Below are 56,899 nucleotides of genomic sequence, written 5' to 3' on the forward strand. Positions count from 1 at the left end.
GACGATGATGTCCTCACCGCTGAGGAGCTGCTGCCGGTGCTGTACAGCTCACGCGCATCGCAGAAGCGGCAGTGGTACATCGAGGAGTTCGGCGAGATGGTCGGCTGCATGGCCGTGGACATGCTGCAGGACGCCGACGCCGACACCGCGATCGGCGTCATTGCGCTTCTGCACGCGCACAGCGGGCGCGGCATCGGTACCGCGGCCCTGCGCCACCTGGAATCCGAGACGCGCGCGGCAGGCGCACGAGCACTCCTCTGCTGGGTTGAGCATCGCGCAGGCGCCGACGACGTTCTTGCCGCTCCCACCGGCTTCGGCACCATTCCCCGTGACGGGGCAGCACGATTCCTGGAACGCCACGGCTTCGTCCTCGAGCAGATCGAGCGCGCGAGCACGCTGACGTGGGACGGCGATTCGACATCTGTTCTCGAGAACGCGCTCGAAACCGCGCAGTCTCACGCTCGGGAGTATCGCGTCGTCCAGTGGATGCTCCCGACGCCCGTCGAATACGTCGACGGCTACGCATGGATGAAATCGCGCATGTCGACGGATGTTCCTGATGCGGATCTGGGCATTCCGGAGGAGATCTGGGATGCCGACCGCGTGCGAGAACTCGAACGACGACAGGCTGCGAAGGGATTCGCGTTGCAGGTGACTGCCGCGCAGCACATCACCACCGGCGAGCTCTGTGCCTTCAACGAACTCGCGATCCGCCGGTCGGACCCGAGCGACGTCACGCATCAGTACGACACGCTCGTGCTCGCCGATCATCGCGGCCATCGGCTCGGAATGCTCGTGAAGGCAGCAGGGCTGCTCGGCTGGCATGAGCAGCATCCGCCATCACCAGGCGTGATCACCTACAACGCGGAAGAGAACCGCCCCATGCTCGACATCAACGAGGCGATCGGATTCATCCCGATCGCCTACGAGGGCGTCTGGAAGAAGGAACTGACATGAGCGAGATCACGATCACCGACCTCGTCGTGCCCGAGCGACTCGATTCTCCCGACGCCGCCGGATTCCACGCGATGGTGGCGATCGGCAACCGACAGGCCGAGGAGGATGCCGGCATCGACGATCTCGCCGAGACGGCCGAGGAGATGCTGCCATCATGGCGCGATCAGACGGATCGAAGCCAGCGCGGATTCATCGCACACCGAGACGGTGACATCGTCGGCGCCGCCTATCTGTCCACTGCCAACGACGCGGAGGCGACCTCGGCGGAGATGGGAATCATGGTGGAGTCCGCATGCTGGGGCGTGGGAGTGGAACAGGCTCTCCTGGAACGCGTCGAACGGGTTGCACGCGACCTCGGCCGCACGAGCGTGCAGTCGTGGACCCTGCATCCGGCCACGTCGAACGAACGGATGCTGACCCCCGCCACGGGGTGGGGGTCAGTCGCCGCCACAGCCTTGAGCGACCTCCTCACCGCGAACGACTACGTGCTCGAGCAAGTGGAGCGCAACAGCATCCTCCCGCTGGATGGACCGCTGACGCTGGCCGAGGAGAAGCTGCGCGCGGCCACGGCATTCGCAGGCGACGACTACCGCGTCGTGTCGTGGACCCTGCCGACGCCGGAGCATCTGCGCGCCGGATACGCCGACGTGATCTCGAGGATGGCCACCGACGTGCCCAGCGGGGATCTCGACATCGACGCGGAGGTGTGGGACGCCGATCGCGTCGTACGCCACGACAAGAACATCGCCGACGGCGGCCAGCTGCTCTCCGTCGCAGCCGTCGAGCATGTCTCGACCGGAAGGCTGGTGGCGTTCAACGAACTGGTGATCGGATCGGACCGCACCGGCGTCACCCATCAGTTCGGCACCCTCGTGGTGAAGGAGCACCGTGGTAAGCGGCTCGGCACGATCGTGAAGTGCGCGAATCTGCTGCGCTGGCGCGAGATCGCTCCTGATTCGCCGAGGATCTCGACCTTCAATGCGGAGGAGAACCGCCCGATGCTCGACATCAACGAGGCCATCGGCTTCGTTCCGGCCTCGTTTGCCGGCGGCTGGCAGAAGAAGCTCGCCTGAGCAGCCGGGTCGGCTGAGGATCATCCCCCAGATGTATCTTCCGCCGACCCAGTTCCTCCCACAGGCCGACGACAGCCGCGACGACGTCGGCGAGGCTTGAGACATGAACACTCCCGTCCTCCATGCTCAGTCGCTGACCAAGACGTTCGGTACCACCACGGCCCTTGCCGGGGTCGATCTGATCGTCGGGCGCGGTGAATCCGTCGCCATCATGGGTGCGTCCGGTTCGGGCAAGACGACGCTCCTGCACGTACTCGCCGGCATCACCGCGCCTGACGCCGGGAGCGTGCACTACGCCCCAGCGCATGGCGCGCCCGTCGACATCACCACGAGGAACGAACGCGAGCGATCCAAGCTTCGCCGAGAGACGTTCGGCTTCGTCTTCCAGCAGGGATTGCTCATCCCGGAGCTCACCGCGATCGAGAACATCGCGCTCGCGCTCATGATCAACGGCACGTCCCGTCGCGTCGCGCTCGAACACGCAGCGGGCTGGATGGCGTCGCTCGGCCTCGCAGGGATGGAGGAGCGCCGCATCGGGGAGCTTTCCGGCGGGCAGGCGCAACGTGTCGCCATCGCCCGCGCTCAGGTCACCGGCGCAGAACTCGTGTTCGCAGACGAGCCCACCGGAGCGCTCGACTCTCAGACCTCGAATGACGTGATGGATGCGCTGCTGTGGTCGACGACCGGTCAGGGCCGGACGTTGCTCGTCGTCACCCACGACAGCGAGGTCGCCGCACGGTGCTCACGCACGGTGCACGTGCGTGATGGCCATGTCATCGGCACAGAGACCGTCAACACGGGGGTGACCGCATGAACGCCCGCGTGCTCGCACTCCTGCTGCGGCCTGCGCCCGGGCAGGGCAGCACGCTGGCGCTGCCCGCCACCGCGTTCGCGATGGTGACGGCGCTCGTACTCACCGTGGTCGGCGGCGCGCAGAAGTTCTGGAGCTGGACAGACCCGGATGCCGGGCTCTATCAGGCGCTCGCCGCGATCGCACTCGTGCTGCTGGTCGTGCCGCTGGCCACTCTCGGCGGCGCAGCCGCGCGACTCTCGGCGAGAAGACGTGACGAACGATTGTCGACGTTGCGGCTGCTCGGGGTCTCTCCCGCCGGTGTCACCGGCGCGACTGTGCTCGAATCGACGATCGTCGCCGCCGTCGGATCCCTCGTCGGCGTGCTCGGCTACCTCGCACTGGTTCCGCTGGTCGGCCTCATCCCGTTCCGAGGTGAGATCCTCGGGGCAGCGGCGATCCTGCTCCCGCCGATCAGCATTCTGGCGGTCGGCGCCGGTGTCGTCCTGCTCGCCGGCATCAGCGCCGTCGTCGGCCTCCGGCAGGTCGTCATCTCACCCTTGGGCGTACGCATGCGCACATCCGTGCCACGAGTGCATTGGGTGCGCGCTGTACTGGCCGGGCTCGTCATCGCCGGCGCGTTCGTATTCGTACAGGTCTTCCCCGGTACGGCGGGTCTCGTCATGACGATCGCTGTGCTCGCCGGGATGTTCGCCGTGGCTCTCGCAGTGCTGAACCTCGTCGGCCCGTGGGCGTTGAAGGTCCACGCTCAGCGCGGCCTGCGCCGTGCCGAGCATCCGTCACGACTGCTCTCCGCGCGTCTGGTGCTCGAGTCCCCCAAGGCCGCATGGCGCCAGGTGAGCGGCATCGCGATGGCGAGTTTCATGGCTGTGTTCGCCGGAACGGGCGTCGCCCTCATGAACACGATGAGCGCGACGGAATCGACGGAGAATCTGACGTTGGCCGTCGACATCCGCACCGGCCTCATCATCACGCTGGTGGCCTCGTTCCTGATGGTCGCCGTCTCGATCGGAGTGAACCAGGCGTCCAGCATCCTGGATCAGCGCGAACTGCATCGCAGCCTGCATTTCCTCGGAGTGCCGGTGGAGACCGTCGATGCCGCGCGCACCCGCGCCATCATGTCCCCGCTGCTGCTCACTGCTGTCGGCTCTGCGCTGTGCGCGGCCGCGCTGGTGTTCCCGCTCGTCGGCATCGCAGTGGTCGTCGCGCCGCTGTCGCTCGTGACGATCGCCGCGGTGGTAGCGCTGGGGATCGCCCTCGTCTGGCTGGGAGTGCGCGTGACGCGGCCCCTGCTGAGCACGGCGTTTCAGCCCGCCTGAGGATGCCAGGGTTCAGTCCGCGAGGAACCTCTCGATCGCGTCGATGGTCGCTGTGTTGTCGCAGTGCAGCACGGCGCGGATGCCGAGGGCTTCGGCCGCGTCGATATTCGGAGCGTTGTCGTCGATGAACAACACCCGGTCGGCGGTGGTCTTCATCCGCTCGAGCGCCCGCTCGAATGCACGAGCGTCGGGCTTGAGCACGCCCTGCTCGTGGCTGTAGCAGATCGGGTCGAAGACGGCGGAGAGCCCGAAGCGGCGCTCTTCCTCCTCGCGCGCTCCGTCTCCGGAGTTCGAGAGGATCGCCAGGCCGCAGCGGCCGCGCAGAGACCGGGCATGGTCGAGCAGCTCGGAGTTCTCCTCACCGCAGTAGGCGTCCCACAGTTCCACCCGCATCGACTCGATCGCCGCATCGTCGAGGCTCAGCGCTTCGGCGACGCCGCGCCAATACTCTTCCAGGACGTCCTCGTTGAGGGTGGTGTCCGGCAGATCAGCGGCGGACAGCTTCGCGTCATACTCCTCGGGGGTCAACCCGGATCGCGCGCTCCACATGGCTCGCAGCTCGGCCGGCCAGGAGTGATCGTCGACGATCTCGATGACGCCGCCGATGTCGTAGAGGATCCACTTCATCCGTACACGCTACGCGAGCGACGCTGGCACCGCGGGCAGTAGTGGCTCGAACGATTCATGAATGCCTCGCGCACGATCTCGCCGCCGCAGCGCGGGCAGGGCTGCCCGCCCCGGCCGTAGGCGTTGAGCGAGTGGGCGAAGTAACCGGCCTGACCGTTGACGTTGACGTATTGCGCGTCGAAGCTCGTGCCGCCCTCGGCCAGCGCCTTCTCCAGCACCAGACGGACCTCGGAGAGAAGTCGGCGCACGGCCTGGACCGACAGCGCGCGGCCGTGGGATTCCGGATGGATGCGGGCGGCCCACAGCGCCTCATCGGCATAGATGTTGCCGACCCCGCTGATGAGCGTCTGATCGAGGAGGATGCGCTTGATCGCGCTCGCGCGCCGACGCACGGCGGCGATGAACACCACGTCATCGAACTCGGGATCCATCGGGTCTCTGGCGATGTGCTGCACCTGCGAAGGGATCAGATCCGTCCCGTCGGCGACGAGTGCATCGACGGCGAGCGATCCGAAGGTGCGCTGGTCGGCGAACACGACGGCGAGTTCGCCGTGGCGCGGATGCCGGATGCCGATGCGGACGCGCTCGTGGCGCTCGGCCGGTGCATCCGGAGTGCGCAGCAGAAGCTGCCCGCTCATCCCGAGGTGCGCCGTCAGCGCCGCCGAGCCGCCGAGCGGCAGCCAGAGGAACTTGCCCCGACGCGAGGCACCTGAGACGATCGCGCCCTCGAGCCTCGCGACGAAGTCTGCGGCGCCGGCAGGATGCCGCGTCAGCGCACGTTCGTCGAACACCGACGCGCTGACGATCGTGGCGCCGATGACGGCGGGTGCGAGGCCGGCGCGCACGACCTCGACTTCAGGAAGCTCAGGCACTCTCGCTGAGGAATCGCCAGGCGCTGAGCGCAGCAGCCATCTCGGCGGTCTTCTTGCTGGTGCCGTCGCCGTTCATGCTCACGTCGCCCACCTGCACAGTGGCGATGAACCGTCGGTCGTGATCGGGCCCGCTGGAGGTCACCGAATAGCTCGGCGGCGTCGCGCCGAGGCGTGCGGCGAGCTCCTGCAGGCTCGTCTTGGGATCCATCGCCGCGCCGTACCGCTCAGGATCGTCGAGTAGCGGCTCCGTGAGCCTCAGCACCAGTTCAGTCGCAGCCTCGGGTCCTGCCGAGAGGTAGGTGGCGCCGAAGACGGCCTCCATGGTGTCGGCGAGGATCGAATCCTTGTCGCGGCCGCCGGTCTGCTCCTCGCCCCGGCCGAGAAGAAGATGCTCCCCAAGGCCGATGCCACGGGCGACCTCTGCGAGGGCGACCGTGGAGACCACGCTCGCCCGCCGCTTGGCGAGCTGACCTTCGTCGAGAGTCGGGTGCGTCGTGAACAGCATGACCGTCACGGCCTGTCCCAGCACCGAATCACCGAGGAATTCGAGCCGCTCGTTATGCGGGATCGCCCCATGCTCGTACGCATACGAGCGATGGGTCAACGCCAACGCAAGCAGCTCAGGGTCGATATCGACCCTGAGCTTCTCGGCGAGAGGTGCCGTCCCCCCTGGGACCCCTGTCACGATCGCGAGAACGTGATTCAGACGTCAGCGACCTTGCGGCCCTTGTACTCCATGAACAGCTCGGTACCCTGCGAGTCGGTGACGACCTTCGCCTGGTGCGGGCGGCTGTAGACGGTCTTGCCGTTCTCGATGGTCTTGACGAGCGCGATGGGCGCTGCCTTCCACTGCGCGCGACGCGAGCGGGTGTTGGAACGGGATACCTTGCGCTTCGGGGGGTTACCAGCCATGGCTAACTCTCTTCTGTATTCTCGGGCCCACGGCTCTCTGCCGCGTTCCCCTGGTCTGTGATCTGTTGGAGCGCACTCCACCGAGGATCGATGGGAGCGTCTGTCTCCGCCCCGGTGCTTTCGGTCAGTCGCTCACCCGTGTTCGGGTCGAGCCCCGGGCAATCCGGCTGACACACCGGCTGAAATGGAAGTGACAATACTGCCGCTTCCCTGACAAGAGTTTCAAGATCCACGTGGTCGTCTTGAACCTCGAAGTCAGTTTCTTCATCACCAGGATACGCGAAAAGCTCCTGGAACTCGACTTCGACAGGCTCAGCGATGTCTTTCAGGCATCTTCCGCAGACGCCCTTGTACTCGGCATCCACTGTTCCGGACGCGAGAATGCCCTCGTGGACCGACTCGAGACGCACGTCGATGTCGATCTCGGAGCCGGCTTCGTAGGAGACGATGCCTTCACCCCACTGCTCCTTCAGGGTGACCGAGAACTGGTGCTCCCGCATCTCGCCGGGGTGTCGGACGATGTCGCGTACGGGCACCACGAATGGGCCGTTGAGTCGGGTCTTCACGCTTTCATGCTACCCGCGGATGCTGAGAACGGGGCCGCGCGTCAGAGTCCGCGTGCGCCGGTGTCGAGAAGTGCGGCGACGGCGCGGGGGACGAACGGCGTGATGTCGCCGCCCAGACCTGCGACCTGGCGCACGAGCGAACTCGAGACCATCGCGTGCGACGGATCTGGCAGCAGGAACACCGTCTCGATGTCGGCGAGGTGGCGGTTCACGATCGCCATCGGAGATTCGTAGGCCACGTCGATCTGCGAGCGGATGCCCTTCACGAGCACCCCGGCACCGACGTCGCGGGCGTAGTCGACCAGAAGCCCCATGCTCCACGATCCGATGACGATATTGCCACCCATGCCGTCTTCCGCGATGGACTGCTCGAGCAGTGAGAGCCGCTGGGAGATCGGCAGCATCGCCTCTTTGCCGGGGTTGTGCACGATCAGAACGTGCAGCTCGTCGTACAGCTTCGCCGCCCGGCGGATCACATCGAGGTGACCGAGGGTGGGCGGGTCGAATGAACCTGGGACGACGGCGATCCGGCTGCTCATTTCGACTCCTTCGATCGCTCAATGCATCGCATGCCACCAGCCTATGGCACGCCGCGATTTCAGTTCTTCGCGAGAGCGGCCCTGTCGTCCTCTGTCACGCGTCTGGCGATCACCTCGCGAAGACCTGCGTGCGCCGCGAGCTGCGGGTCGGCGTCGAGGATGCCCTCCGCCAGCTCCCGCGCGCGTGCGATCAGCTTCGAGTCCTTGACCACCCGCAGCAGCTTGAGCGATGACCTCACCCCCGACTGCGTCGAGCCGAGCACGTCGCCCTCCCCGCGCAGCTCGAGATCGACCTCCGCGAGGGCGAAGCCGTCGAGAGTCGCTGCCACCGCATCGACGCGCTCGCGGGCCAGCGACCCTACTTCCGCCTCGGTGACGAGCAGGCACAGCCCTGGAACCTCTCCTCGCCCGACTCGCCCACGCAGCTGGTGCAGTTGAGAGACGCCGAACCGGTCGGCATCGAGCACGATCATCGTTGAGGCGTTCGGAACATCGACGCCGACCTCGATCACGGTGGTCGCGATCAGCAGGTCGATCTCGCCGCGCGCGAAGGCCTGCATCACGGCATCCTTCGTCTCCGACGGCATCTTCCCGTGCAGCACAGCACGTCGGAGCGTGCCGACGGTCGGATGCGTCTCGAGAGCGGCGTCCAGCTGCACGACGCCCCAACGCGGGCCTGTGGCGCCCTCCTCCGTGGGGACGAGCGCGGCCTGATCCTCCTCGCCGGCCGCCTTCTTCGTCGTGTCGATCGCCGCGCACACGGCGAACACCTGCCGTTTCTGCGCGATCTCCTCCGCCGCCCTGTCCCACACGCGACGGAACCAGTCCGGGTGCTCCGCCAGCGGCGCGACGAAAGACTCGATACCGGCGCGGCCTGCGGGCATGGTGCGGATGACTGACGTGTCGAGGTCGCCGAACACGGTCATCGCCACGGTGCGGGGAATCGGCGTCGCCGTGAGCACGAGTGCGTGCGGGCTGGAGCCCTTCGCGCGCAGTGCCTCACGCTGCTCGACACCGAAGCGGTGCTGCTCATCCACGACGACGAGGCCGAGATCGGCGAAGGTCGTCTTCTCTCCCAGCAGCGCGTGCGTGCCAACGACGATGAGCGCCCGACCGGCCGCGACGCGCAGCGCGGCCTTGCGGCGCGCCGGTGCCGACATCTGCCCCGTGAGCAGCGTGGGCATGAGCAGGGGTGCGAGATCGGGCCCGAGCATCTTCGTGATCGATCGCAGATGCTGGGATGCGAGCACCTCGGTCGGCGCGATCAGCGCGGCCTGTCCCCCGGACTCGGCTACCTGCAGCATGGCGCGAAGAGCGACGAGCGTCTTTCCTGAACCGACCTCGCCCTGCACCAGCCGGTTCATCGGCCATGCCCCGGTGAGGTCGGTCGCGATCTGATCGCCGACCGTCTGCTGGTCGGCGGTGAGGGTGTACGGCAGCGTGGCGTCGAAGCGCTCGAGCAGCCCTCCCGGCTTCGCCTGGCGCGGTGTGGCATGCAGCGCACGCACGGCGGCACGCTGCTGCAGAAGAGCGGTCTGCAGCACGAGCGCCTCGTGCATGCGAAGAGTACGAACCGCTGGGTCGACGTCGTTACGAGCCTGCGGCCGGTGTAGCTGCACCAGAGCCGTACGCGCGTCGAGCAGCCCCTCGCGCACCCGGATCTCATCGGGCAGCGGATCAGGCACGTCGCCGACATCGGGCAGCACCTTCTCGACCAGTTCGCGGAACTGCTGACTGGAGACCGCCGATGTCGCCGGATAGATCGGGATCGGCCGGTGCGCACGATCATCGGCGCGGGCCTGAGCGCTCTCCTCGTCGTCGAAGAGCTCGACCTGCGGATGAGCGAACTGGGTGGTGTCGTTGTACATGCCGACTTTGCCGGAGAACACACCGCGCCGGCCTGGACGCATCTCGTTCGCACGCCACCGCGCCTGCTGGAGGTTCTTCGCGAAGAACGTCAGCGAGACACGACCGTGCTCATCACCGATGATCACGTCGGTCATGGCACCGTTGCGATTGCGCATCTCACGCGCAGACGACGAGAGCACCTCGGCGACGATCGTCACCGTCTCCCCCACTGGCAGGTCGCGGATGGGCGTGAGTTCGGCTGGGTCCGCGTAACGGCGCGGATAATGCCCGAGCATCTCCCCGACCGTCGTCATGCCGAACGCCCGCTCGACCTTCTTCGCCGAAGCCGGGCCGATCGCCTCGGCGAGACTCGTGTCGAGGGAGAAGGCCATGTCTGAAGTCTAGAGAACACCGCAGACAGCCATAGGCTGTTCAGGTGACGAGGATCATCGCCGGACAGGCACGCGGACTGCGCCTGGACGTGCCGGGCAGCGGCACCCGCCCTACCAGCGATCGCGTCCGCGAATCCCTCTTCGGCGCCCTGGAGTCCTCGGACGTCATCGTCGGCTCCAGAGTGCTCGACCTGTATGCCGGCTCCGGCGCACTGGGTCTCGAAGCGCTGAGTCGAGGCGCCGCGAGCGTGGATCTCGTCGAGCGCTCCCGACCGGCAGCCGCCATCGTGCGCCGCAACATCGGCACGGTCTCCCGGTCGTTGACCGATGCCACGGCGCGCGTGCATGAAGGCACGGTCATCGCCTTCCTCCGCCGCGCGACCGGTCCGTACGACCTGGTCTTCACCGATCCGCCCTACGACTTGGACGATCAGGCGATGACCGCCGATCTGATCGCTCTGGCCCCACTGCTTTCCGACGACGCGGTGGTGGTCATCGAGCGCGCCCGCCGTTCGACGCCACCCGACGTCGGCGCAGCCGGACTCGAGGTGTTCCGCGAGAAGGCGTACGGAGACACGGCGCTCTGGTGGGCTCAGCCGGCAGCCGAATCCCAGTCGCGGTAAGGATCCCAGCCCTCGATCGAGACCGGCGCGCCGTCGACCAGCACACCGTCCGTGCCACGCGCACGCACAGTGCCGATGACGCGGAAGCCGGACGGCAGGACGTCGGGCGGGAAGGTGGCGAGCAGGGCGTGATCCTCACCACCGGCAAGCGCCCGTTCCGGATTCTCGCCGAGTGATGCTCGGGAGAGGTCCAGAGTGACGTCGGATGCGGTGGCGAGACGCCCGGCGTCCAGGGCGAGGCCGTCCGAGATGTCCATCATCGAGGTCGCACCGGAGACGGATGCCATCACCCCGAGCCCGATCGGCGGTGCGGGGCGCAGCTGCGCGGCCAGTGCCGCGCGTTCGCCGGTCTCGAGTCGAGCGGGGTCGACGGCCACCGGGGTGTCGCCGTCACGGAATCGACCGAAGAGCACGGCGAGCCCGTGCGCGGCGTGCCCGAGCTCACCGGCCACTGCGACGACATCGCCAGGGCGCGCACCGGCCCTGGTGACGGCTTCCCGGCCCTCGAGGTCGCCGAGCGCGGTGACGGCGATCGTGAGCACATCGGACACCGTCAGATCTCCCCCGACGACAGCGCATCCGGGCGCGAGCGCTTCGCACGCTTCTCGAAATCCGTCGGCGAGCCGTTCCACGAACGAAAGGCGCAGATCGCGTGGGACAGCCAGTGCCACGAGCAGAGCGGTCGGGCGTGCTCCCATGGCGGCGATGTCGGCCAGGTTCACGGCCGCAGACTTCCACCCGAGGTCGTAGCCGCTCGACCAGGCGAGTCGGAAATCCGGTCCGTGCACCAGCGTGTCGGTCGTCGCGACGACCGAGCCCGAAGGCGTGCTGATCACCGCAGCATCGTCACCCGGTCCGAGGATCGTGTGCGAGGAGGAAGAGGTGCGAGCGAGGATGGCGCGCAGGATAGTGCCTTCCGACACGTCCCCGAGGCGCGGATCGTCGTCTGCTGAACGGGAGGGCATGGTGTCAAAGGTAGCCTGGAATCATGTCTCGTCGTCTTGCCGCAGCCGCCGTCGTCCTGCTCGGAGCGGCCCTCCTCGGCGGGTGCTCGACCACGGTGCACCTCGAGCCTGCAGACGACGCGAACAACCCGCTGTGCGCCGAGGTCTCCGTGGGGCTGCAGAACGTCGGGAGCCTCGCCGACAAGGATCGTCGTTGGACGGATGCGCAGGCGACAGGCGCGTGGGGCGACGAAGGCGCGGCATCCGCGATCATCCTGAGATGCGGCGTCGCCGTCCCCGCTCCGACGAGCGAACTGCAGTGCGTGACGCTCGAGGGCGTCGACTGGCTCGTCGACGCGTCGGAGACGCCGTTCCTGCGACTGACCACCTACGGCCGCGACCCGGCCGTTCAGCTGTACATCGATACCGGAGCGGTCAGCTCGAACGATGTGATCAGCACTCGTACGCTCGTCGGGGCGATCACCGCGATCCCCGCCGACGGGAAATGCACCGCACCGGATGAACTCGACGAAGACGCACAGGAGCTCCTGGAACTCGGCTGATCCTCAACGCCGCTGAGTCAACGTCACTGAGCCAACGCCGCCGAGTCTCAGCGCTGCATGCCGACTTCGACGAGTTCGGTGATGAGGTCGCTGTAGCTCAGTCCCGATGCGACCCAGCACTTCGGAAACATCGAGATCGGCGTGAAGCCCGGCATCGTGTTGAGCTCGTTGACGACGAGTTCGCCGTCGGGCGTGACGAAGAAGTCCACCCGCGCCAGGCCCTTGCCGTCGACCGCCTCGAATGCGCGCAGAGAGACTTCGCGCAGTCGCTCGATGAGCTCATCGTCGACATCTGCAGGGCACACGATGTCCACGCCGTCGCCGCCGAGGTACTTTCCCTCGAAGTCGTAGAAGCTGCGCGATGTGAGGACCACTTCGCCAGGAAGCGATGCCCGTGCCCCCTCGCCAGCACGACCGGCGAGCACGCCGACCTCGATCTCGCGACCGTCGACCTTCGACTCCACGAGCACCTTCTCGTCCTCGGCGAAGGCGATGCGCATCGCCTCGTCCAGCCCGTCGCCGTCGACGACTCGCGAAACCCCGACGCTCGATCCTGCGCTGGCGGGCTTGACGAACACGACCGGGCCGAGAGCTGCGATGTCGTCACGAAGCAGTGGGGCGTCAGCCTCCCACTGCGCACGGCGGATCGTGATGCCTGGCGACACGGCAATGCCGGCGGCGGACAGCGCGAGCTTCGTGAAGTGCTTGTCGAGGCAGATCGCCGAGTCGAGGATTCCGCAGCCCGCGTACGGCACCTCGAGCACATCGAAGAACCCCTGTATCGCGCCGTCTTCGCCGTGCAGCCCGTGAAGGAGCGGCAGCACCACGTCGATCTCACCCAGGCCCGTGACCGAGCCGTCGGCCCGAGTGACCCGCAGAGTCCGGTCTCCACCTGGCTCTGGCCACAGCACGCGCGTGCCGTTGTCATCTACCTCCGGGAGGTGCGCGGCATCCAGCGCGAACTTGTCCGGGCGGTCCTCCTCCAGGACGAACGCGCCCTCACGTGTGATCCCCACGGGGATCACGTCGTAGCGCTCGCGATCAATCGCGCGCAGCACTCCGCCCGCCGTCGCGGAACTGATGGAATGCTCGCTGGAACGCCCTCCGAAGAGCACCACCACCGTCTGCTTGTCCATGATTGGTTCTCTCCTCCTGGGGAGTGTCGTCGTCAGTCGTCAGGTGAGGCGCGATGTCACGCGGATTCATCGTCCCGTCGAGCACCATCTTCACCTGCTCGACGATGGGCATGTGCACACCGGAATCACGGGCCAGTTGCAGGATCGGAGCGACGGATGCCAGACCCTCTGCGGTCTGGTTCATCTGCTTGACGACGTCCTGGTAGCTGTACCCCTGGCCGAGCAGCCTGCCCGCGGTGTTGTTGCGGCTCAGCGGCGACTGGCATGTTGCGATCAGGTCACCGAGACCGGCAAGACCCTGCAGCGTCTCGGGCTGTGCGCCGTTCGCCACGGCGAAGTCGGTCATCTCGACCAGACCGCGGGTGATGATCGAGGCCTTCGTGTTCTCTCCGTAGCCGACGCCGTCGACGATGCCGATCGCCACGGCGATCAGGTTCTTCAGCACGCCGCCGAACTCGGTGCCGATCACGTCGGTGTTCACGAACGTGCGGAAGTAGGAATTGCGGGCCGCACGGGCGACCGTCTCTGCCGTCTCCTGGCTGAGCGAGGCGATCACGGCGGCGGTGGGCTGTTCGCGCGCGATCTCGAGCGCGAGGTTCGGTCCCGAAGCGACGGCGATCTGCGCGGGGTCGCAGCGCAGCTCCTGCTCGATCACCTGGCTCATGCGCAGGCCGCTCGAGCGCTCGACACCCTTCATCAGGCTGATGATGGGCAGCTCCCGACCGTCGAGCAGCGGACGCAGCGCCTTGAGGTTCTCTCGCAGCGACTGGCTCGGCACGGACAGGTAGACCTGATCCGCGCCGGCAAGCGCCGTCGACAGATCGTGCGTGGCCGTCATGGTGCGCGGGAGATTGATGCCGGGGAGGTACTTCGAGTTGCGCTTGCCCTCGGCGATCTCGAGAGCCTGCTCAGGCCGGCGGGCCCACATGGTGACCTGGGCGCCGCCGTCGGCGAGGATCTTGCCGAAGGTGGTCCCCCAGCTGCCGGATCCGATCACGGTGACGCGCGGACCTGCGGACGAAGAGCTCTTACGAGTCAAGGCGACCGGTCTCCTTCTGCCCGTGATCGGACGGGTTCCAGCGGGTCGCGGAGGCCTTCTCGTCGCGCAGCTCCTCGAGCAGTGCCGTGATCGCGTTCATCAGCCGATTGGTGGCCTCGTTGAGCGCCGACTGCTCGCCGGCTCGACCGGTCAGGTCTGAGATGTCGACAGGATCACCGATCAGCACCTGCACGCGCTTGCGCGGCGGCCAGAGGCTCAGCCCCTTCTGATAGCGACCCATGATGTGCTGCGTACCCCACTGCGCCACCGGAATGAGCGGGATGTCACCCGCGAGCGCGAGGCGCACGGCGCCGGACTTCCCCCGCATCGGCCAGAGCTCGGGGTCGCGGGTGAGGGTGCCTTCTGGATAGACGATCACGCCGCGCTGGTTCTCCACGAGAGCCCGCGATTGCATGATCGTCTGCTTCGCCGCGGCCGCGGACGTCGCGCGAGCGACCGGTACCATCCCGGTCTTGCGCATGAGCCAGCCGAGAACCGGAACTCGGAACAGGCTCTCCTTCGCCATGAAGCGGGGCGCGCGCCCCAGCCGCCACACCGCCGCTGCGACGATGAGCGGATCGAACTCCGAGTAGTGGTTCGGCGCGAGCACGAAGGCGCCCTCGGCTGGCAGCTTCTCCTTGTTGCGGATCTCGATCTTGGCGAGGTATCCGACAGCGGGCACCACGATCGCCGCGAGCGGCCAGAACGGGCTCGGGCGGGACTTCTCGGATGACCGGGAGCCCATCGGCGTCACCGGACGACGTCGAAGTCGGCGCCGAGGGCGTCGAGCTTGGCCAGGAACTTCTCGTATCCGCGGCTGAGAATGTCGACACCGGATACCTGCGACTGGCCCTCCGCCGTGAGCGCGGCGATCACGTGGCTGTATCCACCGCGAAGATCGGGGACGACGATGTCGGCGGAGTGCAGTGGCGTCGGCCCGGTGATGACCGCTGCCTGCTCGAGCTCCCGACGCGGCACGCGACGCGGCCCGTTCTGCAGCCCGTGCGGGTGAACGACGATGTCGGCGCCCATCTTGACCAGTGCATCCGTGAAGCCGAAGCGGTTCTCGTAGACCGTCTCGTGGACGATCGAGCGGCCCTCCGCCTGCGTGAGCGCGACGATGAGGGGCTGCTGCCAGTCCGTCATGAAGCCGGGGTGCACGTCGGTCTCGATGACGACCGGCTGAAGCTCGCCACCGCGACGGAAGAGGATGCCGTCCTCCTTCACGTCGAACCAGCCACCCGCCTTGCGGAACACGTTGAGGAAGGTGAGCATCTCCTGCTGCTTGGCGCCGCCGACGAAGATCTCGCCGTCGGTTGCGAGTGCGGCAGACGCCCAGGACGCGGCCTCGTTGCGGTCGAAGATCGAGCGGTGGTCGTAGCCGCGCAGCGTCTCCACGCCCTCGATGAGGATCACACGGTTCGGCTCGTAGGAGATGATCGCGCCCATCTTCTGCAGCACGGCGATCAGGTCCATGATCTCGGGCTCGATGGCCGCGTTGCGCAGCTCTGTCGTGCCCTCGGCGCGCACGGCGGTCAACAGCACCTGCTCGGTGGCACCCACACTCGGGTACGGCAGATGGATGTTCGCGCCGTGCAGGCGGCCACCCTGCGTGGACAGGCGGATGCCGCTGGGCAGCTTCTCGACGACCGCACCGAACTTGCGGAGCGCGTCGAGGTGGAAGTCGATCGGGCGGTCGCCGATGCGGCAGCCGCCGAGATCGGGGATGAACGCCTGGCCGAGGCGATGCAGCAGAGGTCCGCAGAACAGGATCGGAATGCGCGAGGCACCGGCGTGAGCGTCGATCTCCTCCATGTGCGCGGATTCCACGTCACTGGGGTCGAAGACCAGCGAGCCGACCTCGTCGCCTTCACTGACGCGGACGCCGTGCACTTCGAGCAGCGAGCGCACGACGGCGACATCGCTGATGCCGGGCACGTCGCGCAGGATGCTGGTGTCCTCGCCGAGGAGGGATGCGACCATCGCCTTCGTGGCGAGGTTCTTCGCCCCCTTCACATCGACACGGCCGCGCAGCGGCCTTCCACCTCGGATTGCCAGCACGTCTCCGGTCAAAGCAGGAACTCCCTCTGGAAGGTCAGCGCGCACGGTTGTCGTCATTCGAGGAGCCTCACTTCATGGTCATGGACGCGGCGCCAGCCGCCGGAGCGGATGCTCCAGGCTCACGGTGTGCTCGGTGCCAGCGGACTGTATGTCAGCGAACAGGGAGCGTACGTGGCCGCCACGACTCGCGGCGGGCCTCGAACTGCGCGATCTTGTCTTCGTTGCGCAGCGTGAGCCCGATGTCATCGAGCCCTTCGAGGAGCCGCCATCTAGTGTAATCGTCGATCTCGATGGCGGCTCGGAGGTCGCCGACAGCGGCGGTGCGCGCCTCGAGATCCACCGTGATCTCGACGCCCGGATTCGCGTCGATCTCGGCCCAGATCCGCTCGAGATCCGGTTCCGAGATGGTCGCTGCGAGCAGTCCCTGCTTGCCGGAGTTGCCGCGGAAGATGTCACCGAAACGTGTGCTCAGTATGACCTTGAAACCGAAATCTCTCAGCGCCCACACCGCGTGCTCCCGGCTGGATCCAGTGCCGAAATCCGGGCCGGCCACCAACACGGAGGCGCCCTGGAAAGCAGGCTGGTTCAGCACGAACTCCGGGTCCTGACGCCAGGCGTGGAAGAGCGCGTCCTCGAAGCCGGTCTTCGTCACCCGCTTCAGGAACACGGCGGGGATGATCTGGTCGGTGTCGACGTTCGAGCGTTTCAGCGGGGCCGCGATGCCGGTCTGGGTGGTGAACTTCTCCATGATCAGGCTCCTACCAGCTCTCGCGCGGGTTCCAGGTCGCTCGGGCTCGACAGTGTGCCGCGCACGGCCGTCGCTGCGGCGACCAGTGGCGAGACGAGGTGGGTGCGGCCACCCTTGCCCTGACGCCCCTCGAAGTTGCGGTTCGACGTCGATGCGCAGCGCTCCCCCGGCGACAGCTGATCCGGGTTCATGCCGAGGCACATCGAGCACCCCGCGAAACGCCACTCAGCACCGAAGTCCTTGACGATCTGATCGATGCCCTCGGCCTCGGCCTCCAGGCGCACGCGAGCAGAGCCGGGGACGACCATGACGCGCACGCCGTCGGCCTTCTTGCGTCCCTTGATGACGGAAGCGAACGCCCGCAGATCCTCGATGCGGCTGTTCGTGCACGACCCCATGAAGACGGCATCCACCGGCACCTCCTTGAGAGGCGTTCCTGGTGTGAGATCCATGTACTGCAGCGCGCGCTCGGCGGCGACGCGCTCGTTGGGATCCGCGATGTCGGCAGGGTTCGGCACCGACGAGGAGAGGGAGCTGCCCTGGCCGGGGTTCGTGCCCCAGGTCACGAACGGCTCGAGCTCGTTCGCATCGATCAGCACCTCCGCGTCGAACGTCGCGCCGTCGTCGGTGGGGAGCGTGCGCCAGTAGGCCACAGCGTCTTCCCAGTCCTCTCCCTGCGGAGCGTGCGGCTTGTCCTTGACGTAGGCGAAGGTCGTCTCATCGGGTGCGACCATGCCGGCACGGGCTCCGGCCTCGATCGACATGTTGCAGATCGTCATCCGCCCCTCCATCGAGAGGGCGCGGATCGCGCTACCACGGAACTCGAGCACGTAGCCCTGCCCGCCGCCGGTGCCGATCTTCGCGATCACGGCGAGGATGATGTCCTTCGCGCTCACACCGGACTTCAGGTCGCCCTCGACCGTGATCGCCATCGTCTTGAACGGCTTCAGGGGCAGGGTCTGCGTCGCCATGACATGCTCGACCTCGCTGGTGCCGATGCCGAACGCCATGGCGCCGAACGCGCCGTGCGTCGAGGTGTGCGAGTCGCCGCACACGACAGTGATGCCCGGCATCGTGAGGCCGAGCTGTGGTCCGACCACGTGCACGATGCCCTGCTCCGCGTCGCCAAGGGAGTGGATGCGGACACCGAACTCCTCGGCGTTGCGCCGAAGCGTCTCGATCTGGGTGCGGCTGGTGAGATCGGCGATCGGCTTGTCGATCTCGAGCGTCGGCGTGTTGTGGTCCTCGGTCGCGATCGTCAGGTCGACCCTGCGCAGCGGCCTGTCTTCGGCGCGCAGGCCGTCGAAAGCCTGAGGGCTGGTCACCTCGTGCACCAGGTGCAGGTCGATGTAGATCAGGTCGGGCTCGCCGTTCTCGCCCTTCACGACGAGATGGTCATCCCAGACCTTCTCGGCGAGCGTACGGGGGCGAGCGGATGCGGTGTCGACTGCAGGGGTGTTCATGTCATGTCTCCTGAGGATGGCGATGAGGCCCGCAAAGGACTCCGCGACGAGGAGGGGCTCAGAACGAGAACTCGTCGCGGCCGCTAAGAAGGAGCACGCACCGCATGTCGTCAGATTACCACCGCTTCACAGGTCGACGGTCCCCCGTGACAGGCTACGAGGCACCCGGTTGATCGAGAGGTAGCGCATGTCCGCTGAGCCCGCCCATTTCACCACCCGCGCCCTGCATGCGGCCAGAGTGCGCGAGACGGCGTCTGCGCGAGCCACGCCGATCTACCTCACGGCGGGGTTCGAGTTCGACGACTTCGACCACGCGGCGGAGCACTTCGGGACCGGTGCCGGCTTCGGATACACACGTACCGGAAATCCCACCGTGCGCGCTGTGGAGCGTCAACTCGCCGAACTCGAGTCCGGCGCTGATGCCGTCATGGTCGCGAGCGGGCAGGCCGCGGTATCCACCGCGCTCCTCACGGTCTCCGGCGCTGGCGACCACATCGTCTCATCCGCGCACATCTATGAGGGCACCAGAGGACTGCTGCTCGACAACCTCGCGCGGCTCGGCATCGAGGCGACCTTCGTCGACGACATCGCCGATCCGGATGCCTGGCGCGCAGCCGTTCGCCCGAACACGCGCGCATTCTTCGCCGAGTCGATCGCGAACGCGCGAAACGACGTGCTCGACATCGCTGCGGTGAGCCGGGTCGCCGATGACGCGGCCGTACCGCTGATCGTGGACAACACCCTGGCGACTCCGTATCTCGTTCGCCCGCTGGAGCACGGTGCATCGATCGTCGTGCACTCCGCATCGAAGTTCCTCGCCGGTCACGGCTCCGTGCTGGGCGGGGTCCTCGTCGACAGCGGGCGCTTCGATGCGGCGCGCACCGGGCACAACGCCCCTCATCTCGTATTACCAGGCCGTGGCGGTCTGCCCAGTATCGCCGCTCGCCACGGCGGCAATGCGCGCATCGCATACGCGCGCGAATCGGTGGCTCCGCGCTTCGGCGCTTCACCCTCGCCGCTCAACGCGTTCCTCATCGGCCAGGGTGCGGAGACGCTCGGTCTGCGCGTGCAGCGTCAGTCGCAGAACGCACTGGAGGTCGCCCGCTGGCTCGCAGCGCAGGATGCTGTGGAGTCAGTGGACTACGCGGGGCTTCCCAGCCATCCGGACCACGCGACCGCCGCACGATATCTGCAGAACGGCTTCGGTTCTGTCTTCACCTTCACACTGCGCGGCGGACTCGACGCAGCCAGAGGCTTCGTCGAGGGCGTTCGTCTTTTCACCCATATGACCCATATCGGAGACGTCCGGTCTCTCGTGCTGCATCCGGCGACCACAAGCCATGCGCTGCGCACCGTCGAGGAACGGAGCCGGCTCGGCGTCCATCCAGGCACTCTGCGCCTGTCCATCGGCATCGAGGAGGTCGCAGACCTCATCGGTGATCTCGCGCAGGTGCTCCTCACGCTCGATGAGACGGCACCCACCGAGGCGGTCGCATGACCAGGCCGCAGCACTTCGGCTGGTTCCTCGCACGCGGGTTCGGCCCCCAGGGGTGGGGCTATGCGTCCCTCGACTGGGACTACGACTGGACGCGGCCGGAGATCTATCAGGAAGCAGCCCGCACACTCGAACAGGCCGGCTTCGACCTCGTGATCATCGAGGACGCTCCCTCCCTCGGATCCCCCGAGACGATCGACCTGCGGGTGCGACACGCGTTCGGCGGCCCCAAGCACGATCCTCTGCTCCTGGCCCCCTATCTGTTCCAGGCGACGCGGCATCTGGGCATCGTGCCCACCGTGAATCCGGCCGGGCTCCTCCCCTACACCGCCGCGCGCCAGTTCTCGACGCTGCAGCATCTCAGCGGACATCGCCTGGGGTTGAACGTCGTGACAGACACCGGAAGCGCACGCCATTTCTCCGATGCGCCGACGCTCGACCACGATGGCGCATATGACAGGGCAGAGGAATGGCTGGACGGCATCCGCTCGCTCTGGCGCAGCTGGGAAGACGGCGCACTGGTCGCCGACACAGGAACAGACGTCTACGCCGATGGATCACGGCTGCATGCCATAAGGCATCGTGGCGAGCATTTCGCATTCGACGGACCACTCAATGCTCTGCCGTTCACGGATGGCGAGCCGGCCATCGTCTCGCCAGGCGGGTCAGGCCGCGGCCTCGGCTTCGCCGGAGCCAATTCAGATGTCCAACTCGCTCTCGCTCCGCTGGACGAAGCGTCCGTTCGGGCATACCGCGCGAAGATCCATCAGGCGGCCGTCGACGCCGGGCGACGTCCTGCAGACATCAAGATCCTGTTCGCGATCCAGCCTGTGATCACCAGTTCGGCGGACGAGGCGGAGCGGATCGTCGCAGCATCCGCACACCCGGACGACGCAGCCCTCCAGCAGATCGCCCGAAAGCAGTCCAGCGACCTGGAGACAGACCTCACGTCGCTCGATCTCGACTGCCCTCTGGATCCCGCAGTGTTCGGTGCGCACGTCTCACAGGGCAGCATCCGACGCCTGCTCGGAGATCGCGGACCCGAGGCTCCATTGCGTGCACATCTCACAGCCCTGGCCCGCGCCGGCCGGATCTCCGACCGCACCGGATTCGTCGGCACCGCCGAAGAGTTCGCCGACCTCATCGAGGAGCTGGGCGAGTGGGGCAACGACGGCGTGCTGCTGTGGGGCGATTTCCACCCGGTGACGCTGCACCGCACGCTCGACGAGCTCGTACCAGTGCTACGGCGGCGCGGAATCCTCCGGCGGGAATATGCCGCCGGAGGACTGCAGGAGAATCTGCGCGCGTTCTGACGCGCGGCGCGTCACTCGGTGATCGCGATCCGCTTCTTCTCACGCGACGACGAGATCAGGCTCGCCACGGTGGCGACGGCCATCGACGCGAAGATCACTCCGAGCGACACCCAGTTGTTGATGTCGGGCGCCCACTCGATCGGGTGGCCGCCGTTGATGAACGGCAACTCGTTCTCGTGCATCGCGTGCAGGATGAGCTTGACGCCGATGAAGCCGAGGATGAACGCGACGCCGTAGTGCAGGTACTTGAGCTTCTCGAGCAGATCGCCGAGCAGGAAGTAGAGCTGGCGCAGACCCATCAGCGCGAACAGGTTCGCGGTGAAGACGATGAACGGATCCTGGGTGACGCCGAAGATCGCGGGGATCGAGTCGACGGCGAACATCAGGTCGGTCACGCCGAGCGAGACGAAGACGATCAGCATCGGCGTCCAGATCTTCTTGCCGTTCACGACGGTGCGGATCTTCGACCCGTCGTAGTCGTCGCTGATGTCGATTCCACGGCGCAGCATCCGGATGATGAAGTTCTCGGTCTGCTGGTCATCCTCATGCTTGTCCGGCATGGCTTGGCGGATGGCGGTGAAGACGAGGAAGGCACCGAACAGGTAGAAGATCGGGCTGAGATGCTCGACCGCTGCGCCCACGATGAGGATGAACACCGCCCGCAGGATCAGCGCGATGATGATTCCCACCATCAGCGCCTCCTGCTGATAACGACGAGGCACCGAGAACTGCGTCATGATCAGCACGAACACGAACAGGTTGTCGATGGAGAGGCTGTACTCCATCGCCCAACCGGTGAGGAAGTCCAGCGAGGTCTTCGCGTCCCCGACGAAGAACAGCACAGCAGCGAAGATCAGCGCGAGCGTCACGTAGAAGGCGACCCATAGGCTCGATTCCCTCGTGGAGGGGATATGCGGACGCTTCAGGATGAGAAGCAGGTCGGCGATGAGGATGACGGTCAGGACCACAAGGGATGTGATCTCGAACCACACAGGGATGTTCAAGGGTGCTCAGCACCTTTCGAGAGGGTCGGGAAAAGGCCGAAAGTCTCTCCCCCGCAGGATATGCGGCCCGTGTCCGGAGCGACGCTGTCGTCGCTCGTGCTGACGAACACGGAGATTCGGGATACTCCCTCTCGCGGATTCGATGCTAGCGGACGTTCTCCGAAACCGCGGACTTCCTGGTCTTGAACAGACTCGCCGCCGTCGCCACGGCGATGGTCAGGGCGATGAAGAGCAGCGAGAACCAGATCGGGATCTCGGGTGCCCACAGCATCGGCTCGCCGCCGTTGATGAAGGGCAGTTCGTTCACGTGCATCGCGTGCAGGACGAGCTTCACGCCGATGAACGCCAGGATGACTGCGAGGCCCTGGGCGAGGTAGACCAGCCGCTCCAGGAGCCCTCCGACGAGGAAGAACAGCTGACGCAGCCCCATGAGCGCGAACGCGTTGGCAGTGAAGACGATGTACGCCTCCTCGGTCAGACCGTATATCGCCGGAATCGAGTCCACCGCGAACACGAGGTCGATGAAGCCGATGGCGATGATCGTCAGCAGCATCGGCGTGACGAATCGACGGCCGTCGATGCGAACGGTGAGCCGATCGCCGTGGTACTCGTCCGTGATGGGGAGGTGCCGCCGCACGAAGCGCATGAAGCGGCCCTGAGAGGGGTCGTGGTCAGCGGACACGAACGCCTGACGATAGGCGAGGACGAGAAGGAGGGCACCGAACAGGTAGAACACCCAGGAGAAATTCTCGATCAGAGCGGCTCCGACCGCGATGAAGCCACCGCGCAGGATGAGCGCGATGACGATGCCGATCATCAGCACCTTCTGCTGGAACTTCTTCGGCACCGCGAACGCGGTCATCACGATGAGGAACACGAAGAGGTTGTCGATCGAGAGGGCTTTCTCAGTGAGATAGCCGGCGAAGTACTCGCCTCCGTATGTCCACCCGGAGGTGAAGCCGACGCCTACGCCGAACAGCACGGCCAGTCCGATGTAGAACGCCGACCAGCGTGCCGATTCCCCGAGTGTCGGCTCGTGGGGTTTGCGCACGTGCGCGAAGAACTCGTAGACGAAGAAGGCGATCGTGACGGCGATCGTGATCGCCCAGACAAGCGGCGTTATATTCAAAAGGGTGCTCCAGACGTGGCGTGATCAACGCCAAGGTCTTATCCATCCCGTGAAAGGGACCGAAGGCCCGGAATGCGACATGCATCCGTACTGACGAGCCGACCGTGCCGGATTACTCCCCTTGGAGACTCCAGCATACGTCATGTCCGGGGTCGCCAGGCGCCGACAGCCACCGGCTGCAAGCGCCTCCGCCTGAGCCGTCGCCGGTCGTTCACGCGGAGGAATCGGATGTTTCTGAGACGATGAGGCATCTCTTGACACTCTTCTGGTGAGAGACACCGAACGGAGCAGGATGTCCGAGCCAGCCGAAGACCACGCACGATCCGAAGACCAGGACCGGGTGTCGCGCGCCGCGTCCGGCGACGAGGGTGCTTTCCGCTCGCTGTACCGCGCGCATGTTCGCCCGGTCTACTGGATCGCCCACGGAATCCTCGGCTCCGCGGCCGATGCCGAAGATGTGACGCAGGAGACGTTCGTCGTCGCCTGGCGGAAGCTCCCTGGACTGCAGCTTCACAGCGCGTCGATCCTGCCGTGGCTGGCGACGATCTGCCGCTTCCAGGCGGCCAATCGCCTTCGCCAGCGACGGCGGGACCAGGCGCATACGACGGATGCTGCGGACGAGACGCTCGCCGATACGGTGAATGTCGAGGACCAGGTCATCTCCGCGGCACTGGCAGGGCGTATCACCGCTGAGATCGGCTCGCTGAGCGCACTCGATCAGGAGATCTTCCGCCTGTGCGCGACGGAGGGATTCGCCTATCAGGCCGCGGCGGACGAACTCGGGATCAGCCATGGCGTCGTTCGGAACCGTCTCTCGCGGGTGCGCACGCAGTTGCGAGGCGCTGTCGATGAAGAAGTGAGAGACGCATGAACGATCAGACCACGACCGGATCCACGACCGAGCTGCCAGAGCTGCCAGAGCTTTCGCAGGAGAGCGTCGACCGCATCGAGCACGCGGTGTTCGCCGACATCGAGCGGGAGCGTTCTCCTGAGCGGGCTCAGCCCGGAAAGAAGAGCAGACGACGCGGATGGCTCACCGCTGTCGGGATCGCCGCCGCCTTCGTCGCGGGCGTGCTCATCACGCCGCCGCTTCTCAACACCGTCGGCGTCTCGTCCGCAGACGGAGGGGGAAGCGTCATCGGCGTGTCCGACCGTTCCGGTGCCGACATGGCGGTACCGGAGAGCATCGACGCATCATCGTCCGCAATCGTCGGCACAGAGGCTGACAGCGCAGACCGCGAGATCATCGCGTCCGCCCAGGCCACCGTGCGCGTCGACGACATCGCAGGCGCCGTCGACGCGATCTCCGCACTCGCCGAGGCACGTGGGGGGTATGTGGAGAGCACCGATGTCTCCGCCGAGCCGACGGCGACATCGACGGACGGGAGCCTCCCGGCGCAGCCGACCGGCGATTACGGCTGGATCAGCATCCGCGTGCCGTCCGCCGATCTCACGAGCGTCATCGAGGATCTCGGTGACACCGGCGAGGTCGTGTCGTCCTCACTCTCCAAGCAGGACGTGACGTCGACGGCGATCGACCTGCGGGCGAGGGTGGAGGCGACCCGCGCGTCGGTCACCCGGCTCACGGAGCTCATGTCGCAGTCGGGCAGCGTATCCGAGCTGATCGAGGCCGAGATCGCGCTGACGGATCGGCAGGCTCAGCTCGAATCCTACGAGCAGCAGCTCGCCGCGCTGGAGGATCAGGTGGCCATGTCGTCACTGCAGGTGCAGCTCGCTCCCGAGGCCTCCGCCACGACACCGGAACCGGACGGGTTCGGCGCCGGACTCCTTGCCGGATGGAACGGGCTGATCGTGTCGTTGAACGCGCTCGTGGTCACCATCGGCTTCCTCCTCCCCTGGCTCGTCATCGCCGGCGGCGTGTTCCTCGTGATCTGGATGATCCGCCGGGCACGACGCAACCGCGCGAACACACAGAAGCCCTGATTTTCCGGGGTATACAAGAAGTCTTGTGAATATGGTCGAACGACCATAGCGTTGGCGGCATGGAAGAGATCCAGGCCATCACCGCTGTGCACCATCCCGTACGGCGCCGAATCTTCGACTACCTAGGCCTCTACGGCGCGAGCCAGGTGACCACCCTGGCTCGCGCCCTCGACCAGCAGGTCGGCAGCATCAGCCATCATCTGCGGATGCTCGAGCGAGCAGGCATCGTGGAGCGCGCCGACGCACCGGACTCCGACAAGCGCACGAGCTGGTGGCAGCCCGCGCGCCGCAGTTTCAGCTGGTCCGCAGATGATTTCGACGACTCGCCCTCGAACGCGCTGCTGGCGCGCGAGGCCGAGCGGACCAACATCTCCACGCAGCTGCAGCGGCTGAAGTCGTGGCACAGCGGCAAGCAGCAGCGCCCGGAGCCCGAATGGTCGCGCGCCGCGTTCAGCACAGACACCCTCACCTGGGCGAGCGCAGCGGAACTCACCCAGCTCTCCGACGCCCTGCGTGACACCATCGACGCCTGGCGCACGGCCATCGACCGGGAGGACGGCGCCGAACGACGCCCGGTCTTCGTCTTCGCGCACGGATTCCCGACGACGCCATGAGCATCGCCGAGCCCACACTGCTGCGAGAGCCGCCGCGGTTCTCGAGAGACCTCACCGTCCACGCCTGGATCGCCGTCAAGGCGCTGTCGGATGCCGGGGACGCCATCTGGACGATCGCGCTCGCGTGGACGGCAGTGCAGATCACCTCTCCGGCGATCGCCGGAGTCATCGTCGCCGCGGGCACGATCCCCCGGGCCGTCGTGCTGCTGTTCGGCGGCGTGCTCGCCGATCGTGCGAACGCCCGCACCGTCATGATCGTGTTCAACGCGCTGCGGGTCGGCCTGCTGGTGTTCGTGGCGCTCTGGGTGCTGGCATCCCCGCCGTCGGTGCTCCTGCTGCTGCTCGCGGCGATCTCCTTCGGCGTGTGCGATGCGTTCTACGAGCCATCGGCCGCGACGATCGGCCGGCAGCTCGTGCGCACCTCCGACCTGCCGTCGTACAGCGCAGTCATGCAGACCGCGACGAGGCTGGGCACCATGGGCGGCGCCGCGATCGGCGGATTCCTCGTCGCATACGCCGGCCTCGGCGGAAGTGCGTCGCTCAACGCACTGACCTTCACCCTGGTGATCGCCTTCATAGCGATCTTCCTGCGTCCGCGGTTCGCGCTGGCCCGCGCGGCACGAGAGTCAGCACTGCGCGGCATCCAACACGGGTTCGCGCACCTTCGCGATGCCCCCACCACGCGCACGCTGGTCATCGCGCTGTCTGGACTGAATCTCGCCGTCGGCCCTGCGACCGGAATCGGAATCGCCCTGCGGGCCCACGACGAGGGCTGGGGCGCGCAGGCGGTTGGGCTGTTCGAGGCGCTGATCGGCCTCGGTGCGGCCCTCGGCGCCATCTCCGTCGCCAAGTGGCGTCCGACTCACGAGGCGCGCGGCGGATTCTGGGCGCTCGTCGTGCAGGGCGCGGGAATCATCCTGATCGGCGTCGGCCCGGCGTGGACCGCGGCGATCGGATGCTTCGTGATCGGGGTGACTGCAGGATTCGCGTCGGTCCTGCTCGGCGCGACATTCGCCGCCACGATCGATACGGCATATCTCGGCCGCATGAGCTCGATCACCCGGCTGGGCGACGACGTGCTGATGCCATTGGCGATGGCGGCGTTCGGCGCGCTGGCATCCGTTACCGCGACCTGGGTGCCGTTCGTGACCTTCGGAGGCGCGCTCATGCTGATGATGGTGTTCCCTTTGCGCAACAGGCAGTTGCGGGACATGTCGCTGCGATCCTGAGCAGCAGGCGAAGGTCTTCTCAACCAGGTCAGAGGTTGACGAACAGCCCATCCAGCAGCACGTCCGTCATCCGCGTCGCCGAGTCTCCTGTGCCGCCGGCATCCTCCTGCGCGAGCCGACTGAGGGCGTGGATGAGGTCGCCGGCGCTGACGTCGGCTCGGATGCTGCCTTCCCGGGCGCCGGCATCCAAGATGCTCTGCACCTTCGGTGCGAGCGTGCCGAAGAAATATGCGGGCAGAGGCTGATACGCGGGATCACCGGAGTGCAGTGCGCTGGCGAAGCCACGCTTGGTCGCGACGAACCTCGCGAATCGCTCCGTCCAGAGCCGCAGTGCCTCCGGAGGCGGGCACTGCGCAGCGAGACGGTCCGCTTCAGCCGCAGTCGCATCGACCTCTCGACGGAACACGGCGATGATCAGATCGGAGCGCAGCGGGTAGTTGCGGTAGATCGTGCCGACGCCGACGCCTGCGCGCGCAGCGATGTCGCGCATCGGCGCATCCACCCCTGATTCGGCGAATGCCGCTTTTGCGGCCTCGAGCACCGACTCGGTGTTGCGCACAGCATCCGCCCGCTTGCGTCTGGGGGCGCCTTCTTTCGCCGGGCTGCTCATCTTCTTCTTCCGTCGCGTGACAAACGGAACACGGTTCCGTATAGTTGCGGACGAGTGTTCCGCTTAAGCGAGCATACCGAACTCGGACTCGGAACACACCGATCCCCTGAAGGAGAACCATGCACTACCGCACACTCGGACGCACCGGCATCCGCGTCTCACCATTCGCCCTCGGGGCGATGATGTTCAGTTCATTCGGGAACGGCGATCAGACAGAAGTGAACCGGATGGTGGCCCGCGCCCTCGATGCCGGCATCAACTTCATCGACACCGCCGACGCCTACGGAGAATCCGAGGAGATGCTCGGTGAGGCACTGAAGGGACGGCGAGACGACGTCGTGCTCGCATCGAAGTTCGCGCGCCCCATCGGCGATGATCCCAACCATCAGGGCGGCTCACGCCGGTGGATCATCACGGCGGTCGAGAACTCGCTGCGCCGGTTGAACACGGACCATCTCGATCTCTACCAGATGCATCGCCCTGATCCGGAGACCGACATCGATGAGACCCTCTCCGCGCTCACGGACCTCGTACGCAGCGGCAAGGTCCGCGCGATCGGCTCCTCCGATATGCCCGCCTCCGACATCGTGGAGGCCCAATGGGTCGCCGAGCGGCGAGGGCTCGAGCGCTTCCGCACCGAGCAGCCGCACTACTCGCTGCTGGATCGTTCGATCGAGCGGGAGGTACTGCCGGTCGCGCAGCGCTATGGCATGGGCACCGTGATCTGGAGTCCGCTGGCCAGCGGCATGCTGACCGGACGTGTCCGCCGCGGGCAGGACACCGACCTTCGCCGCACACGCCTGTTCGCCGCTCTGCGCGACGAGCACCGCATCGATGCGGTCGAGAAGTTCATCCCGCTCGCCGCAGATGCCGGCCTGCCTCTCACGCATCTGGCACTCGCGTTCGTGATCGCACATCCGGGCGTGACATCTGCGCTCATCGGTCCGCGGACGATGGAGCAGCTCGATGACCTTCTCGCGGCGGCCGAGGTGCGGCTCTCGGACGAGATCCTCGACCGGATCGATGAGATCGTCGCACCTGGAACGGGAGTCGGCAGGATGGACCAGGAGTACAACACACCCGCCATCGAGTCGGCAGCACTGCGCCGCAGGCCCGTACAAGATCGATCGGCCGCATGACCGCGTAGACGATTGCCGGATACGCAGAAAACCCCCGGAAATCCGGGGGTTTTCTCGTGTCTGTGACCCCAGCGGGATTCGAACCCGCGTTACCGCCGTGAGAGGGCAGCGTACTAGGCCGCTATACGATGGGGCCGTCTTGCGGAGCGTTCCAGCCCCGCGACAACCGTTCAAGTATGCCATGGGATTTCGCACTCCGCAAAATCGGGTCGACCGCGCAGAGATCCCGGGCGCGTCATGATCTCAACGCCGTTTGCCGTGCAGTCGAAGTAGGAGTTGACTCGTCCCATGCGCGTCACGAAGTTCGAACATGCCACCCTCCGCCTCGACCTCGGCGGCGACACCCTGCTCGTCGATCCTGGGTCGTTCACCAGCCCGCTCGTCGACCTGTCCGGTCTCGTCGCCGTCGTGATCACGCACGAGCATCCGGATCACTGGACGCCCGATCACCTCGACCGCATCCTCCGCGACGCTCCTGGCACCCCGATCTTCGCACCTGCAGGTGTCGCCGCGGCCGCAGCCGACTACGAGATCACCGTCGTCGCACCCGGTGACACGGTGAGCGCCGGGCCTTTCTCGCTGCGATTCTTCGGCGGCGATCACGAGATCATCCACTCCTCGCTGCCGCGCGTTCAGAACGTCGGGGTGCTGATCAACGACGAGCTCTACTACCCGGGCGATTCGTACGCGGTACCGGAAGGAGTCGAGGTCGACGCCCTCGCCGCGCCTCTGGGCGCCCCGTGGCTCAAGATCGGAGAGGCGATGGACTTCGTCCTGGCCGTCGCGCCCCGCCGAGCTTTCGGCGTGCACGACATGACGCTGTCCGTCATCGGCCGCGACATGCACCGCTCGCGCCTGAAGTGGGCGACTGAGCAGCACGGCGGCGAGTTCTTCGAGCTCGACCCCGGCGACACGCTGGATCTGTAGTCGTGGCCCACTCACCGGGCGCCGAGCGCACAATCGACGAGAGCGCGGTGCGGATGCTGCTCGCGCAGGGCGCGCCTCATCTCGTAGATCGCGCGTTGCAGCTGGTCTACGAAGGATGGGACAACGCGACCTGGCGACTCGGCGATGACCTCGCGGTGCGCATCCCCCGTCGCGAGGTCGCTGCCCCATTGATCGAGCACGAGCAGCAGGCGCTCCTCATCCTCGGTCCTGTGCTCGAAGCCGCCGGTGTTCGGGCCCCGGTCCCCGTCGTCAACGGACAGGCGACGTCTGAGTTCCCCTGGCCTTGGTCGATCGTGCCGTGGATCCCCGGAGAACATGCGCTCGAGCGTGCTCGCCCCGACAACACCGGCTGGGCGCCGGATCTCGCTCGCGCTCTCCGCGCGCTCCACAGGACTGCCCCGGCGGATGCACCTCACAACCCCGTTCGGGGTGTTCCGCTCGCCGAACGGGACGAGCGCATGCGCACTCTCATCGCTCTGACTCCTGCACCGCACGCTGCCGTGCTCGACAGAGCCTGGGCCGCCGGGACCGCCGCACCGAGCAGCGCCGAACGGGTGTGGATTCACGGCGATCTCCATTCGGGCAACATCATCATCTCCGGTGATCGGCTGTCGGCTCTCATCGACTTCGGGGACGTCACCGCCGGCGACCCGGCCTACGACCTCGCGGTCGCGTGGATGGCGTTCGACGCGAACGGCCGCGCATAGTTCCGACGGTGCACCGAGGATCGCTACGACGACGCGACCTGGATTCGAGCACGCGCGTGGGCCGCTTCAGTGTCCGCCATCCTGCTCACACAGAGCGATGACCGTGAAGACTATCTCGCGCTCGGCCGCAGCACGGCGCTGGAGCTGCAGGCTGAGGAGACTACTGCGCAGCCCGCACTCTGATCTCCCGAGCCAGATGATCGCGCTGTTCGATCACGAGGCGGCGCAGCGCCGCGGGCGCGGCCGCGTTCGCCGCGAGCCATGCGTCGACCGCATTCGTGGTCTCCGTCCCCGGGAACAGCCCGAGCACGAGCCTCCTGGCGATCTCGATGCTCCGCGAGTCCCAGGTACCGGCGATCCACGCGAAGTACTCGTCATCGAATCGAGCGATGAGGTCACGACGCGCACCCGCTCGCACGCCGGCGATGATGGCGTCGAGGTGATCATTGCTCAGGCTGTGATCGCTCCAGGCCCGGTCCCATGCGGCAGAACGGACGTCCGCGGTGGGACGAGACGCCAGCGCACGCAGGGCGGCCGTGCGCCCCTCGGCGGTGTCGTCGTTCTCGAGCTCCTTCGCAATGGCGTCTTCCGAGAGATTCCCCGTCGTCGCCGACGCCGCGATCAGCGACCAGCGCAATTGCGGGTCGATCGGGAGTCCGGCCGGTCCCTCTCCATCGAGGAGCGCGCGGACCCTCTCTGTGCCGGCATCGCTCACTGCGGATGCCGTGGCGAACGCCCGTGCCCACGCCAACTGTGCGTCGCTGCCTGGTGCCGCAGCATCCATCGCCGTCTCGGTGGCCGTGAGCCACGCGTCACGCTCGGCGTCGCGCTGCGGGGCGGGAACGAAGTGCCCGATCGTGTACGCGGCGTTCGCCAGCACACCGGCGAGCAATCCGGTGTTCTCCTCTGCCGGTGCGTGGCGACGTACGATCTCCAGGTACTCCGCGGCCGGCAGTTCGCCGTCGCGTGCGGCGTTCCACAGCGACGACCACACCAGGGCACGCGGCAGCGGCGGAAGGGTGGACAGCGCTGTCCTGACGGCGGCCAGCGAGGCGTCATCGAGCCGCGCCTTGACGTAGCTCAGGTCCTCGTCGTTGAGGAGTACGAGATCCGCATCGGGTAGCGCGACCGGTGTCCGCTCCCCCGTGATGTCGAGCTCGACCTGCTCATGCAGCACGAGTCGGCCGTCGGTCAGGTCGTACAGCCCGACGCGCAGCCGATGCGGCCGCGGATCGCTCTGCACCAGCATCCGCGCCCCTTCGCTGTCGGTCTCCAGCCACAGGGTCGAGACACCGCTGGTCTCCAGCCAGGCCTTCGACCAGGCGCGCACGTCGCGACCGGACGCGTCCTCGAGCTGCACGAGCAGGTCATCGAGTGTTGTGTTGCCGTACGCATGAGCGGCGAAGTATCGCCGCGCGCCTTCGAAGAAGGCCTCCGCGCCGACGAACGCGACGAGCTGCTTCAGCACGGCTGCACCCTTCGCGTAGGTTATGCCGTCGAAGTTGAGCTTGGCCGCCTCGAGATCGGTGATGTCGGCGACAATCGGATGCGTCGTCGGAAGCTGATCCTGCTGGTACGCCCATGCCTTGCGGTTGGCGGCGAACCGCTCCCATGCATCGGTGAACCGGGTCGCTGCCGCTGAGGCGTGCGAGCCCATGTAGTCGGCGAACGATTCCTTCAGCCACAGATCGTCCCACCAGCGCATCGTGACGAGGTCGCCGAACCACATGTGCGCCATCTCGTGCAGGATCGTGTTCGCGCGCGCCCCCCGTTGGGCGTCTGTGGCGGCTCCCCGGGGGATGTACGCCTCGGTGAACGTGACAAGGCCGGGATTCTCCATGGCTCCGAGGTTGTACTCGGGCACGAAGATCTGGTCGTACTTGCCCCACGGGTACGCGAACGCGAACGCATCCGTGAAGAAGTCCAGCCCCTGACGCGTGATCTCGATGATCTCGTCCGCTTCGAGGTGCGGTGCGAGCGATGCCCGGCAGAGAACGCCGAGTGCGACCTCCTGATCTGCGCGACTCCAGGTGCCGTCGACTCGATGATACGGCCCTGCCGCCACAGCCGTGATGTAGCTCGAGAGCGGCAGCGTCGGCGCCAACTCCACGGTCTGCACGCCGTCCGCCTCCTCCGCTTTCGCGACGCGCTGGTTCGACAGCACCTGCCAGCCGCTGGGCGCATGCACGACGAACGTGTACGACGCCTTCATGTCCGGCTGTTCGAAGCACGCCATCACCCGGCGCGAGTCGGCGGGCTCGTATTGCGTATAGAGATAGGTCTCGCCGTCGACCGGATCGACGAAACGGTGCAGCCCTTCGCCGGACCGACTGTACACGCCGGTCGCCCCGATCACGGCGGTGTTGGATGCGGCGAGCCCCCTGACGGTGATCCGGGCGCCGTCGTATTCGATGGGCACCTCGATATCGTTGACGATGACGTGGTCGACCGACTCGCCGATGAAGTCGATCCAGGTGGTGGATTCCGAGGAATCGAACGCCAACGTCGTCGTGGTGCTGAACCCGCGCTGTTCCGGGTTCTGCGCATCCCGCAGATCGAGTTCGACTCGAATCTCGTGCACGTTCACGGCCGCCGATCGTGCGGCGGTCTCCTGCCTGGTCAGGTTCGCAGAGCTCATGTCGTCCATCGTTTCATGGGCGAACTCCACAGCCGTCAACAAGTTGTCCCCGGAATGGGCTAAGCTGGGGCGACACATTCACGTTGACTTCCGGAATCTCCGGCTGTTCATCGGCCCGACTGCAACCAGCATGGTGGCCACTCGATCATCGTCCTTCATCTACCTCACGCTCCCAGACACGAGACGCAGCGAATCTCCGCCGTCACACTGAGAGCCCCCACAAGCTGCCGAGCCGAACATCGTCGAGGCATTACGGGTCGAAGCTCGGCCCACGAACACAAAGGAAACACAGCATGGCCACTGGCACTGTCAAATGGTTCAACTCCGACAAGGGCTACGGCTTCATTGCTCCCGATGACGGATCCGCCGATGTCTTCGCGCACTTCAGCGCGATCCAGGGCAGCGGACACCGCAACCTCGAGGAAGCACAGAAGGTCGAGTTCGACACGGAGCAGGGCCCCAAGGGTCCCCAGGCGACGAACATCACCGCGCTCTGAATTAGAGCTTCAAGGCCCGATCCTGCCGCAATGCGGGATCGGGCCTTTTGCTGTCACCCACGCCTTGGCACGCCGCTCGATTTGACGAGTCGGCGATTTGCCGCGTACATTACAGATCGGTAACGGTCTCGCCCGAAGGGACCGGCCGTGAGCAGAACAACCCATTCTGCGTCGGAAGGATCCCTCACGACTTCAGTGCGATCCGAGCGCGCCCCCGATTCCGCCTCGGCTACATCAGACTCCCTCAACGCATCTCGACCGCAACTGCGACGCGACCTGCGTCCACGCGCGACCCCGACTCCGGTTGTCGCCGCGACCCCGACTCCGAGTGTCGCCGCGAGCCCGACTCCGGTTGTCGCCGCGAGCCCGACTCCGAGTGTCGCCGCGAGCCCGACCGCGTCGGCCGCAACGCCGCCGCGCCGAGCAGAGCCGCGCCGCGCAGAGCCGCGCCGCCCGAAGCCACGAACGCATCGTCGCCGCTGGGCCAAGATGAAGTCGTTGAGCGCCGTACTGGCGGTCGGCACGTTGATCACCGGGATCGCTCTCCCGTCACTGAACCCGGACGCCGAGCCTGTTTCCGCCGCCACCGCCGGCGTCTCGGCTCTCCAGGATGTCGCGCAGTCGTACAGCTCCACGGACGAGATCCGCGCCGAGATCGCCCCGCGAGGCAACTTCTCCGCAACGACGCCGACAGAGATCGATGAGACACGTTCCCGCGCAGTCGCAGCCGCGCTGGCAGCGGGGATGCCGCTCGGCAGCGCGGTGGAGATCCCCATCGCCCACCAGGTCGTGATGCCGATGGCGGCAGGGGCCTACTCGTTCACCGACGGCTTCGGCGCTTCCAGGCCGGGTCGATCGCATCTTGGACAGGACTTCGCCGCGCCCGTCGGCTCGCCGATCAACGCCGCGATGGACGGCTGCGTCTCCCGCTCGACGGAGAGCTACCAGGGGTACGGCGTCACGATCCAGATCGAGAGCGTCATCGACGGTGAGGCTGTCAGCACGGTCTACTCGCACATGAACTACGGCACCCGCGCGGTGCAGGTCGGCGAGTGCGTCACAGCCGGCCAGTACATCGGCGACGTCGGCTCGACGGGCTACGTGTTCGGTTCGTGCTTGCACTTCGAGGTGCACGTCGACAGCGTGCCGGTCGATCCGATGCCGTGGCTCTCCGCGCACGTCGGCTGACATCGCTCAACTGATGTCGCTCAGCTGACACGGGCGGCGCAGCTCAACGCTTGCGCAGCACCTTGAGCACGCATTGCTCCTCGAGCGTCAAGTACTTCCGCGGACGCATACGGCCCATCGTCTTTCGCACTTCGGGGATCGTGACGCCGTCCTCGAAGGCGGCGAACACACGAGGGTCGATGTACGATCCCTTCGTCACCGCCGGTGTGTTGCCGAGGCGCTCCGCGACCTGCTCGATGACGTCGCGCACCACTGCCGCATCTCCGTCGCCGCCGTCGCGCTCGGTCTCGGCGGCGAGCAGGGCAGAGGTCGCCAGCAGCGTGCCGCCCCACGTGCGGAAGTCCTTCGCCGAGAACTCCTTGCCCATATGCCTCTTCACGTAGGCGTTCACACGCTTGCTGTCGACGTCGCGGATCACGCCATCTTCGTCGAAGAAACGGAAGATCTCGTACCCCGGCATGTCGTTCAGCTGTCGGATGATGCGCACGATCTGCTGATCCCGGATCGTCCTGACGTGCCTCTTTCCGCTCTTGCCGACGAAGTCGAAGGTCACGCTGCTCGAGGAGACGTCCGCGTGCTTACGACGCAGCGTCGTGGCCCCGTAGTGATCGTACTTCCGGGCGTACTCGGGGTTGCCGACCCTGAAGAATTCCTGGTCGATGAGTCTGATGATGCACGCGACCACCTTGTCCTCGTTCAAGCGGCGCCTGCGCAGATCATGGTCGACCTGCTTGCGCAGGCGCGGCAGGCGTTCGGCGAAGCGCAGGATGCGCGCGTACTTCTTCTTCTCCTGGCTGCGGATGTACGCGGGGCTGTAGATGGCCTGGCGCCGACCGGCATCGTCGACTCCCCTGGCCAGCACCTTGGCCGACGATGACCGCGCGATCTCGACGTCCGTCCACGCCGGCGGTATCGCCAACGCCTCGATTCTGGTGATCTCGCGTGCATTCCTGATGCGACGCCCCGCACTGCGGTAGACGGTGTTCTCGCCATCCTGCTCACGGGTTACGGGCAGTCGTGACATGTGATCCTCCCCGGTGAAGACGGTCGCTCCGGATGCTTTCGCGAAGGTGTTCGTAAACCAAGAAAACCCCCGCACGAGCGGGGGTTTTTCTGTGGCTGGGGTACCTGGACTCGAACCAAGAACAACGGTACCAGAAACCGCCGTGTTGCCAATTACACCATACCCCAAGGGCGAAACCAGAGCCTCGCACCGAGAGACAACTCTACCCGATATTCACGGTGCAGCCAAAACGCGAGGACCAGGGCGGCGCGTCTTCATCACGTCGCCCGGCTCCGCTTCGGTCGCGCTACGCCGTGAGCATCTCCGCGAGGGCTGCAAGTCGCTGCAGGGTGACGTCCTTGCCGATCAGCTCCATCGATTCGAACAGCGGCGGCGAGATGCGGCGCCCGGTGATCGCGACCCGCGGCGGTCCGTAGGCCACCCGCGGCTTGAGTTCGAGGTTGTCGACCAGTGCCGTGGCGAGAGCATCCTGGATCTTCTCCGGAGTGAAATCCGTCACAGGCTCGAGCGCCGCGATGCATGCCTCGAGCACCTCCGCGGCATTGGCGGGCAGGCCCTTCAGCGCATCTGCGTCGTACGAGATCTCGTCGGTGAAGAGGAATCCGAGCATGCCTGGCACCTCACCGAGGAGCTGTACGCGCTCCTGCACCAACGGTGCCGCCCGGAACGCAAGGACGAGCTGTTCGTGAGTCGGCTCATCGAAGAGTCCTGCTGCGGCGAGGTACGGGATCGTCCGCTCTGCGAAATCCTTCACATCCAGCATCCGGATGTGGTCGCCGTTGATCGATTCGGCCTTCTTCTGATCGAAGCGGGCCGGGTTCGGGTTGACGTTCTCGATGTCGAACGCGGCGATGAACTCGTCGAGCGAGAAGATGTCGCGGTCGGGACCGATCGACCAGCCGAGCAGCGCCAGGTAGTTGAGCAGCCCCTCATGGATGAAGCCGCGGTCGCGGTGCAGGAACAGATCGGCCTGCGGGTCGCGCTTGGAGAGCTTCTTGTTGCCGGTCTCCCCCAGTACCAGCGGCATGTGCGCGAAGCGCGGGACGAAGGTCGTGACGCCCGCCTCGATCAGCGCGGCATACAGGGCGAGCTGGCGCGCCGTCGACGGCATCAGGTCTTCGCCGCGCAGCACATGGGTGATACCCATCAGAGCGTCGTCGACCGGGTTCACGAACGTGTACAGCGGAACGCCGTTCGGGCGCACGACCACGAAGTCGGGGAACGACCCGGCAGGGAACGTCACCTCGCCGCGGATCAGGTCGACGTACGTCAGATCCTCGTCCGGCACACGCAGGCGCAGGGCGGGCTGACGGCCCTCCTCGCGGAAGGCGGCCTTCTGCTCGTCCGTCAGGTCGCGGTCGAAGTTGTCGTAGCCGAGCTGCTTCGCGCGTCCGTTCGCCTCGTTGCGTGCGTCGATCTCCTCAGCGTTCGAGTAGCTCTCGTAGAGTGCACCGGACGCGAGAAGCTTCTCGATCACGCCGCGGTAGATGTCGTGACGCTGCGACTGGCGATACGGCTCGTGAGGTCCGCCGACCTGAACACCCTCATCCCAGTCGATCTTCAACCAGGTCAGAGCGTCGACGAGCTGCTGGAAGCTCTCCTCGCTGTCGCGCGCGGCATCGGTGTCTTCGATGCGGAAGATGAGCTTGCCGCCGTTGTGGCGCGCGTACGCCCAGTTGTAGAGAGCGGTGCGCACCATCCCCACGTGCGGAAGGCCGGTCGGCGAAGGGCAGAAGCGGACGCGGACGTCGGCACCTGAAGCGGTCGTGGTGAGGGGATGCGGGGTAGCCATAGCCCCTCAATCCTACGCGTGCGGCCGTGGTTCGCCTGCCCGCTCAACCCCTGCGGCTGCCGGCCACGGCAGCCGTGTGATCGAGCGCGACTCGTCCGTCGTCCGAACATTCCTCGCACAACCGATCGAAGGCTCGAGCGAACCTTTCCCGTTCAGCAGTTTCGAGCGATCGATAGAAGGCGCCCGCCGACGCGACGCCGCCCTCGGCTGATCGCCAGAGCTCGTCCGTCGTGGGGCGCCACGTCCAGCTGAACTCGGCGACATCGACCGCGGGCCAGCCGCCTTCCGACAGCATCCCTCCGAATCCGGCCGAGGAGCGCTCGAAGTCCTTCTCCGGCGCCAGCCTCCCGGTCGGCGACACGACGAGGCCCGCGCGGTCGCAGACCCTCTGCCAGAACCACGACGGCGACACGATCCAGATCGTGGCGATCATCACAGCATCCGGCGCCGCTACACGGGCGATCTCCTGTGCTGCCGCTCGCGGATCGGACACGTGATTGAGCACGAAGTTCGCCGTGACGGCATCGAAAGCGGCGTCTTCGAACGGCAGTGCGGGCAACGCGCCCTCGACCATGGAGACCTGTGGATGATTCCGCGCGGCGACGACGCGCATCGTCGCCTCCGGTTCGCAGCCCGTCACCGACCAGCCGGCGTCCATCAGTCGTGCCGCGAGCGCGCCGGTCCCCGACCCGGCATCCAGCACTCGACGACCGTGTGCCGTCCCGAGACGGCGAAGGATCTCATCGTGACTCCCAGCGCACAGCGAGGCATAGGAGGCCGCGTAAGCCTCACCGACGCCCTCCCACGCCTTCACCCCGTGGCCGTCCTCACGTCCTGGTCCGCCCGAGCGGCGCGAGCACCACGATCACGAGGACGAGAACGGATGCCGCGATCCCCAGCCCCGCGTACTGGAAGTTCGACAGCACCACGCCGGCGAGCACGGCGCCGGCTGCGGCGGACAGGCTCATGAGCGAGTCGCTACGGCCCTGGCGGCGCGTGCGCAGCTCTAGCGCGCTCGCCTCGGTGAGCAGTGCCGCGCCCGCGACGGTCGCTGCACTCCAGCCGAGCCCGAGCAGGATCAGCGCGACCATCACGCCCCACGCCTGATCGTTCACGAAGACCGCGAACGCGAGTGCTGCGGCCAGCAGAACCTGCCCGAGCAGCACGACGCGCAGCCGCCCCCACCGGTCGGCGAGAATGCCGAAGACGGGCGACAGACCGTACATGCCGGCGACGTGCAGAGCGATCGTGAAGCCGACGAGCAGGGAGACATCAGCGGTCGACGCGTGGCCCGCATGCATCCCGTGGGCCATGTGCGACAGATGAATGGGCGTCATGGCCATCACCGACGCCATGACGACGTGCGATCCTGCGATCGCGAAGATCGCATAGCGAGCGACTGTCGGCCGGTCGAGCACGGTCAATGGCGCAGACAGCGATGCCGCGGCATCCTTCGCCAGCCTCTGCGCGGTGAGCAGCGGGTCAGGACGCAGCGCGACGAGGTAGAGGATGAACGCCGCGGTCTGGGCGATCAGGGAGAAGAGGTACGAGCCGGTCTGCGGCGGCATGCCGATCGCATGGCCGACGATCTCTCCCGGCCCCAGCAGCAGCGGACCCGAGACACCGCCGATCGTCGTCGCCCACACGACCACCGACAGGTCGCGCCCGCGGTGCTTCGGCACAGCGAGGTCGGTAGCCGCGAACCGGGACTGCAGATTGCCCGCGTTGCCAGCGCCGATCATCAGGATGCCGGCCAGCAGCAAGGGGAAGATCCGCAGCGCCGCAGCGAGGATGACGACACCGATGCCGACCAGCGCGAACAGGTTCCCGAGGGTCAGGGCCCGCCGGCGCCCGACGCGGCTCGCGAGTCGTGCGAGCGGGATGGCGCACAGCGCCGCCCCGAGCGTGACCGAAGCCGTCGCCAGTCCCGACAGCGCATCGTCACCGGACAGATCCGCCGCGAGCAGCGCCCCGAGGGACACAGTGGCGCCGAACGCGATGCCGCCGAGCACCTGCCCGAGCGACAGCACGAGCACCGTGCGCCGCTGGATCGCCGCCTGGTCGACGACCGGCAGAGTCGTCATACCACGGGCATCGCGTCGCGCACTGAGTTGCGCAGGACGCCGAGGCCGGTGACCTCGACCTCGACGGTGTCGCCGGCGACGAACGGGCCGACACCGGCGGGCGTGCCGGTGAGGATGACGTCACCCGGCAGCAGGGTGAACACGGCGGACGCGTACTCGATGATCGCCGGGACAGAGTGGATCATGTCGCTGAGCGGTGCGTGCTGGCGCACCTCGCCGTTGACACGGGTCTCGATCGTGGCATCCGTCTGATCGAAGTCCGTCTCGATGACCGGACCCAGCGGGCAGAACGTGTCGAAGCCCTTTCCGCGCGTCCACTGACCGTCCCTCTTCTGAAGGTCCCTGGCGGTGACATCGTTGCCGACCGTGTAGCCGAACACGTAGTCGAGCGCGTTCTCGGCCTTGACGTTCTTCGCGATCCGGCCGATGACGACCGCGAGCTCTCCCTCGTGCTCCGTACGCTCGGACAGCGTCGGCCGCACGATCGTGTCGCCCGGGCCGATCACCGAGGTGTTGGGCTTGAGGAACAGCAGCGGCTCTTCGGGCGCCACTCCCCCCATCTCCGCCGCATGATCGTGATAGTTCTTGCCCACGCAGACCACCTTCGACCGAGGGATCACGGGTGCGAGCAGCGCGGCGTCCGCGAGCGGCACGCGCTCGCCGGTGGTCTCGTACCCCGCGAACATCGGGTCACCGGCGAGGACGACGAGCTCCTGCTCGTCGACGATGCCGTAGCGGATGGCGTCATTGTGGCTGAACCGAGCGATCTTCACCGCTCCAGCCTAGCGACCATCCGCTTCGATCCGCCGAGCCCCCAGGGCTTCGCCGAGCCCCAGTGCTTCGCCGAGACCCCAGGTCTTTGCCGAGACCCCAGGTTGTTCGCGTCGGGACCCTGGGGTGTCGACAGGAACCTGGGGTGTCGGCGAGGAACTATCCGGGTGGGTGGATGCCGAACGCGGTCAGTCGTGCGCCGAGCGCATCGACGCTCTTGATGTGGACGCTGCCCCAGCGGCGTACACCCCACCCAGTCACACCGCGCACGTCGTCCTCGCGTCGCTTCTCCGCCAGGACGGCATCGACAGGCGTCGGCGTCTCGCGCAACTCCGGCTCAAGGTACTTGCCCTCGCCGTCGAACTCCCCGAACATCCGCGACCGTGGAAAGCCGAAGTCCATGAAATAGCGGTCGCCTTCCGACCCGACCACAGGTACCTGCAGATGGATGTCGTGAAACCCCAGGCGAGACAGTTGCAGCCGACTCACGCTTTCACCAGGCAGCTGTGCTCGACCGTCTGCGAAGCCCACTGCCCAGCGCACTTTGCGAACTCCGCGAAAACCGGGCGCCGCCAACCGCAGCAGCTCTTCCCGCCACTGCTCTGCAGCCGCAGCATCCTGACGCCGACCCGACACGGCCATCATTCTGAGCGCTGCGTCCGCAGCGGAGATCGCCGCCTCAGGAGGCATGGTGCGGACCATGTCGAACACCGTTCTTGTCAAGGAGGTGCAGCGCAGGCCGTGTCGCTCGACGATGTCGTTGTCCGCGACCTCGACGTCATGGCGCGTGATACCCGCTACCGTACGCGTGTGCCGCGCGCCTCGGATGAGAGTGTGGACGACTCGATCGGAAACACGGTAAAGCGGCAGATCCCAGAGCACTCCCGCCGACATCTGCATGGATACCGGAGACTCACCAGGGCTTGATCGCGCGTGGGAGATGACCCTCAGCAGGTGCCGCCCTTCAGCCCACAGTTCACGCCACGACGCGCCGTCGACGTAGAACCCCCGATGCACGCGGACAAACGTCCCCGTGGCGACGAGACTGCGCAGCTGCCGGTCCGTGATTCCCGTCGCAACGATGTCGTCGCGGGACCGGAGCAACGCGTCGGCTTGTTCGAAGGTGATCCGTCTCGGCATCCAGCGATCATGCCCGTTACAGACCCGGCTCCCCTGCTATCCCCACCTGGACTGCCGTCGCTCTGCCTGTGCAGAGCAAGTCACCGATCGCCGAGACCCCTGATTGGTGCCGAGACCCCGTCGTAATCACGTCAATACGACGGGGTCTCGGCAGGAAAGTAGGGTCTCGGCGAAGGTAGGGGTATGGGCGAGGGTGGGGTCAGTCGTCAGTGGTCAGGCGTCCAGACGGTAGAGCCAGTTGTGCTTGTCCGTGGCGCGGCCGTACTGGATGTCGGTGAGCTCCTCGCGCAGCGACAGGGCGAGATCGCCGAGCGGCTGAACGTCCTCGTAGCCCGCCGTCACCAGCGCGCCGATCGGCGTGACCACCGCGGCCGTGCCGCAGGCGAACACCTCGATGATGTCGCCCGACGCGACGCCGTCGCGCCACTCCTGCAGCGACACCGGACGGCGCTCGACCGTGTGACCGCGATCCTCGGCGAGCTGCAGCAGCGAGTTGCGGGTGATGCCCTCGAGGATGCTGTCGGACTCTGGGGTGACGATGCGGCCGTCCTTGAAGACGAACACGACGTTCATTCCGCCGAGCTCTTCGACGTTGCCGTCCTGATCGAGGAACACGACCTGGTCGCAGCCCTTGTCATAGGCCTCAGCCTGCGGCAGCAGGCTGGACGCGTAGTTGCCACCGGTCTTCGCTGCCCCTGTACCGCCTCTGCCTGCCCGAGCATGCGTCTCTGAGAGCCAGATGCGCACCGGCTTGACGCCGCCCTTGAAGTACGAACCGGCGGGGCTGGCGATCACGTAGTACGCGACCTTCTGGGCCGGACGCACTCCGAGGAACGCCTCCTTGGCGAACATGAACGGGCGCAGGTAGAGGCTCTGATCCTCCCCCGACGGCACCCAGGCTCCGTCGACCGCGATGAGTTCACGCAGCGACTGGATGAAGTATTCGGCGGGAAGTTCCGGCAGTGCCATCCGGCGGGCACTGCGTTGCAGACGGGCTGCATTCTGGTCCGGACGGAACGTGTGGATCGAGCCGTCCGCATGGCGGTACGCCTTGATGCCCTCGAAGATCTCCTGACCGTAGTGCAGCACCGCGGCCGCAGGGTCGAGCGAGATCGGGCCGTACGGCTGCACTCGCGGGCGGTGCCATCCGCCGCGAGCCGACCAGCAGATGTCAACCATGTGGTCGGTGAAGATCGTCCCGAAGCCCGGGTTCGCGAGAGCTTCGTCGCGCTGCGCGCCGGAGCGTGCAGCGAGGTTCTTGGTCACGGAGAACTCGAGAGGAGCGAGTTCGGTTTCGGTCGTTGTCATGTCACATCCTGCGTTCGATGCGGGCGGCGCTCGCGTGGTCTCAGACTACGCCTGGAGCCGTGCGATGATGGCGTCGCCCGTCTGGCTGGTGGTTCGAGAACCGTCCCTTGCGGCGATGTCCGCCTCGACCGCGCGGGTGACGCGGATCGATTCCTCCGGGAGCCCGAGATGATCGAGCAGGAGCGCGATGGACAGGATCGCCGCCGTGGGGTCGGCTTTCTGCTGGCCTGCGATGTCGGGCGCTGAACCATGAACAGGCTCGAACATCGAGGGGAACGTGCCGTCGGGGTTGATGTTGCCCGATGCGGCGAGGCCGATGCCACCTGTGACGGCGCCTGCCAGATCCGTGAGGATGTCGCCGAAGAGGTTGTCGGTGACGATCACGTCGAAGCGGGAGGGGTTCGTGACCAGGAAGATCGTGGCCGCGTCGACGTGCAGATAGTCTACGGCCACATCGGGGTGCTCCTGCGCCACCTCGTTGACGATGCGCTGCCACATGCCACCCGAGTGCACGAGCACGTTGGTCTTGTGCACCAGTGTCAGCTTCTGCCGACGGCGCTCAGCCAGCGCGAACGCGTAGCGGACGACGCGCTCGACGCCGTAGGCGGTGTTCACGCTGGTCTCGTTGGCGATCTCGTGCGGCGTCCCGACCCGGATGGCGCCGCCGTTGCCGACGTACGGCCCTTCGGTGCCCTCGCGGACGACGACGAAGTCCACGTCGCCGGGCGCTGCGAGCGGCCCCGGAGCCCCGGAATAGAGCTTCGAAGGACGCAGGTTCACATAGTGATCGAGGGTGAAGCGCAGCTTCAGAAGCAGACCGCGCTCGATGTTCGCGTTCTTCAGCCGCGGGTCGCCCGGTGTGCCGCCGACGGCGCCGAGAATGATCGCGTCATTCGCGCTGATCGCGGCGAGGTCCTCGTCGGTGAGAGTGTCACCTGTCTCGAGGTACCGTGCGGCGCCGAGCGAGAAACGCGTCTTCTCGAACGTGACATCGCTCTCGGCGGTGACGGCGTCGAGCACCTTCTCCGCCTCGGCGACGACCTCGGGACCGATCCCGTCACCGGGGATGACGGCCAGCTTCACGACACGCGACATGACACTCCTTGCACCGGGATCGCCCGTGGCGCGACTTCGCGCGGGCGCGTATCCACCAGCGTACTGGTCAGCACGTGGCCTTCATGCGCAGTGTGACCGCCGCGATCGTCCCGGCCCCCACCACAAGCGCGGCGCCGATCAGGGACGTCACAAGCACGCCGGAATCGAATGCGGATGCCGCGGCCTCCCACAGTGCGGACCCCAGAGGGTCCGACAGATCCTGGGTCGCCGTGTATGCCCCGGCGAGCGTCTCCCGCGCCGACTCGGATACGTCGGTGGGAACCCCGTCCGGAACCACGAGGGCTGAGCGGTAGAACGCGGTGATGATGCCGCCGAGTACGGCGGTGCCGAGCACCGCGCCGAGCTCGTACGCGGTCTCGGAGACCGCACTCGCCGCGCCCGCCTTCGCAGCGGGAGCGCTCGAGAGGATCAGCTCGTTCGAGATGGTCTCCGCTGCACCGATGCCGATGCCCAGCACGACGAACGCGAGAATCAGCGGGAGAGCGCCGTGTCCGGCTGTCGTGAACGCCACGAGCAGGTACCCGACGACCGAGAACGCCAGCGCCGAGGGAACCAGGATGTGCGGCGGGACCCGACGCGAGATCGGCACGACGCTCAGCCCCGCCACGATCACCGCGAGCATTCCCGGCACCAACGCGAGCCCCGCCATCATCGGCGAGAGCCCGAGAATCAGCTGCAGGTGCTGCGGCACGAAGTACAGGAACCCGACGAGCGCGACAACGCTGAGCAGATTCACCAGGATGGCGCCGGAGAACGACCCACGACGGAACAGCGCCATATCGAGCATCGGCGTCCTCGCGCGCAGCTGCCGGCGCACGAACAGCCAACCCATCGCGACCCCCAGCAGTGCCCAGAGCACCGCGATCACCGTGATGCCGTCGACCGCCACCGCCTTGATCGCATAGACCACGGGGATCATCGTCGCCATCGACAACACGATGCTGATGGGGTCGATCTTCCCCGGTGCCGGATCACGGCTCTCCGGGACGAGCAGCGGCGCCGCGATCAGCAGCGGGATCAGCACCGGCACGGCGATGAGGAACACCGAGCCCCACGCGAAGTGCTCGAGCAGAAAGCCGCCCACGATCGGACCAAGGGCGGAACCTGCGGAGAACGCCGAGGCCCACACGGCGATCGCCATGCGTCGCTGGTCGCGATTCTGGAAGATCGACCGCAGCAGCGAGAGCGTCGACGGCATCAGCATGGCACCGAAGAACCCCAGCAGCGCTCGTGCGGCGATCAGAAGAGCCGCGGTGGGCGCGAACGCGGCGAGCACGGACACAGCGGCGAATCCGGTGGAGCCGATCAGCAGCATCCGGCGCCTGCCGAACCGGTCGCCCAGCGTTCCCATCGTGACGAGAAGGCCCGCCAGCACGAGTGGATAGGCATCGATGATCCACAGCTGCTCCGCGCCGGACGGTGCCAGCGCGATCGCGATCTCGGGCAACGCGAAGCTCAGCACCGTGTTGTCGACCGACACCAGGAGCACGGGCAGCATGAGCACGACGAGCGCGAGCCACGCCCGCGCACCCGCACGCGGTGCATTGATCCCGCTCGTCTCGACCCCGATCTGGGCCATCGCATCCTCTTCCGATAGTGAACCGTCCAGCTGGTATAGTAACAGACATGGCCCGACCTCCCCTCGCCCGAGAACGCGTGCTCGACGCCTTCGAGGAGATCCTCATCTCATCGGGTGAGCGCACCGCGACTCTGGATGCCACGTCGAAGGCCGCCGGCGTCTCCAAGGGCGGGCTGCTCTACCATTTCGCTTCGAAGGACGATCTCGCAGCCGGCATGATCGAGCGTTTGAAGCGCCTTGTCGACGAGGATCTCACCGACATGGATCGCGCGACGGATGGGCCGGTGGCCTACTACGTGCGCACGTCGGTCATGGAGAACGAGCCACTCGACCGTGCGCTCATCGCCGTCTCACGACTCGCGCAGGGAGGATCGAGCGGCGCCGGGGATGCACTGCGCGAGACGCGCAGCAGCTGGGCGGACGCGATCCGGCCGCACGTGCGCGACCAGGCGTCGCTGGATCTCGTGCTGCTCGTCGGCGACGGACTCTACTTCAACAACTCGCTCGACGTGAACGGTCCGGATCGACTGGTCCCTCGAGGGCCTGAGCTGGATGCACTCGTCGAGCTCGTGGTGCGAGCGACCTCGTAGCTCCGGCCCCGGCATGCCGAGACCGGAGCACGCTCGGTCAGACCTCGGTGATCTCGATCGAGCGCATGACCTTGGCGTCGATCGCTTCGCCCACCTCTGCCAACAGCTCTTCCGGCACACGCGAGTCGACGGTGAGCACGGTGAGCGCCTGGCCGCCGGCTTCACGACGCGCGACCTGCATGCCGGCGATGTTGATCCCCGCCTCGCCGAACTTCCGACCGTAGACCGCGACGATACCGGGGCGATCGGTGTACTGCATCACGATGTGGTGCGTCTCGATCGGCACCTCGATGTCGTGGCCGTTGATCCCGACGATCTTCTGCACCATGCGGGTGCCGGCGAGTGTGCCGGCGACGGTGAGCACGGTGCCGTCGGCGAGGGCGCCGCGCAGAGTGGTCAGGTTGCGGTACTCGGGGCTCTCCTTCTCGACGATCAGGCGCGCTTCGATGCCGCGCTGCTCGGCGAACAGCGGAGCATTCACGTACGAGACGTTCTCACTGACGACGTTGGAGAGCACCCCCTTGAGGGCGGCCAGACGGTAGACGCTCACGTCGTAGTCGGCCAGTTCGCCGCGCACCTCGATGTCGAGGCTGGTCAGAGCCGACGTGGTCAGACCGCTGAAGATCTGGCCCAGCTTCTCGACCAGCGCGATACCGGGGCGCACGAACGGGTCGATCACACCTCCGGCGACGTTGACGGCATCCGGAACCAAGTCGCCCTCGAGGGCGAGCTTGACCGAACGCGCGACCGAGACACCGGCCTTTTCCTGCGCTTCCTCGGTCGAGGCCCCCAGGTGCGGGGTGACGATGACATTGGGCAGCTCCAGCAGCCCACGGGCCGAGCCGCCCTCTACCGGCGGCTCGGAGGTGAACACGTCGAGGCCCGCCCCGGCGATCTCACCGGCCACCAGCGCTTCGCGGAGCGAAGCCTCGTCGATCAGGCCGCCACGGGCGACATTGACGACGTATGCCGTCTTCTTCATGGCCTTGAACTGCTCGGCGCCGATCATGCCGGTCGTCTCCGGCGTCTTCGGCATGTGGATGGTGAGGAAGTCAGCCTCGGCGACGAGCTCATCGAGAGTGCGCAGCTCGACGCCGAGCTGCTGAGCGCGTGCGCTGGTGACGTAGGGATCGAAGGCGACGACCTTCATGCCGAAACCCTGCATACGGGCGGCGACAAGTGCTCCGATCCGGCCGAGGCCGACGATGCCGAGCGTCTTCTCGAAGAGCTCGGTGCCGGTGTAGGCGCTGCGCTTCCACTGTCCGGCGGCCAGCGAGGCGTGCGCGGCCGGCACGTGGCGGGCGAGGCTGAGGATGTGGCCGCAGGTGAGTTCAGCGGCGGAGATGATGTTCGAGGTGGGCGCATTCACGACCATGACGCCGGCCTTGGTGGATGCCTGGATGTCGACGTTGTCGAGTCCGACGCCGGCGCGTGCGACGACCTTCAGCTTCGGCGCGTGGCTGAGCGCCTCGGCGTCGATCTTCGTCGCGGAACGCACGAGCACGGCATCCGCGTCGGCCAGCGAGGAGAACAGCGCCTCGCGATCCGTGCCGTCGACCTGACGGACGTCGAAGTCGGGGCCGAGGGCCTCGATCGTGGCGGGCGAGAGAACTTCAGCAATGAGCACGACGGGCTTCGGCGCGGTTGTCTTCGGCACAGAGGATCCTTCGGGGTGAGCGTGAGTACGCGCGGGTGGGATCGATGCGCCGCACACCGTCGGGGCGCGATCGTCTCCACACTACCCGAGGGCGCGCGTCGCCCCGTGCCGTGTGACGGGGATGATCAGAGTGAGAGGAACGAGGTGGTCAGCATGCTCAGCGCCGCGACGTTCATCCAGAACACGGCGACGAGGGCCAGCCCTGCGATCATGGCGATCGTGAGTTCGCCTGCGGTGCGGCGGCGGGCCAGCACGTAGACGATGACGAACACGAGGATCGGGAACAGCACCGAGAAGATGAGCACGAACCACCCGTACGCATTGATCCCGGCCGGAGCGACCGTGAACGTGTACGACAGGGCGTTCCAGACGGCGTAGGCGTAGAAGAGGCCCGCGATGCCGACGATGATGCTCTTCCACAGGCCGAGCGGCTGCTTCGCGCCGACGATGTTCTCGGTCATGCGCCCACCGCCCCTGTCATCACGAACGGCCAGGGCACGAGCAGCAGCACACCGCCGAGAAGTCCGACAACCCGAACCCAGGTCGCCGATGCTCTTGTCAGCACCCACACCGCGCAGAACCACAGCGCAGGAGCCAGCACGGCCGCCCACAGGGCGACCTGGTACATCACATCGGGGATGAGGAACATCGCGCTGCTCTGCAGCGTCAGCCCGCCGATGATCCAGCCGACCGTGTACAGCAGGTAGATACCGCCGACTATGCCGAGGAGCAGCAGCATGGGTGTGCTGAGGGGCGGCTTGTCGGCAGGATCAAGGATGGTCCCGTCCTCACGGATGCGGCCCACCGTCTCACTGCGCTTGCCGATCGCGTTCCAGCCGCGCGGCAGCGCCGCCTTCTGCTCCGGCTCCGCAGCGGGCTTCTGTGTCGGCCGATCGTCATCGCCCTCCCAGGTGAGAGCGTCGTCAGCATCCGATGTCATGACCCCAGCGTAGCGAGCCCCCATGGTGCCCGATATGCTCAGGGCGTTCACAGAAAAAGGGGGAGCCATCGTGGCTGAGCGCAACGAGAAGGCCGTCGCATCGTCGGCAGCGAACGCCGACGGCACAGCCGCATCCGGCTGGAAGCCGACGGCGGGCTCGAAGCAGAAGGCCACGACGCTGCGGTGGATCGCCGCTGCGCTCTGGTTCATCGCCATCGCGGCCGAGGCCGTCGCGATCTTCTGGCTGCTCCGTCAGCGTGAGTTCGTCGGCGAGGACGGCGGACTCGTCCGCAACCCCGACACCGGCCTGCTCGAGGAGCAGAACGTCACGGCGCAGTTCCCGCAGTGGGCGTTCATCACGCTCATCGTGGCGCTCGTGATCATCGCGGCGCTGTCGATCACGGGGTCCTTTCTCTGGAAGAAGGCGAACCGCCTCGACCCGGCGAAGAAGTCAGACAAGGCGCGCTTCTTCGTGCAGAACCAGCTCGGCGCCATCATCGCCGTGGTCGCGTTCCTGCCGCTCATCATCCTCATCTTCCTGAACAAGGACATGGACAAGGGTCAGAAGACCACGGCAGGGATCATCGGCGTCGTCCTCGCCGTCGTGGCCGTCGCGCTCGGCATCGACTACAACCCGCCGTCCGTCGAGCAGTACACGGCCGACCAGTCGACCGTCATCCAGCTGCTGGGTCAGGACGAGGTGGTCTGGGTCGACGGCGGCGCCGTCTATCACGTCTGCGACGAAGTCTCCGATATCCAGACCGGAAGCGAGAAGCGCACCGGCACCACCGCCGAAGCGGTTGAGGCAGGCAAGATCCGCCTCACGCTGAAGTTCGCCTCGGAGTTGAACACCTGCGGGCTGGCCGTGCCGGAGAACGCCGACGAGATCGCCGATGCTCTGCGCGAGATCCAGGGCGGCGCCACCGACACGCTTCTACCGGCGCCGGTGTGGGCGGACCCGGCTGACGCGCCGATCCAAGTGGAGGATGCCGCACCGGAGTCCGACTCCGAGTAGGACTACTCCCCCAGCGCCTCCACGAGACGCTCCTCGGCCGAGCCGAGGTGAGCAGCCAGCAACGCGGCCGCATGATCGCCATCGCCGGCGGCGACAGCATCCAGCATCTCGGCGTGTTGAGCGGCGATGACCGCGGCGTCGAGAAGCCGCCTTCCCTGCACCTGAGCCATGCACAGGCGCACCTCGTCGAGCACGCTGCGATACATGCGCGACGTGCGCACACTGTCGATCCCGTCGATCAGTGCGGTGTGGAAGCGCAGGTCGGGGTCGACGGTCTCCTGGCTCGGGCCCGCCGGCATCCGCAGCATCTCGGCGTTGGCGTCGGATGCCGCGCTCGGCACAGTCCTCGCCGCGGCCAGTTCACGCAGCGCCGCGCTCTCCAGCCTCGTGCGCGTGCGGTAGACGTCGCGCACCATCTCGGGGTCGATCGCGATGACGCGGGCGCTGCGGTGCGCGGTCCGGACAAGCAGCCCGGCGGCGACGAGCTGCTCGATCGCAGCCTTCGCGCTGGGCCTGGCCACGCCGAACAACTCCGACACCTTCGCCTCGGTCAGCGGCGTGTCCGCCGAGATCTCCCCGGCGAGGATGCGTACGCGCAGCTGAAGCGTGACGGCGTCGACGATGCCGACGACTCCGAGCGAACGGTCAACGAGGGTCATGATCCCCAGCCTAAGCGAGACTAGACTTCTCAGTAATCTTGTCTGACAACTTTAGGAGCTTCGTGTCGACGACACTCGCGCATCCGCTGGACCCCGCCCTGCTGGGCGCGGACACCACGCTCAGCTCACGATCGATCGACCGGTTCGCGCGCGCCCACGATGCATCGCACTACCTGCTCATCCCGGATGCCGTGCTCACACCTGCAGATGCCGAAGGCGTGGCCGGTGCGTTCGCCGCTGTGCGCGCGGCCGGACGCACGCTGACATTCCGATCCGGGGGCACGAGCCTGTCCGGGCAGGCCGTCTCGGGCGACATCCTGGTGGACACGCGCAGCAGTTTCCGCGGCATCCGGGTCGAAGACGACGGACGCGCGATCCGCGTCGGCCCCGGTGCGACTGTGCGCCAGGTGAACACCCGTCTCGCCCGTTACCGCCGCAAGCTCGGCCCCGACCCCGCGAGCGAGATCGCGTGCACGATCGGCGGCGTGGTCGCGAACAACTCCAGCGGTATGGCGTGCGGTGTGACGGAGAACTCCTACCAGACCGTCGAATCGCTGCTGCTGGTGCTGCCGAGCGGCACGATCATCGACACCGGCGCTCCCGACGCGCTGTCGCAGCTGCGGTCGTCGGAACCGGAGATCGCCGATGGTCTTCTCGCCCTTCGCGAGCGTCTGCTCGCCTCCCCCGACGATGCGGCATACGTCCGGCAGCAGTTCTCGATGAAGAACACCATGGGCTACGGGCTCAACTCCCTGCTCGACTTCGACGACCCCGTGCGCATTCTCGAGCACCTCGTGATCGGCTCGGAGGGGACCCTGGCGTTCGTCGCCGAAGCCCGTTTCCGCACGATCGAGATCCGTCCGCAGATCGCGACCGGGCTGCTCGTGTTCGAGACCCTCGCGGACGCCATGGCTGCGCTGCCCGGTCTGGCCCGGCCGGGATTCGCCGGGCAGGGTCTCGCGACGATCGAGCTGATGGATGCTGCATCCCTCCGTGTCGCGCAAGGGCTCAGCGATGTTCCGGATGCCATCGCTGGCATAGATGTGCACGGCCATGCCGCTCTGCTCGTGGAGGTGCACGCATCCAGCGTCGAGGAGCTCGCGGAGGCGAGCGAAGAGGCGCTCAACGAGTTCGGCGCACTGCCCCTGGCAGTCCCGCCGACGCTCACGACGGATGCCGCGGAGCGGGCGTCGCTGTGGACGGTGCGCAAGGGCCTCTACACGGCGGTGGCGGGCGCCCGGCCGTCCGGCACCACCGCTCTGCTGGAAGATATCGTCGTTCCAGTCGATCGACTGCTCACGACCTGCGAGCGACTGATCGCGCTGTTCGCGAAGCACGATTATGAAGGTTCAGTGATCTTCGGCCATGCCAAGGACGGCAACGTCCACTTCCTGCTCAACGAGCGTTTCGACGATCCGGCCAGTGTCGCGCGGTATCGCCTGTTCACGGCCGATCTCGTCGACCTCGTGCTGGCGCAGGGCGGATCGTTGAAGGCCGAGCACGGCACTGGGCGGATCATGGCGCCGTTCGTCAGACGTCAGTACGGCGATTTCCTGACCGACATCATGTGGGACCTCAAGCGTCTGATCGATCCGGACGGCATCCTGAATCCGGGCGTCGTCCTCTCCGACGATGACGAGTCGTACCTGCACGACCTCAAGCGCGTGCCGACCGTCGAGAGCGAAGTGGACCGCTGTGTGGAATGCGGATACTGCGAGCCGACGTGTCCGAGCAAGGACATCACGCTCACTCCTCGCCAGCGCATCGTGCTGCGCCGCGACATGGCCTGGGCAGAGGAACAGGGCGACATCGAGCTGCTGAAGGATCTGCGGGCAGACTACGACTACGAGGGCGTGCAGACCTGCGCTGTCGACGGCATGTGCGCCGTCGCGTGCCCGGTCGATATCAACACCGGAGACCTTGTGCGGCGATTGCGCGCCGAGGAGGCCTCGAAGATCGAGGACGGCGTGTGGGACGTCGCAGCGAAGAGCTGGGGCGCGGTGACCCGGATCGGCGGGATGGTGCTGACGGTCGCGGATGCGCTGCCTGCTCCGCTGGTGACGGGCGTCACCCGCCTGGGCCGCGCCGTCGTGGGTGCCGAGACGATGCCGCTCTACGACGGCGGACTCCCCCGAGGCGGGACGAAAGCGCCCCGCCCGACAGCGTCCGCAGACGCGCAGGCCGTGTTCTTCGGCGCCTGCATCGGGACGATGTTCGGTCCGGAGGGCGACGGCCACGGTTCGCGTGAGGCGTTGAGTGCGCTGCTGGATCGTGCTGGCATCCCTGTCGTCATCCCGGATGATGCCGGTGGGCTGTGCTGTGGAACGCCATGGAAGTCGAAGGGGCATCTGTCGGGCTACGACCGGATGACCGAGCGGGTTCTCGCCTCCCTGTGGGAAGCGAGTCGTCACGGCCAGCTGCCGGTCGTCTGCGACGCGGCGTCGTGCACGGAGGGGCTGCACGTGATGCTGTCGAAGTCGCTGGCCGAGTATCCGGAGTACGCCGCGCTCCGCATCGAGGATGCCACGACCTACGTCGCCCGAGAGGTGCTCCCCCGCGTCGCTGTCTCGCGGAAGCTCGACTCGATCGCCGTGCATCCGACGTGTTCGACGACCGCGCTCGGTGCGACGGGCGCGCTCACGGCGCTCGCTGATGCTGTCGCCGACGAGGTCTACGTGCCAGACGGGTGGGGATGCTGCGCCTTCGCCGGCGACCGAGGGATGCTGCACCCGGAGCTCACCGAGAGCGCCACGGCCGTGGAATCCGCCGAGGTGTCGGCTGCGGATGCTGCGCGTGACGGCTTCGACGCCTTCGTCTCGGCGAACCGCACCTGCGAGATCGGCATGACCCGCGCCACCGGCAAGCCCTACCGCCACGTGATCGAGGTGCTGGAGGAACTCACGCGCCCCTGAAACGAGGACGGGCACCCCCGAGGGGATGCCCGTCCTGATGAAGTGCAGTGCATCAGCGCGCGGCCGAACCATCCACGTAGTCCTCATCCTGCTGCTTCCAGGCGAAGAGTGAACGCAGCTCCTTGCCGGTGACCTCGATCGGGTGCGTCTCCTCCTTGGCGCGCAGCGCAAGGAACTCTTCGGCGCCGTTGTCCTGGTCGTCGATGAAACGCTTCGCGAAGGCGCCGGACTGGATGTCGGCGAGCACACCCTGCATGCTCTCCTTGACGCGCTCGTCGATCACGCGCGGTCCCGAGACGTAGTCGCCGAACTCCGCCGTGTCGGAGATCGACCAGCGTTGCTTGGCGATGCCGCCCTCCCACATGAGGTCGACGATGAGCTTGAGTTCGTGCAGCACCTCGAAGTAGGCGATCTGCGGCTGGTAGCCCGCCTCTGTCAGAGTCTCGAAGCCGGCCTGGACGAGGTGGCTGACGCCACCGCAGAGCACGGCCTGCTCACCGAACAGGTCGGTCTCGGTCTCTTCTGTGAACGTGGTCTTGATGACGCCGGCGCGGGTGCCGCCGATGGCCTTCGCGTAGGACAGCGCCACGTTCCATGCCTGGCCGGAGGCATCCTGTTCGACGGCGATGATGTCCGGGATGCCACGGCCGGCGACGAACTCGCGGCGCACGGTGTGACCCGGTGCCTTCGGGGCGACGAGGATGACGTCGACGCCCTCAGGCGTGTCGATGTAGCCGAAGCGGATGTTGAAGCCGTGCGCGAACGCCAGCGTCTTGCCCGCGGTCAGGTTGTCCTTGATCGACTCGGAGTAGATCGTGCGCTGGTGCTGGTCCGGCGCCAGGATCATGATCAGGTCGGCCCAGGTGGTGGCATCCGCGACCGACTTGACGGGGAAGCCCGCCTCCTCCGCCTTGGCTGCGGACTTCGAGCCGTCCTTCAGCGCGATCGCGACCTCGACGCCCGAGTCGCGCAGGTTCTGCGCGTGGGCGTGACCCTGCGAGCCGTAGCCGACGATCGCGACCTTCTTGCCCTGGATCAGGGACAGGTCGGCGTCGGCGTCGTAGAAGATCTCAGTACTCACGTTGTGTTTCTCCTTGATTGTGGTTCGTGAAGTTCAGATGTGGTCAGCCGCGCAGGACGCGCTCGGTGATGCTCTTGCCGCCTCGTCCGATGGCGAGCAGGCCCGACTGCGAGAGTTCCTTGATGCCGAACGGCTCCAGGGCTCGCAGGATCGCGTCGACCTTGCCTCTGTCGCCGGTGACCTCGATCACCACGGCATCCGAGGCGTAGTCGACGACCGAGGCGCGGAACAGGTTCACGATCTCGATCACGTTCGAGCGGGTGGCGTTGTCCGTGCGCACCTTGACCAGCACATGATGGCGCTGCACGGACGTGGCGAAGTCGAGCTCGACGATCTTGATCACGTTGATCAGCTTGTTGAGCTGCTTCGTCACCTGCTCGAGCGGCAACTGGTCGACGTCGACGACGACCGTGATGCGGGACACCCCCGGCACCTCGGTCACGCCGACGGCGAGGGACTCGATGTTGAAGCCGCGGCGGGCGAAGAGCCCGGCGACGCGCGTCAGGAGACCTGGCGTGTCCTCGACGAGGAGACTCAGTACGTGGGTCGACATGGCTCAGATCTCCTCATCGAACGTGGGCGCATGATCGCGTGCGTATTGGACGTAGCTGTTGCTGACGCCCTGCGGCACCATCGGCCACACCATGGCGTCAGCCGAGACGACGAAGTCGATCACGACTGGTCGGTCGTTGGTCTCCAACGCCAGTGTGATCGCGGCATCCACGTCCTCTTCCTTCTCCACCCGGATGGCGAGGCAGCCGTATGCCTCGGCGAGCTTGACGAAGTCGGGGATGCGGACCGTGCCGTGACCGGTGTTCAGGTCGGTGTTGGAATGACGTCCGTCGTAGAACAGCGTCTGCCACTGACGGACCATGCCCAACGAGGAGTTGTTGATGATCGCGACCTTGATCGGGATGTTGTTGATCGCGCAGGTGGCGAGCTCCTGATTGGTCATCTGGAAGCATCCGTCGCCATCGATCGACCACACGACGCGGTCGGGCTCGGCGACCTTGGCGCCCATCGCGGCCGGAACCGAGTAGCCCATGGTGCCTGCACCACCGGAGTTCAACCAGGCGTTCGGACGCTCGTACTTGATGAACTGCGCGGCCCACATCTGGTGCTGTCCGACGCCGGCGACGTAGATGCCCTCCGGACCGGTGAGCTCACCGATCCGCTGGATGACGTGCTGCGGGGCGAGCAGGCCGTCCTCCGTGGGCGAGAACCCGAGCGGGAACTCCTCGCGCAGTCCGTCCAGGTACGACCACCATTCCGCGATGTCCGGCTTCGTGGTGCCGACGGCTCCGCGGAACGCGGCATCCAGGTCGATCAGCACGTCGCGGACGTCGCCGACGATCGGCACATCCGCGTTGCGGATCTTCGAGATCTCGGCCGGATCGATGTCGACGTGCACGACCTTCGCATTCGGTGCGAAGTCCGCCGCCTTACCGGTGACCCGGTCATCGAATCGTGCGCCGAGCGCGACGATGAGGTCGGACTCCTGCAATGCGAGCACGGCGGGCACCGTGCCGTGCATGCCCGGCATGCCGAGATGCTGCTGGTGCGAGTCGGGGAAGACTCCACGTGCCATCAGTGTCGTCACGACCGGAGCGTTGGTCGACTCGGCGAGGGCGAGGAGCTCTGCCGCGGCGCGACCGCGGACGACGCCGCCGCCGACGTAGAGCACCGGCTTCTTCGCCTCGGCGAGCAGTGCGGCGGCCGCCTGGATCTGCTTGCCGTGGGCCTTGGTCACCGGACGGTAGCCCGGCAGGTCGACCTTGGGCGGCCAGACGAACGGCGCGGACTTCTGCTGCGCGTCCTTCGTGATGTCCACGAGCACAGGACCGGGTCGCCCCGTCGAGGCGACCTCGAACGCCGCGGCGAGGGCACTGGGGATGTCCTCCGGATGCTTGACGAGGAAGGAGTGCTTCGTCACCGGCATCGTGATGCCGACGATGTCGGCCTCCTGGAACGCATCCGTTCCCATCAGGTGGCTGAACACCTGGCCCGTGATGGCCACCAGCGGCACCGAGTCCATGTAGGCGTCCGCGATCGCGGTCACGAGGTTGGTGGCGCCGGGACCCGACGTCGCGATCGCCACGCCCACGCGGCCGCTTGCCGATGCGTAGCCCTCTGCCGCGTGGCCGGCACCCTGCTCGTGACGGACGAGGATGTGCCGGACGGTGTCATCGTCGAGCAGCGGGTCGTAGACGGGCATGATCGTCCCGCCTGGGATGCCGAACACATCGGTGACGCCGAGGAGCCCGAGAGCGCGGACGACGGCTT

Annotated in this window: 54 protein-coding genes and 2 tRNA genes (2 of these 56 running past the window's edge); 20 read left to right on the forward strand and 36 right to left on the reverse strand. The window is 66.7% G+C overall.

Annotated elements, in window-relative coordinates; translation table 11 throughout:
- The 4 genes from IEV67_RS11510 to IEV67_RS11525 all read left to right on the forward strand — a co-directional run.
- Nucleotides 1-957, forward strand: partial view of a GNAT family N-acetyltransferase gene (locus IEV67_RS11510; protein WP_188436702.1) — the 3' portion only. Its footprint begins 135 nt before the window's first position; the window shows 957 of its 1,092 coding nt (coding positions 136-1,092); its start codon lies off the left edge, out of view; its stop codon occupies nt 955-957.
- Entirely contained in the window at nt 954-2,030 is a 1,077-nt protein-coding gene (locus IEV67_RS11515; RefSeq protein WP_188436703.1) for a GNAT family N-acetyltransferase, read from the forward strand. The genes IEV67_RS11510 and IEV67_RS11515 overlap by 4 nt, the downstream gene beginning before the upstream one ends.
- Before the next feature lie 103 nt (nt 2,031-2,133).
- Nucleotides 2,134-2,844 (forward strand): ABC transporter ATP-binding protein, encoded by a 711-nt coding sequence (locus IEV67_RS11520; protein ID WP_188436704.1) that lies wholly within the window; start codon nt 2,134-2,136, stop codon nt 2,842-2,844.
- Entirely contained in the window at nt 2,841-4,160 is a 1,320-nt protein-coding gene (locus IEV67_RS11525) for an FtsX-like permease family protein (protein WP_188436705.1), read from the forward strand. The genes IEV67_RS11520 and IEV67_RS11525 overlap by 4 nt, the downstream gene beginning before the upstream one ends.
- Before the next feature lie 12 nt (nt 4,161-4,172).
- Here IEV67_RS11525 and IEV67_RS11530 read toward each other — a convergent pair whose 3' ends face one another.
- The 7 genes from IEV67_RS11530 to IEV67_RS11560 all read right to left on the reverse strand — a co-directional run bounded on the left by IEV67_RS11530 (nt 4,173) and on the right by IEV67_RS11560 (nt 9,916).
- A complete protein-coding gene (locus tag IEV67_RS11530; RefSeq protein ID WP_188436706.1) occupies nt 4,173-4,787 on the reverse strand; it encodes an HAD family hydrolase in 615 nt (204 codons plus the stop codon).
- A complete protein-coding gene (mutM, locus tag IEV67_RS11535) occupies nt 4,784-5,659 on the reverse strand; it encodes a bifunctional DNA-formamidopyrimidine glycosylase/DNA-(apurinic or apyrimidinic site) lyase (protein WP_188436707.1) in 876 nt (291 codons plus the stop codon). Before mutM ends, IEV67_RS11530 begins: the two co-directional genes overlap by 4 nt.
- Complete coding sequence (gene rnc / locus IEV67_RS11540; RefSeq protein WP_188436708.1) at nt 5,652-6,344, reverse strand: ribonuclease III; 693 nt, start codon at nt 6,342-6,344, stop codon at nt 5,652-5,654. Before rnc ends, mutM begins: the two co-directional genes overlap by 8 nt.
- A 17-nt stretch (nt 6,345-6,361) precedes the next feature.
- Entirely contained in the window at nt 6,362-6,571 is a 210-nt protein-coding gene (rpmF, locus tag IEV67_RS11545) for a 50S ribosomal protein L32 (RefSeq protein WP_188436709.1), read from the reverse strand.
- Between the two features lie 2 nt (nt 6,572-6,573).
- A complete protein-coding gene (locus IEV67_RS11550; protein WP_188436889.1) occupies nt 6,574-7,071 on the reverse strand; it encodes a YceD family protein in 498 nt (165 codons plus the stop codon).
- Nucleotides 7,072-7,178: 107 nt separating this feature from the next.
- Nucleotides 7,179-7,676 (reverse strand): pantetheine-phosphate adenylyltransferase, encoded by a 498-nt coding sequence (gene coaD / locus IEV67_RS11555; protein ID WP_188436710.1) that lies wholly within the window; start codon nt 7,674-7,676, stop codon nt 7,179-7,181.
- 59 nt (nt 7,677-7,735) lie between these two features.
- Nucleotides 7,736-9,916, reverse strand: a complete 2,181-nt coding sequence (locus tag IEV67_RS11560) for an ATP-dependent DNA helicase RecG (RefSeq protein WP_188436711.1) — start codon at nt 9,914-9,916, stop codon at nt 7,736-7,738.
- A gap of 44 nt (nt 9,917-9,960) precedes the next feature.
- On the opposite strand from IEV67_RS11560, the gene rsmD reads away from it, so the two are divergent.
- Nucleotides 9,961-10,539, forward strand: coding sequence for a 16S rRNA (guanine(966)-N(2))-methyltransferase RsmD (gene rsmD, locus IEV67_RS11565; protein ID WP_188436712.1), 579 nt, complete (start codon nt 9,961-9,963; stop codon nt 10,537-10,539).
- Here the strand turns inward: rsmD and thiL are convergent.
- On the reverse strand, nt 10,509-11,504 hold the full coding sequence (gene thiL / locus IEV67_RS11570) for a thiamine-phosphate kinase (RefSeq protein ID WP_188436713.1): 996 nt from the start codon (nt 11,502-11,504) through the stop codon (nt 10,509-10,511). The two genes, rsmD and thiL, sit on opposite strands and share 31 nt — an antisense overlap.
- Nucleotides 11,505-11,527: 23 nt before the next feature.
- On the opposite strand from thiL, the gene IEV67_RS11575 reads away from it, so the two are divergent.
- The gene (locus tag IEV67_RS11575; protein WP_188436714.1) at nt 11,528-12,046 is read left to right on the forward strand and encodes a DUF3515 family protein; all 519 of its coding nucleotides are present in this window, start codon (nt 11,528-11,530) and stop codon (nt 12,044-12,046) included.
- Nucleotides 12,047-12,093: 47 nt separating this feature from the next.
- Here IEV67_RS11575 and IEV67_RS11580 read toward each other — a convergent pair whose 3' ends face one another.
- From IEV67_RS11580 to leuC, 6 genes are all read right to left on the reverse strand, one after another.
- Nucleotides 12,094-13,182, reverse strand: coding sequence for a D-alanine--D-alanine ligase family protein (locus IEV67_RS11580; protein WP_188436715.1), 1,089 nt, complete (start codon nt 13,180-13,182; stop codon nt 12,094-12,096).
- Nucleotides 13,088-14,221, reverse strand: a complete 1,134-nt coding sequence (locus tag IEV67_RS11585; RefSeq protein ID WP_188436716.1) for an NAD(P)H-dependent glycerol-3-phosphate dehydrogenase — start codon at nt 14,219-14,221, stop codon at nt 13,088-13,090. Before IEV67_RS11585 ends, IEV67_RS11580 begins: the two co-directional genes overlap by 95 nt.
- Nucleotides 14,211-14,966 carry a lysophospholipid acyltransferase family protein gene (locus IEV67_RS11590; protein WP_188436717.1) on the reverse strand — a complete coding sequence of 252 codons (756 nt, stop codon included), beginning with the start codon at nt 14,964-14,966 and terminating at the stop codon, nt 14,211-14,213. Before IEV67_RS11590 ends, IEV67_RS11585 begins: the two co-directional genes overlap by 11 nt.
- Nucleotides 14,967-14,971: 5 nt before the next feature.
- Nucleotides 14,972-16,339, reverse strand: a complete 1,368-nt coding sequence (gene murA, locus IEV67_RS11595; protein WP_188436718.1) for a UDP-N-acetylglucosamine 1-carboxyvinyltransferase — start codon at nt 16,337-16,339, stop codon at nt 14,972-14,974.
- A 94-nt stretch (nt 16,340-16,433) separates the two neighbouring features.
- On the reverse strand, nt 16,434-17,030 hold the full coding sequence (gene leuD, locus IEV67_RS11600) for a 3-isopropylmalate dehydratase small subunit (protein WP_188436719.1): 597 nt from the start codon (nt 17,028-17,030) through the stop codon (nt 16,434-16,436).
- A gap of 2 nt (nt 17,031-17,032) precedes the next feature.
- Nucleotides 17,033-18,493 carry a 3-isopropylmalate dehydratase large subunit gene (leuC, locus tag IEV67_RS11605; protein ID WP_188436720.1) on the reverse strand — a complete coding sequence of 487 codons (1,461 nt, stop codon included), beginning with the start codon at nt 18,491-18,493 and terminating at the stop codon, nt 17,033-17,035.
- A gap of 187 nt (nt 18,494-18,680) precedes the next feature.
- On the opposite strand from leuC, the gene IEV67_RS11610 reads away from it, so the two are divergent.
- The gene (locus tag IEV67_RS11610) at nt 18,681-19,991 is read left to right on the forward strand and encodes an O-acetylhomoserine aminocarboxypropyltransferase/cysteine synthase family protein (RefSeq protein WP_188436721.1); all 1,311 of its coding nucleotides are present in this window, start codon (nt 18,681-18,683) and stop codon (nt 19,989-19,991) included.
- Nucleotides 19,988-21,301 (forward strand): LLM class flavin-dependent oxidoreductase, encoded by a 1,314-nt coding sequence (locus IEV67_RS11615; RefSeq protein ID WP_188436722.1) that lies wholly within the window; start codon nt 19,988-19,990, stop codon nt 21,299-21,301. The genes IEV67_RS11610 and IEV67_RS11615 overlap by 4 nt, the downstream gene beginning before the upstream one ends.
- An 11-nt stretch (nt 21,302-21,312) precedes the next feature.
- Here IEV67_RS11615 and IEV67_RS11620 read toward each other — a convergent pair whose 3' ends face one another.
- Both IEV67_RS11620 and IEV67_RS11625 read right to left on the reverse strand, forming a co-directional pair.
- Complete coding sequence (locus IEV67_RS11620; protein ID WP_188436723.1) at nt 21,313-22,305, reverse strand: TerC/Alx family metal homeostasis membrane protein; 993 nt, start codon at nt 22,303-22,305, stop codon at nt 21,313-21,315.
- A gap of 145 nt (nt 22,306-22,450) precedes the next feature.
- A complete protein-coding gene (locus IEV67_RS11625; RefSeq protein ID WP_188436724.1) occupies nt 22,451-23,434 on the reverse strand; it encodes a TerC family protein in 984 nt (327 codons plus the stop codon).
- 292 nt (nt 23,435-23,726) lie between these two features.
- Between IEV67_RS11625 and IEV67_RS11630 the strand changes: the two genes are divergently transcribed.
- From IEV67_RS11630 to IEV67_RS11645, 4 genes are read left to right on the forward strand one after another with little or no spacing between them, the layout of a single operon-like run.
- Nucleotides 23,727-24,305 (forward strand): RNA polymerase sigma factor, encoded by a 579-nt coding sequence (locus IEV67_RS11630; RefSeq protein WP_188436725.1) that lies wholly within the window; start codon nt 23,727-23,729, stop codon nt 24,303-24,305.
- On the forward strand, nt 24,302-25,378 hold the full coding sequence (locus IEV67_RS11635; RefSeq protein ID WP_188436726.1) for a DUF4349 domain-containing protein: 1,077 nt from the start codon (nt 24,302-24,304) through the stop codon (nt 25,376-25,378). The genes IEV67_RS11630 and IEV67_RS11635 overlap by 4 nt, the downstream gene beginning before the upstream one ends.
- Before the next feature lie 59 nt (nt 25,379-25,437).
- Nucleotides 25,438-25,992, forward strand: a complete 555-nt coding sequence (locus IEV67_RS11640; RefSeq protein ID WP_188436727.1) for a winged helix-turn-helix domain-containing protein — start codon at nt 25,438-25,440, stop codon at nt 25,990-25,992.
- A complete protein-coding gene (locus IEV67_RS11645) occupies nt 25,989-27,221 on the forward strand; it encodes an MFS transporter (protein WP_188436728.1) in 1,233 nt (410 codons plus the stop codon). The genes IEV67_RS11640 and IEV67_RS11645 overlap by 4 nt, the downstream gene beginning before the upstream one ends.
- A gap of 28 nt (nt 27,222-27,249) precedes the next feature.
- On the opposite strand, the gene IEV67_RS11650 is transcribed toward IEV67_RS11645, so the two are convergent.
- On the reverse strand, nt 27,250-27,831 hold the full coding sequence (locus IEV67_RS11650; protein ID WP_188436729.1) for a TetR/AcrR family transcriptional regulator: 582 nt from the start codon (nt 27,829-27,831) through the stop codon (nt 27,250-27,252).
- 119 nt (nt 27,832-27,950) lie between these two features.
- On the opposite strand from IEV67_RS11650, the gene IEV67_RS11655 reads away from it, so the two are divergent.
- Nucleotides 27,951-28,970: an aldo/keto reductase gene (locus IEV67_RS11655; RefSeq protein WP_188436730.1), complete on the forward strand. Its 1,020-nt coding sequence runs from the start codon at nt 27,951-27,953 to the stop codon at nt 28,968-28,970.
- Nucleotides 28,971-29,033: 63 nt separating this feature from the next.
- Here the strand turns inward: IEV67_RS11655 and IEV67_RS11660 are convergent.
- Nucleotides 29,034-29,106, reverse strand: a tRNA-Glu gene (locus IEV67_RS11660).
- Nucleotides 29,107-29,258: 152 nt separating this feature from the next.
- On the opposite strand from IEV67_RS11660, the gene IEV67_RS11665 reads away from it, so the two are divergent.
- Nucleotides 29,259-29,897, forward strand: a complete 639-nt coding sequence (locus tag IEV67_RS11665) for an MBL fold metallo-hydrolase (RefSeq protein ID WP_188436731.1) — start codon at nt 29,259-29,261, stop codon at nt 29,895-29,897.
- 2 nt (nt 29,898-29,899) lie between these two features.
- A complete protein-coding gene (locus tag IEV67_RS11670) occupies nt 29,900-30,625 on the forward strand; it encodes an aminoglycoside phosphotransferase family protein (RefSeq protein ID WP_229703045.1) in 726 nt (241 codons plus the stop codon).
- A gap of 160 nt (nt 30,626-30,785) precedes the next feature.
- Here the strand turns inward: IEV67_RS11670 and pepN are convergent, their stop codons facing one another.
- Nucleotides 30,786-33,263 (reverse strand): aminopeptidase N, encoded by a 2,478-nt coding sequence (pepN, locus tag IEV67_RS11675; protein ID WP_188436732.1) that lies wholly within the window; start codon nt 33,261-33,263, stop codon nt 30,786-30,788.
- Nucleotides 33,264-33,556: 293 nt separating this feature from the next.
- Here pepN and IEV67_RS11680 point away from each other — a divergent pair, with 293 nt between their 5' ends.
- Both IEV67_RS11680 and IEV67_RS11685 read left to right on the forward strand, forming a co-directional pair.
- Nucleotides 33,557-33,760, forward strand: coding sequence for a cold-shock protein (locus tag IEV67_RS11680; protein WP_033104556.1), 204 nt, complete (start codon nt 33,557-33,559; stop codon nt 33,758-33,760).
- A 489-nt stretch (nt 33,761-34,249) separates the two neighbouring features.
- A complete protein-coding gene (locus tag IEV67_RS11685; RefSeq protein WP_188436733.1) occupies nt 34,250-34,948 on the forward strand; it encodes a M23 family metallopeptidase in 699 nt (232 codons plus the stop codon).
- A gap of 43 nt (nt 34,949-34,991) precedes the next feature.
- Here the strand turns inward: IEV67_RS11685 and IEV67_RS11690 are convergent, their stop codons facing one another.
- The 10 genes from IEV67_RS11690 to IEV67_RS11735 form a co-directional block, all read right to left on the reverse strand.
- Entirely contained in the window at nt 34,992-35,972 is a 981-nt protein-coding gene (locus IEV67_RS11690; RefSeq protein ID WP_188436734.1) for a DNA topoisomerase IB, read from the reverse strand.
- Nucleotides 35,973-36,064: 92 nt separating this feature from the next.
- A tRNA-Gln gene (locus IEV67_RS11695) sits at nt 36,065-36,139 on the reverse strand.
- A gap of 119 nt (nt 36,140-36,258) precedes the next feature.
- A complete protein-coding gene (gene gltX / locus IEV67_RS11700; protein ID WP_188436735.1) occupies nt 36,259-37,764 on the reverse strand; it encodes a glutamate--tRNA ligase in 1,506 nt (501 codons plus the stop codon).
- A gap of 43 nt (nt 37,765-37,807) precedes the next feature.
- Complete coding sequence (locus IEV67_RS11705) at nt 37,808-38,578, reverse strand: class I SAM-dependent methyltransferase (RefSeq protein WP_188436736.1); 771 nt, start codon at nt 38,576-38,578, stop codon at nt 37,808-37,810.
- 13 nt (nt 38,579-38,591) lie between these two features.
- Nucleotides 38,592-39,848 carry an MFS transporter gene (locus IEV67_RS11710; RefSeq protein ID WP_188436737.1) on the reverse strand — a complete coding sequence of 419 codons (1,257 nt, stop codon included), beginning with the start codon at nt 39,846-39,848 and terminating at the stop codon, nt 38,592-38,594.
- Nucleotides 39,845-40,621, reverse strand: a complete 777-nt coding sequence (locus IEV67_RS11715; RefSeq protein ID WP_188436738.1) for a fumarylacetoacetate hydrolase family protein — start codon at nt 40,619-40,621, stop codon at nt 39,845-39,847. The genes IEV67_RS11710 and IEV67_RS11715 overlap by 4 nt, the downstream gene beginning before the upstream one ends.
- A 157-nt stretch (nt 40,622-40,778) precedes the next feature.
- The gene (locus IEV67_RS11720; protein WP_188436739.1) at nt 40,779-41,759 is read right to left on the reverse strand and encodes a type IV toxin-antitoxin system AbiEi family antitoxin domain-containing protein; all 981 of its coding nucleotides are present in this window, start codon (nt 41,757-41,759) and stop codon (nt 40,779-40,781) included.
- A 213-nt stretch (nt 41,760-41,972) separates the two neighbouring features.
- Nucleotides 41,973-43,067: a branched-chain amino acid aminotransferase gene (locus IEV67_RS11725; protein ID WP_188436740.1), complete on the reverse strand. Its 1,095-nt coding sequence runs from the start codon at nt 43,065-43,067 to the stop codon at nt 41,973-41,975.
- A 45-nt stretch (nt 43,068-43,112) separates the two neighbouring features.
- On the reverse strand, nt 43,113-44,162 hold the full coding sequence (locus IEV67_RS11730; protein ID WP_188436741.1) for a 3-isopropylmalate dehydrogenase: 1,050 nt from the start codon (nt 44,160-44,162) through the stop codon (nt 43,113-43,115).
- Nucleotides 44,163-44,229: 67 nt separating this feature from the next.
- A complete protein-coding gene (locus IEV67_RS11735; RefSeq protein ID WP_188436742.1) occupies nt 44,230-45,762 on the reverse strand; it encodes an MFS transporter in 1,533 nt (510 codons plus the stop codon).
- Nucleotides 45,763-45,809: 47 nt separating this feature from the next.
- Here IEV67_RS11735 and IEV67_RS11740 point away from each other — a divergent pair, with 47 nt between their 5' ends.
- The gene (locus IEV67_RS11740) at nt 45,810-46,352 is read left to right on the forward strand and encodes a TetR/AcrR family transcriptional regulator (protein WP_188436743.1); all 543 of its coding nucleotides are present in this window, start codon (nt 45,810-45,812) and stop codon (nt 46,350-46,352) included.
- A 37-nt stretch (nt 46,353-46,389) separates the two neighbouring features.
- Here IEV67_RS11740 and serA read toward each other — a convergent pair whose 3' ends face one another.
- The 3 genes from serA to IEV67_RS11755 all read right to left on the reverse strand — a co-directional run bounded on the left by serA (nt 46,390) and on the right by IEV67_RS11755 (nt 48,949).
- Entirely contained in the window at nt 46,390-48,009 is a 1,620-nt protein-coding gene (gene serA, locus IEV67_RS11745) for a phosphoglycerate dehydrogenase (protein WP_188436744.1), read from the reverse strand.
- 125 nt (nt 48,010-48,134) lie between these two features.
- Entirely contained in the window at nt 48,135-48,470 is a 336-nt protein-coding gene (locus IEV67_RS11750; RefSeq protein WP_188436745.1) for a hypothetical protein, read from the reverse strand.
- The gene (locus tag IEV67_RS11755) at nt 48,467-48,949 is read right to left on the reverse strand and encodes a hypothetical protein (protein ID WP_188436746.1); all 483 of its coding nucleotides are present in this window, start codon (nt 48,947-48,949) and stop codon (nt 48,467-48,469) included. The genes IEV67_RS11750 and IEV67_RS11755 overlap by 4 nt, the downstream gene beginning before the upstream one ends.
- Nucleotides 48,950-49,019: 70 nt before the next feature.
- Here IEV67_RS11755 and IEV67_RS11760 point away from each other — a divergent pair, with 70 nt between their 5' ends.
- Nucleotides 49,020-49,964, forward strand: a complete 945-nt coding sequence (locus IEV67_RS11760; protein ID WP_229703047.1) for a hypothetical protein — start codon at nt 49,020-49,022, stop codon at nt 49,962-49,964.
- 2 nt (nt 49,965-49,966) lie between these two features.
- Here the strand turns inward: IEV67_RS11760 and IEV67_RS11765 are convergent, their stop codons facing one another.
- Nucleotides 49,967-50,623, reverse strand: coding sequence for a GntR family transcriptional regulator (locus IEV67_RS11765; RefSeq protein ID WP_188436747.1), 657 nt, complete (start codon nt 50,621-50,623; stop codon nt 49,967-49,969).
- A gap of 62 nt (nt 50,624-50,685) precedes the next feature.
- Between IEV67_RS11765 and IEV67_RS11770 the strand changes: the two genes are divergently transcribed.
- Nucleotides 50,686-53,535 (forward strand): FAD-binding and (Fe-S)-binding domain-containing protein, encoded by a 2,850-nt coding sequence (locus tag IEV67_RS11770; protein ID WP_188436748.1) that lies wholly within the window; start codon nt 50,686-50,688, stop codon nt 53,533-53,535.
- A gap of 52 nt (nt 53,536-53,587) precedes the next feature.
- Here IEV67_RS11770 and ilvC read toward each other — a convergent pair whose 3' ends face one another.
- The 3 genes in view from ilvC to IEV67_RS11785 are tightly spaced (at most 25 nt apart) and all read right to left on the reverse strand, a layout consistent with a single transcriptional unit that may run on beyond the window.
- Nucleotides 53,588-54,634: a ketol-acid reductoisomerase gene (gene ilvC / locus IEV67_RS11775; protein ID WP_373284477.1), complete on the reverse strand. Its 1,047-nt coding sequence runs from the start codon at nt 54,632-54,634 to the stop codon at nt 53,588-53,590.
- A 25-nt stretch (nt 54,635-54,659) separates the two neighbouring features.
- Entirely contained in the window at nt 54,660-55,169 is a 510-nt protein-coding gene (gene ilvN / locus IEV67_RS11780; RefSeq protein WP_188436750.1) for an acetolactate synthase small subunit, read from the reverse strand.
- A 3-nt stretch (nt 55,170-55,172) separates the two neighbouring features.
- Nucleotides 55,173-56,899, reverse strand: partial view of an acetolactate synthase large subunit gene (locus IEV67_RS11785; RefSeq protein WP_188436751.1) — the 3' portion only. The gene runs 76 nt beyond the window's last position; the window shows 1,727 of its 1,803 coding nt (coding positions 77-1,803); the start codon falls outside the window, past its right edge; it ends in the stop codon at nt 55,173-55,175.

The sequence above is a fragment of the Microbacterium murale genome (assembly GCF_014635185.1).
Taxonomy (GTDB): Bacteria; Actinomycetota; Actinomycetes; order Actinomycetales; family Microbacteriaceae; genus Microbacterium; species Microbacterium murale.

Excerpts from the sequence above, each read along its gene's own strand:
- IEV67_RS11515 (WP_188436703.1), top strand. The coding sequence starts at position 954 with ATGAGCGAGATCACGATCACCGACCTCGTCGTGCCCGAGCGACTCGAT.
- IEV67_RS11520 (WP_188436704.1), top strand. The coding sequence starts at position 2,134 with ATGAACACTCCCGTCCTCCATGCTCAGTCGCTGACCAAGACGTTCGGT.
- IEV67_RS11525 (WP_188436705.1), top strand. The coding sequence starts at position 2,841 with ATGAACGCCCGCGTGCTCGCACTCCTGCTGCGGCCTGCGCCCGGGCAG.
- IEV67_RS11530 (WP_188436706.1), bottom strand. The coding sequence starts at position 4,787 with ATGAAGTGGATCCTCTACGACATCGGCGGCGTCATCGAGATCGTCGAC.
- rpmF (WP_188436709.1), bottom strand. The coding sequence starts at position 6,571 with ATGGCTGGTAACCCCCCGAAGCGCAAGGTATCCCGTTCCAACACCCGC.
- IEV67_RS11550 (WP_188436889.1), bottom strand. The coding sequence starts at position 7,071 with ATGCGGGAGCACCAGTTCTCGGTCACCCTGAAGGAGCAGTGGGGTGAA.
- coaD (WP_188436710.1), bottom strand. The coding sequence starts at position 7,676 with ATGAGCAGCCGGATCGCCGTCGTCCCAGGTTCATTCGACCCGCCCACC.
- IEV67_RS11560 (WP_188436711.1), bottom strand. The coding sequence starts at position 9,916 with ATGGCCTTCTCCCTCGACACGAGTCTCGCCGAGGCGATCGGCCCGGCT.
- thiL (WP_188436713.1), bottom strand. The coding sequence starts at position 11,504 with ATGCCCTCCCGTTCAGCAGACGACGATCCGCGCCTCGGGGACGTGTCG.
- IEV67_RS11575 (WP_188436714.1), top strand. The coding sequence starts at position 11,528 with ATGTCTCGTCGTCTTGCCGCAGCCGCCGTCGTCCTGCTCGGAGCGGCC.
- IEV67_RS11580 (WP_188436715.1), bottom strand. The coding sequence starts at position 13,182 with ATGGACAAGCAGACGGTGGTGGTGCTCTTCGGAGGGCGTTCCAGCGAG.
- IEV67_RS11590 (WP_188436717.1), bottom strand. The coding sequence starts at position 14,966 with ATGGGCTCCCGGTCATCCGAGAAGTCCCGCCCGAGCCCGTTCTGGCCG.
- murA (WP_188436718.1), bottom strand. The coding sequence starts at position 16,339 with ATGACGACAACCGTGCGCGCTGACCTTCCAGAGGGAGTTCCTGCTTTG.
- leuD (WP_188436719.1), bottom strand. The coding sequence starts at position 17,030 with ATGGAGAAGTTCACCACCCAGACCGGCATCGCGGCCCCGCTGAAACGC.
- leuC (WP_188436720.1), bottom strand. The coding sequence starts at position 18,493 with ATGAACACCCCTGCAGTCGACACCGCATCCGCTCGCCCCCGTACGCTC.
- IEV67_RS11610 (WP_188436721.1), top strand. The coding sequence starts at position 18,681 with ATGTCCGCTGAGCCCGCCCATTTCACCACCCGCGCCCTGCATGCGGCC.
- IEV67_RS11615 (WP_188436722.1), top strand. The coding sequence starts at position 19,988 with ATGACCAGGCCGCAGCACTTCGGCTGGTTCCTCGCACGCGGGTTCGGC.
- IEV67_RS11630 (WP_188436725.1), top strand. The coding sequence starts at position 23,727 with ATGTCCGAGCCAGCCGAAGACCACGCACGATCCGAAGACCAGGACCGG.
- IEV67_RS11635 (WP_188436726.1), top strand. The coding sequence starts at position 24,302 with ATGAACGATCAGACCACGACCGGATCCACGACCGAGCTGCCAGAGCTG.
- IEV67_RS11640 (WP_188436727.1), top strand. The coding sequence starts at position 25,438 with ATGGAAGAGATCCAGGCCATCACCGCTGTGCACCATCCCGTACGGCGC.
- IEV67_RS11645 (WP_188436728.1), top strand. The coding sequence starts at position 25,989 with ATGAGCATCGCCGAGCCCACACTGCTGCGAGAGCCGCCGCGGTTCTCG.
- IEV67_RS11650 (WP_188436729.1), bottom strand. The coding sequence starts at position 27,831 with ATGAGCAGCCCGGCGAAAGAAGGCGCCCCCAGACGCAAGCGGGCGGAT.
- IEV67_RS11655 (WP_188436730.1), top strand. The coding sequence starts at position 27,951 with ATGCACTACCGCACACTCGGACGCACCGGCATCCGCGTCTCACCATTC.
- IEV67_RS11665 (WP_188436731.1), top strand. The coding sequence starts at position 29,259 with ATGCGCGTCACGAAGTTCGAACATGCCACCCTCCGCCTCGACCTCGGC.
- pepN (WP_188436732.1), bottom strand. The coding sequence starts at position 33,263 with ATGAGCTCTGCGAACCTGACCAGGCAGGAGACCGCCGCACGATCGGCG.
- IEV67_RS11680 (WP_033104556.1), top strand. The coding sequence starts at position 33,557 with ATGGCCACTGGCACTGTCAAATGGTTCAACTCCGACAAGGGCTACGGC.
- IEV67_RS11685 (WP_188436733.1), top strand. The coding sequence starts at position 34,250 with ATGAAGTCGTTGAGCGCCGTACTGGCGGTCGGCACGTTGATCACCGGG.
- IEV67_RS11690 (WP_188436734.1), bottom strand. The coding sequence starts at position 35,972 with ATGTCACGACTGCCCGTAACCCGTGAGCAGGATGGCGAGAACACCGTC.
- gltX (WP_188436735.1), bottom strand. The coding sequence starts at position 37,764 with ATGGCTACCCCGCATCCCCTCACCACGACCGCTTCAGGTGCCGACGTC.
- IEV67_RS11710 (WP_188436737.1), bottom strand. The coding sequence starts at position 39,848 with ATGACGACTCTGCCGGTCGTCGACCAGGCGGCGATCCAGCGGCGCACG.
- IEV67_RS11720 (WP_188436739.1), bottom strand. The coding sequence starts at position 41,759 with ATGCCGAGACGGATCACCTTCGAACAAGCCGACGCGTTGCTCCGGTCC.
- IEV67_RS11725 (WP_188436740.1), bottom strand. The coding sequence starts at position 43,067 with ATGACAACGACCGAAACCGAACTCGCTCCTCTCGAGTTCTCCGTGACC.
- IEV67_RS11730 (WP_188436741.1), bottom strand. The coding sequence starts at position 44,162 with ATGTCGCGTGTCGTGAAGCTGGCCGTCATCCCCGGTGACGGGATCGGT.
- IEV67_RS11735 (WP_188436742.1), bottom strand. The coding sequence starts at position 45,762 with ATGGCCCAGATCGGGGTCGAGACGAGCGGGATCAATGCACCGCGTGCG.
- IEV67_RS11740 (WP_188436743.1), top strand. The coding sequence starts at position 45,810 with ATGGCCCGACCTCCCCTCGCCCGAGAACGCGTGCTCGACGCCTTCGAG.
- IEV67_RS11750 (WP_188436745.1), bottom strand. The coding sequence starts at position 48,470 with ATGACCGAGAACATCGTCGGCGCGAAGCAGCCGCTCGGCCTGTGGAAG.
- IEV67_RS11755 (WP_188436746.1), bottom strand. The coding sequence starts at position 48,949 with ATGACATCGGATGCTGACGACGCTCTCACCTGGGAGGGCGATGACGAT.
- IEV67_RS11765 (WP_188436747.1), bottom strand. The coding sequence starts at position 50,623 with ATGACCCTCGTTGACCGTTCGCTCGGAGTCGTCGGCATCGTCGACGCC.
- ilvN (WP_188436750.1), bottom strand. The coding sequence starts at position 55,169 with ATGTCGACCCACGTACTGAGTCTCCTCGTCGAGGACACGCCAGGTCTC.